Genomic DNA, 50,409 nt, shown 5'->3' with positions numbered 1-50,409 from the left:
CTCTACCGAAACATAAACCTATTCATATTCACTCATTTATTTATTATACATCGCTGATGTTATTAAATTTTCATTCCTTACTATATCCTTCACCACCGAATGTTTGTGCATAGACTGTAACTCCTGGAAAACCAGGGCTTCCATATCCACACTTGGCATTAGCGATTCGACTACCTTCTAAGTAGTAATGCATTAATCCTTTGATAGTCATTCTCTCTCGCGAGGATGACCTGTCAAATTCCAGCCTCAATGTTCCCAGATAATCGCCCTGCCGAGGAGTAGCTGAAGCTTGCATATTAACTATTGATACCAATTGAGCAGGCAGTGCATCTACATCTTGCTCAAAACGATTTTGAAGAGGAACTGGAATCGTAACCGTTTGTTGTTCTTGCCAGTTTTTATTAAGCGAGCTAAGAAAATCCTTGGGAAAAGACCAATAGAAACTGCAAGTTTGAAGATCGACTACAACTAAAAATGTTGGATTTGGCTGGATTAACCAATAATTAAGAGTCGTTACTGCAATAGAAAATCGAATTGAATCGCCTTTGAGTTCAGACTCTTCTGTACCTTTGCATTGAACGTTAAATAACTTTCCAGTTGGGTACTCTCCTTGCATAAGCTCACAAATGAAATCAATCCCCATATCCCGATCTTGTGGAACAGGAATAACAATACAAAAATTAGTGAAAACTGAATTAAGAAGGTCAGCAGCACTTCCACCAATTCTCTGAGCGTCTGTACGTTTAGGTAAATTTATCATTACGGTAATGGAGCTTTTTTCACAATCTTAACTAAACCGCTATCTAAGGCGAAAGCAAATAGGAATACCAATACTTTAAGTAGAAGATGATTTTGTCTGTCTAACTTATAATTGTATCGCAGTTTCGGTATTATACTTAATATAATACAAGAATACCGCCACTTCACTCTTACTCTCATTACATCTCAACTGTGAAAAATATTATTGCCAACAAAACAACTGTATGGTAAACTAGAAGATTGTGAATATTAATCAAAAGTAAAGTAACAAGCCCGGAGAAATCAAAATGACACAGCAAACCCTGCACGGAACCAGCCGCAAAAGAAAAAGAACATCAGGTTTTCGGGCCAGAATGCGCACCGCAACCGGTCGATTGGTAATCAAAGCCCGCCGCAGCAAAGGTCGCCACCGCCTCGCAGTCTAGCACTGCATCAAGGTTGAGAGGCCTCAACGATCGCCCTACGCCATGTTGCCCGAGACAAACCGACTCAAGCACCGAAAAGACTTCAGCGCCGTCTACCGCAAGGGAATGCGCCGTAACTCCGCTCATTTCAGCTTAAGAGCTCTGCGCAAACCAAAAAGCGCCGAACTCGCCAAACCGACAGCCGAAAAATCCTTGCAGCCCACTCGTACAGGCATTTCTATCAGCCTGAAAGTCAGCAAACGCGCTGTAGTCCGCAATCGGATTAAACGCCAGATTCGGGCAGCTTTGCGACAACTATTGCCCCGATTAAAATTCGGGTGGGATTTAGTAATTGTCGTGCGTCCGATCGCACAAGAGTGCAATTATGCAGAAATTCTGCAAGAATTAGAGCAGTTGTTGGTAGAAGCCGAGGTACTAGATGGGAATTCGAGAGGAAGTATATTATGAAGGCGGCCCCGCGCCGGGAGACTTGATCATCAACTTACTCCTAGGGCTGACAGTCGTCGGCATCCCCCTCGCAGTAGGAGCAATTGTCCGGGCTCTGTGGCTGCGGTATCGGATCACGAGCCGCCGAGTGTCTGTAACTAGCGGTTGGATGGGGGGCGATCAGACAGACGTTATCTACTCAGATATAGTCAAAATCGTCACAGTACCTCGCGGTTTCGGGACTTACGGAGACATGGTGCTGACCATGAAAAATGGCAGTCGCTTGGAACTCAGGGCTATTCCGAAATTTCGAGCAATGTATGACTACATTAACGAAAAACTGCCCGCAGCAGCTCAAAAAGCAAACGCGGCCCAAGCTAAATAACCGAACCGCTTCGCCCTCAAATCAGGGTAAAGTCAGTGCGAGTATTGGCAAACTCATTACAACAAACCGCTAGCGGGCGGTCGATCGACGGGCCATGTCCTAAGATAGAGACAAAACCCTGAAAATTGAGGCGGCTCGCGTTAAGCGGGTAAAAATAGTTCTCAACAGCAAACATAGAGCAACTAAATTAACTCAAAGCGAATGGATTTTGGTATCTCGTTTCTCTCCAACAACCTAATGCTGCCGATCCTAGATTTTTTCTACGGGATCGTGCCAAGCTACGGTTTAGCGATCGTAGCACTGACGCTGGTGATTCGCTTTGCTCTTTATCCTCTCAACGCAGGCTCTCTTCGCAATATGCGGCGCATGAAAGTAGCGCAGCCGTTGATGAAAGAGCGAGTAGATCAAATTCAAAAACTCTATAAAGACAATCCTGCCAAACAGCAGGAGGAAATGAGCAAAGTATACAAAGAATTTGGCAATCCTCTAGCAGGATGCTTCCCGTTGGTGCTGCAAATGCCAGTGCTGTTTGCACTGTTTGCAACGCTCAGGGGTTCGCCGTTTTCTGACATAAATTACAGCGTCAACGTTCAAGTTTTGCCGAAAGAACAAATCGAAACTGTTCAACCGCAAGCTTTTGCTACACCGCCCCAAAATATTTACGTCACAGGTACTTTTCATGCTCCAGTTGTGGGCGTAATTCCAGGCGGCGACAAACTCGCAGTCGGCGACACAACCAAGATTAATTTTCAAACCCCAGAGGGCCAACCTCTCAAAGTGTTAGCGGCAGAAAATAAGAGCGAAATCGACTTTGAACCTGGCTGGAAAGTCATCAAAGGTGAAGAAGTGGTCAAGGTAGATGAACAGGGCAACATCACGGCATTAGCGCCCGGTGAAGCCACAGTTCAAGGCACAATCCCCGGATTGGCTAGTAACAAAGGATTTCTGTTTATTGAAGCTCTAGGCCGCGTTGGCGCGATCGACTCAGACGGTACAATCCACTGGGATATTTTGGTGATGATCCTGGGCTTCGGGATCAGTTTGTATATCAACCAAACTCTTTCGGGACAAGCACAAGGACCAAACGACAACCCCCAACAGGCTACAGTCAACAAACTGACGCCAGTCATATTTTCGGGGATGTTTTTGTTCTTCCCACTGCCGGCTGGCGTGTTGATGTATATGCTGATTGCTAACATCTTCCAGACAGTTCAGGCGTTTATTTTGTCGCGAGAACCGCTGCCTGAAAACCTGCAAAAAATAGTGGACGAAGCAGAGGCAAAAACCCAAAAAGAACAGGGATTAGATGCACTTCCCTTTGAGCCCAAGCGTTCTAAGAAAAAGGCTTGATTTTAACAATAATGAAAGACTCTCAAATGCAGCGCGGACAGCAATGGTTAGAAGAATTGTTACAACTGTCCGCCATTCCGTCAAAAGTTGTAGGCGAACAACAAAAAGATTGCTATTGGATGACAATCGATGACAGCAATCTGACAGCAGAACAAGTTGCAATTTTAGTCGGGCCTGACGGTAATGTAATAGATGCCATTCAGTACCTCTGCAACACGGTTCAGAATATAGGTCAGGAAGTAGAGGAGTCACTTCCTTATACAGTTGAACTCAATGGCTATCGCATCCGCCGCCAAGAGGAATTGCGATCGATGGCAGAGTACGCAGCCGACCAAGCGCGTTCGACGGGAGTTGAATTTGAACTCAAATCGCTGTCTTCGGCAGAACGCCGTCAAGTCCACAGCTTTTTGAGCGAATGTGAGGACATAGAAACTTACAGTCAAGGACAAGAACCAGATCGGCGTTTGGTAGTGCGGCTGCGCTGACAATAAAAAGAGAAAAAAGGAAAAAGGAAAAAGGAAAAAGCGAAAAATTAGCTATTCCTTTTGACTTTTGACTTTTGCATTGAGACAAGCATAATAAAACGGCGAGAAATTATTATGGAGACAATTTATATCCCTCATCTCCTCACAAAAACTGAGCGGAAAGAGGTCATTGATTTTGAAGAATTTATCCCCGATTTAGAAACTCTTACTCCGGTGCGGGGACGACTGCAAGTGACTCACCAAGGGAATTATCTTGAGGTGAAGGCGAAAGCAGAAACAATAGTTACTCTCACCTGCCACAGATGCTTGAAACAATACAATCACCGTTTGGCACTCAACTCATCTGAATTAATCTGGCTCGAAGAAACAGCAAATCAGACAGATTCAAGTTCAGCAGAAATAGAAGTTGCTTTAGAAGATTTGGTGGAAAATTTGTCGCCTGGTGGCTATTTCTCTCCGGGCGATTGGGTGTACGAGCAAATGTGTTTGGAACTGCCACACAAACAGCTATGCGATGCTCAATGTCCGGGAATAAGTTTAAACGATCCAGAGATAGAAAGCTCAGAAGCTGCATCAGACAGTCGCTGGGCGTCTCTGGCAGCACTTAAACGGCAATTGCCTTCGTCGGTTGACTAATAACTAATGACTATTTTTAGCGACGAGTTTGAACTGCTGCTGCGATCGCGCTACCCCCTAATTTACATTCCCACACGGGAAGAAGAGCGCGTAGAAGTGGCGATCGCCCAATGCGCCAAAAAACAAGGTTCTCGCGCCGTCTACATCTGGGATTTTGTGGACGGCTACCAAGGCAATCCCAACGATGCCGGTTTTGGCAAGCGCAACCCCCTGCAAGCTTTGGAATTTCTGGAAAAGTTGCCTGCATCCGCCCCTGCAATCTTAATTTTGCGGGATTTTCAGCGGTTTTTAGAAGATGTCTCGATTTCCCGCAAGCTGCGGAATTTGGCGAGACTCCTCAAATCTGTACCCAAAAATATTGTCATCGTATCTCCTATTGTTTCGATCCCGGAAGACCTCAGTGAAGTGATGACTGTTTTGGAGTTTCCCCTGCCTGCGGCGGCGGAAATCAAAATTGAGGTAGAAAGGCTATTAGGGGCTACCGGACAAGCCATTGAAGGGCGTTTGCTGGACGAAACAGTGCGCTCCTGTCAAGGGCTGTCTATCGAACGAATCCGCCGAGTTTTGGCAAAGGCGATCGCCACCAGAGGCGAACTCCATTCCGACGACGCGGAACTGATTTTAGAAGAAAAGCGCCAAACAATTCGCCAAACTCAAATTCTGGATTTTTACCCAGCCCGCGAAAATATTTCCGATATCGGCGGTTTGGACAATCTCAAAGAATGGCTGCTGCGGCGCGGCGGTGCTTTTTCCGATAGAGCCCGCCAATACGGTTTGCCGCATCCGAGAGGTTTGTTGTTAGTCGGAATTCAAGGAACCGGAAAATCATTAACAGCAAAGGCGATCGCCCACCACTGGCATTTGCCTTTGCTGCGGTTGGATGTCGGGCGCTTGTTTGCCGGCTTAGTCGGAGAATCGGAATCGCGCACCAGGCAAATGATTCAGCTAGCGGAAGCTTTGGCGCCTTGCGTGCTGTGGATTGATGAGATTGACAAAGCTTTTGGGGGATTGGACGGTAAAGGGGATTCCGGGACAACCAGCCGGGTGTTCGGGACTTTTATTACTTGGTTGGCAGAAAAAACTTCACCGGTGTTTGTGGTAGCAACAGCCAACAACATCCAGTCTTTGCCGCCAGAAATGCTGAGAAAAGGCAGGTTTGACGAAATATTTTTTGTGGGTTTGCCCAGCCAGGAGGAACGGCGGGCGATTTTTGAGGTACATTTGTTGCGGTTGCGATCGCACAGCATCAAAAATTACGATGTAGAGCGCTTGGCTTACGAAACTCCCGATTTTTCAGGGGCCGAAATCGAGCAAACTTTGATTGAAGCAATGCACATTGGATTTAGCCAAAATCGAGACTTTACGACAGATGATATTTTAGAATCAGCTAGTCAGATGGTGCCTTTAGCCAGAACGGCTCAAGAACAAATTCAGTTTCTCCAAGATTGGGCCGCTGCTGGGAAAGCTCGCCTTGCTTCTAGATACGGCAGTTTGAGTCGCCGGATTCAAGGCTAAGCTTTTGAAGTCAGTAGTCAGTAGTTAGCAGCCAGTTGTCAGTTGGCAGTTACCAGATTTTACTCAACATTCAGCAGTCAACACTCAACCTTCTTCCCTCTTCCCTCTTCCTTCTTCCTTCTTCCTTCATTTGCGGTTTTATGAACAGTATATATAGCGTTTTCAAATTTTTAGTGGGTTTTCTGCTAGCGATCGTCCTGATGGCAGGTGCTAGCGTGGCGGCTGCACTTTACTTTGCCGCTAAGCTAACTACTGTGCCCGAAAAACCTGTTTTTCCCAACGACAAAACAGCAGTTCAGATTGCAGGCGCTGCGCCCCAGTCAACAGCCCAGGCTAGCCCTGTTTCTACATCTAGCGATGCCCCGTCTCCGAAACCGCTGGAACCGGGAGCTTACCGAGCGATGGTGACTCAGCCGATCGGCTTAATTCTTCGGGATACTGGTAGCCGAGACTCGAACCGCATTGGCGGTGTTGGTTACAAGGAAAAAGTCGTGGTTTTGGAAGAGTCGCCGGATAAAGAGTGGCAGCGAATTCGGGTTGAAGATGGCAATCGCGAAGGTTGGGTCAAGGGCGGCAATACTGAAAAAGTTGAGGGCGAATAGGACTTAGACAAAAATATACTTCTCTCATTGTGAGGGCAGCGAAGCAATTGCAATGTGAACATTGTTCACTAACGCCGGGTTTTTTCCTGTCTCTAGTTGCCAATAGCTAATTACACATTTATCCCAACAAGTCAAGTTAAATTTATTTACGATATTTGGGATTGCAGTTTGAGGCACACAGACTGTGGGTGCGATCGCCTCTGCAAAATCCTGAATTTTCCATAAAAGCCCAGCGGACAAAAGGTTTTAAGAGCTAAAAATCAACAGAAAAACTCTAATATACATAATATTAACTTATGTTATTAATGAGAGTATGTTAAGAAAAGTAGCAAAATTTTAAGGTTAGTTGCAAAACGCAGGCTGTTGTCACCCCAGCAGAGGCAAGAATGGTAGCTTTGATCGCATAGATGTAAGTTTTCAGCTTAACAGCTACCAACAATAAAAAATATGTACGACAAACGTCCGGATCGAGATTTGGCAAGTGCTGCTGTAACTGCGGCTCTGGGAGCTGGGGTCGTTACCTCTTTTGCGGTGAGCAGAGGGCAAAACCCGCTGGTAGCCATCGGCATTACTGTTTTTGCAGCGGGAGTAGCTGTACTTTGCGATCGGTTCGGCTTAATTTAAGTTAATGTCCCATTTTTACGAACAGTTAACCAATAAAATCCCCGCCCTATTTGCAACTAGCAAGGGTGGGGATTTTTATTGGCTCCTTTTTCGGTCAATCAGCGGTACTTTCCTAAACGCACTCGCCACATCAAAAAACGGGTTTCTTAACAAAAAACCTGCGCTTTCAGCCTTTTTCCCAGACAAGAAATTAAGGTGATGACAGCCTGCGCGCAAGTCTTGTGGTAATTTCAGCGGCAGCCAGATAAAATATTAGCCAGCACTACCCCAGAACTTATTGTCTTTTGGCATTAAACGCTAAGACTATGCCTGCCAACTTTTTTTGTGACACTCGCGTCTCTATAAACAGCGATGCTATCTTAGTTGTTACCTGTAATTATTTTTGAAGGTAAAATTTTTTCAAATACGGGTGCTTCGTGCAAACAGGTAAAACTTAGCCTTGATAGATCCACAGCAGCCCAAAGCTCAGCTTGAGTTTGCTCGTAAACCCCACCCACAATTTCACATTCACAGTAAAAAGTTATGGAATCCCTCGCCTACCTCGAACTTGCTCTTGTTTGCGAAGCACCCGCAGAGTCGAAAATTTTTGATGAGCCAAAGTGGCAAAACCTATCCAGTCACACTTATCTCCGTTTGCTGTCTCTGGCTTTGATGCTGTCGGTTTTGAGTGCAGCCGGTGCGGCTTTTGCTCAAATAGATCCGGGATATCCAAATTTGCGAGCGGTTCAAGACAGGTTGCGGGATCTCGGCTATTTTCCCAGATCTTCGACAGGTCAACTCGGCCCGGTTACTAAACAAGCTCTGACTAATTTTCAGCGAGACTATCAACTGTCGCTGACTGGCAGGCCCGATCGAGCTACGGTGATAGCACTCAACAGTTTTGCCGGGGATGACGATCGACCTTTTAAAACTATTTATACAAATTATCGGGAGCTGCGTTTTGGAGACACGGGTGCAGATGTTTCGGCTCTCCAGCGCAGGTTGCAGCAACTAGGCTACTTCAGCGCGCATCCCACAGGGAGCTTTCGCGAAGTTACTCAAAATGCGGTTAGATACTTCCAGCGAATTAATCGACTGCGGGTGACTGGAGTTGCCGACAGGCAAACTTTAGCTTTACTGTTTGGTTCCACCCGGCCGGTTCCCCCCGTTACGCTGCCGGAGGATATTTCGGGAAATGGCGGTTGCAAGGGGCTGCGGTTCGGGGACAGAGGGGCGACGGTAGACTTGATCCAGCGACAGCTAAAAGCTTTGGGCTATTTTGAAGGCGGGGTTGACGGCAAGTTTCGCGAACGCACTCTCTACGCTGTGACTCGTTTTCAGCAAGATTACAATCTGGTTTCTGACGGCTGCGCTGACACAGCTACTTTGACTGCTATCGATTTCCAGATGAGGCAAGCTGAAATTACCTCATGGACTGAGGAAGATGACCCACAGACTAATGCCGAAGATTTTCTGGAGTTGGGCGATAGAGGCAGACAAGTAGAATTTGTGCAGCGGAGGCTGCAAGAATTGGGTTATTACAGGAGCCAGATTCACGGTTGGTTCGATCGACCAACTCAGGCAGCTTTGATCCGCTTTCAGAGGGATAGCGGGCTGTTCGGTACTGGAAGGGTCGATCGCAGCACTCGATCGGCTTTGCGGCAAGGCAACAGGCAGGCCGCAGCGCCTGTGCCACAAATCACTGCTGGTCTGCGACGGGGTGATACTGGGCCTGCTGTCCGACAACTTCAGTCTTCGCTCAGAAGTCGGGGCAAAAACCCCGGCCCGGTGAACGGATTATTTGGAGCTCAGACCGAGTTTGCCGTGCTGTCGTTTCAGCAGGAACGCAATTTGTCACCGGCGACGGGTATTGCCACTCCGGCGACTTTGGCTGCGCTCCAAAATGGATTACCTGGGCGGGTGGCTGTTCGTGCTGTTCCAATTAGCAGCAGTTTTAACTCTCGATCGAGCATTCAGCAATTACAAAGGCGGCTGCAAGACCTCGGCTTTTACACAGGCTCGATCAGCGGAGTTTTCGATGTTTCGACGAGAGACGCCCTCGATCGAGCTCAGCGCAGTTACGGGGTCAGCAGCGACGATTTGTTGAGCCAAACTTTTTAGCCCCAGGCTTGCGGACGCTACATCAAATAAATCGGGTTTCTCGTTTCCGACTCATTCCTGAAATGATGTATTTTTCTTAAGAAACCCGGTTTCTGCGTAACTGCGATCGCACTTGAGCTAACGATTTTTGTGAAAAATTGTAACTAGCCGTACTTGAAATGCGAAAATAGTGCATTGTCACTCGATTACATCCGGGGCGCTGCTGCCGTGCTGGGCGATCGACCTCGGACAAGACCAATTGCTGGAAACCAAAGACGGCCATCCCATCCGCAAAGCTTCGTGACACACCGTATGAATGGTTAGCTGGCAGTCTAGCAGGTGCAACCCAGACTTTTCAGCTTGCTTCAGGCCAATTTTTAAAATCGAATCGTTGTTAAATTCGATCGTTCTGTTGCACTGAACGCAGACTAGGTGGTGGTGGTGATGCGGGTAAGGCTGGTTTATTTCATAGTGTTTGTGACCTTCTGCTAGTTCGAGTTCGCGTAGCAGGCTCATCCTTGCCATTAACTTTAAAGTTCGGTAAATGGTGGATAAGCTAATGTTTTCTCCGCGATTTTTTAACAAAGTGTACAAATCCTCCGCACTCAGGTGATTGCCTTTGGGGAGGTTCTGAAACACGTGCAAGATGGTTTCCCGTTGGGGAGTCATCCGCCAGCCTTTGTCATTGAGTTCGGATTTGAATGAGGACGCGGTATAAAGTGCCATAGTGACCCTCTCAAGAAAGTCTGCCTATTGACAATAATACACAACGATCGAGATATTTTGCAAATATCGCAGCTTATTGAAAAAAGATTCAGGAAAAAAATTGATTTTTGATATTTTTTGACTTTTAACAAGCTTTATGACTTGCTGCAGAGGACAGAGAAGTTGTTTAGAAGTAAATATTGTTACTTCTGCCTCATGCCTCATGCCTTCTGCACAAGTGCCAAATGCCTCGCTCCCTGATTAATCGCGCTGACTGGCCAGCCAAATTTAAGTCAGAGACTCCAGATAGTCGCGCACGCGGTTGCGGCGCTTGGGTTGGCGGAGTTTTTGCAAAGCTTTCGCTTCAATTTGGCGGACTCGCTCGCGGGACAAGTCGAGCGCGCGACCGATTTCTGCCAGCGAATAGGGGTGTCCGTCACCCAAACCAAACCGCATCAGAATTACATCTCGCTCGCGGCTGGTCAAATCTGCCAGCAGTTGCTGCAAGTCGCGGTGCAGAGCTTCTCGCATCAGCATTTCTTCTGGCGATACGCAGTCGGTTTCGAGCAAGTCGCCCAACTCTGTATCTTTTTCGTTGCCCACTTTAGTTTCCAGAGAAACAGACCGGGGGACTCGCAGTAAAACTTCTCGGACTTGGGGCGCGGTCATGTCCAACTCGACAGCGATGTCTTCGATCGTAGCTGTCCGACCTTTTTCTTGAGAAATTTTGCGCTGGGCTTTTTTGATTTTGTTAAGTTTTTCGGTGATGTGGACGGGGAGGCGAATGGTGCGGCTTTGAGTGGCGATAGCCCGCGTAATTCCCTGCCGAATCCACCAGTAGGCATAGGTGCTAAACCGGTAGCCCCGCGTCGGGTCAAACTTTTCTACAGCTCGCTCCAGTCCGAGAGTACCTTCTTGTATTAAATCGAGCAATTCTAAACCGCGATTTTGATATTTTTTCGCCACCGAAACCACCAGGCGCAGGTTCGCCTTAATCATGTGGTCTTTAGCTTCGACGCCTTCAGCTTGAATTCTTTCGATCGCCTCGACCGTCATCTCGGCTAACTCTGCCCAGTGGCGCTTGCCTTCGGACATAATTCGCTTGAGTTCTGGCACGTCACTGACGCCGGCGGTTAAGGCCCAGCGTTCCAGGGAAGGTTTATGTCCTAGCTGTGCCGCCAAGCGATCGCGCACCTCAATTAAATGCACGAAGCGCCCAATTAGCCCTTCTTCCTGAGAGGCGACCGTGTTGCGTAATTCCAGCAATTTGATATAGCGCTGAACTTTTTGAGCTTCCGAGACTTCTTCGTCTCTACCCAAGAGACGAACCCGACCTATTTCTTGGAGGTACAGGCGCACTAAATCTGTAGTGCGACGGCTGGCATTTTTTTGCAATTTGGCTGCTGGGTCTGCATCTTCTGTCTCTGCTGGGTATTGGTCGAGCAGTTCGTCTCCAGCTTCTTCAGCATCTTCATCCAACACATCACCTTGCAAGGGATTGACTCGCAGTTGTTCGTCGAATTCAGCTTCAGCGTAAAAAGAGGTGGCTGGCATAGTGATTTTCTCAGTTGCTCCGGGTGAAAAGATGCTACGCTTAGCGGCTATTTATAATTATGATGCCCACTTTGTTAAGACGAAGCATCACCGCTTTGTGTTTCTTTACTAACTTTCCTGACTTTTCTGCTGTTGTTCGATCGAACTTTTGCTGCCCCACTTGTTTTACCAAGATTCTGGAAAACGCTAAGAACTTTCTGATGTAACAGGTTGAAGGCCCGAAAAGTATGTTGTACTTCTTTGTTTATGTAGCTAGTATAGATAGTGACTGGCTAGAAACAAGTGACGTTAGTCAGAAGTTAAGTTAATCTTCATCACCGATAACCTGGTTCCCGATCACTTCGGAAAATTAGCCATTTTTTTAATAAAACTTTATATAACTCGGCGCTCTTGATTAAATACCCAGCAGTGAGGGCAGAAGTTAAATCCACTACAGTACAGTATATGAGCTTCAGAGTTGGTACAGTCGGCATTACCGAGTTATTGGCTGACTCAAAAACCGGGTTTCTTCCTCAAACTTCTAGGTTTTAATCTAGAAGTTTGAGGGAGAAACCCGGTTTCTCAATGTCTTTTGCGTAAGTCGCGACTTTGAGGGGGCGATCGGCTGATAATTTTTTTGCTGTTCGCTGCTGCTTCCGGGTTAACATCACCCAAGAACGCCAGCATCAACAACCTGTTTTTTTGCACGCGGCCTGCAACAGCGCTCAACTTAAAATTGCTAAGTAGGCCAGCGGAAAAAAAACCACAGTATCTTGTAGGGGTCGGTTTAACTAAGAACGCAAATACCAGCGAGTAGATGGCTGCAAAACCCTCCAATTAAAATTGCTAAGTAGGTCAGCGGAAAAAACCATAGTATCTTGTAGAGGCGGGTTTAGTTAAGATCCCAAATACCAGGGAGGAGACGGCTGCAAAACCCGCCTTCCCGATGTTGACTGTTGACTGTTGACTGCTGACTGTTATGTTAATTTGTAGCCACCTACTTTAGCGCGGGTAAAGTTTCATCAGTTCCCTTACCTGTTCGGCGTGATACGAACTGCGAGTTAAGGGAGAAGCGACAACTTGCAAGAATCCCAAAGATTCGCCAAATTTTCTCCAAGCATCAAACTGTTCTGGAGGCACAAAGTTTTCTACGTTCAAGTGCTTTTGAGTCGGTTGCAGGTACTGTCCAACTGTTAAAATATCGCAGCCGACAGCCCGCAAGTCTTCCATCGCCTCCCGAATTTCGGCGTCTGTTTCTCCGAGCCCCACCATGATGCCGGATTTGGTGTAAACCCCAGGTGCGAGTTCGCGACTTCGCTGCAATAGTTCTAAGGTGCGATCGTACTTTCCTTGCGGCCGCACCTTGCGGTAAAGTCGCTTTACGGTTTCGGTATTGTGGTTGAGTACCTCTGGGCGGGCTGCGAGAATGATTTCTAAAGCTTGCCAGTTGCCGCACAAGTCGGGAATCAAAACTTCTATAGTTGTATCGGGCATCGCACAGCGCACTGCTTGAATGCACTCGACAAACTGAGACGCGCCCCCATCCGGCAAATCGTCCCGGTTGACAGAGGTAATCACGACGTGGTTGAGTTTGAGCCGCTGCACCGCTTGCGCCAATCTTTGGGGTTCTGTGGGATCTAAAGATTGGGGCTTTTTCTCAAAATCTATGTCGCAGTAAGGACAGGCGCGGGTACAAGCCGGGCCCATAATCAAAAATGTGGCAGTACCTGCGTTGAAGCATTCGCCGATGTTCGGACACGAAGCCTCTTCGCAAACCGTATTCAGGGCTAAATCGCGCAAAATTTCTTTGACGTTGCCGACGCGCTCCCACTGAGGGGCTTTAACTCGCAACCACTGGGGCTTAACTGTCACGTCTGTCTCCGCCTGAGTAGTGTTTTACAAATCATTATATACGAGGTTGCTAAATTTTAACTTGAATGTGATAAGCTTAAAATCTAGTGACTAATTTCGGGATGTAGCGCAGCTTGGTAGCGCACCTCGTTCGGGACGAGGGGGTCGCAGGTTCAAATCCTGTCATCCCGATTATACAATTAAATTGGATATGCCCCAGCAAGTGAGTGTGTTTTGGGCGATATTCCGGGTGTGTATATTTTTCGTACGCATAAATTAGCCGATGGGGCGATCTATCGTTTTAATTTGCCTTTGCGGAAAAATCAACTGTGGCGACTGTTTTGGCAGATGGAATTAGAGAATAAGGCGTAAATAATCACAGCAGCAATAGAGAGTAGAGAGCAAGTCTTTGCGTTCTCACTCTGTGAGGGTTTGGGACTGTGTTTAATAATACGTACTTGCTCAATGCTGAGAAATTTTGCTAAGGTTTGAAACCGAAGGCAAGTATACATACTGCAATAATTCTTAAATACAATTTTATTAAATTTTACATCTTCAGATATATGTATTAATAGATGAATGAGCTTATAATAAGATTTAATTCCTAGCTGTTCTCAAATTAACCCACAAACCGGAGGATATTCCAATGCAAAAAAGTGGCAAAGCCTTCGGCTCCTGCTCTCGCTGCGAAACACTACCCGCCAAAATAGAGGGAAGGGGAGGTCTGTACCTGTGGTTTCCAGTATCGCACACCCTGAATAAAGTTATTTCTGCACTGACCAAGGCTCAACTTGAATTTCGGCTGTTAGAAGAGAGCAAGTGTTTGTACGTTATGCTTGAGGGAATAGCCAAAGAAAAGTTTAACGCCCTAGCATCATCGGCGCTGACAACTCAAGAGTTGAAAGAGACAAAAGTTTTGTGGATGCGCGAAGTTGAACAGCCAAAACTTAGCGATTTTTATCGCAGCACTTCCTTAGACTCTTTTATTAATTTTAGTAACTCTGATTGGCTGTTAGATTTATTGTCCGAAGAACGCATTACTACACATTTTCAGCCCATTGTTTATACCTCAGATACTTCTAAAATTTTTGCCCACGAAGCGCTGCTCCGAGGAATTGACGAGCAAGGAAACTTAATTTATCCGGGTCGGATTTTTGCCCAAGCAGAATCAGCAGGCCTAATTTTTCAACTAGATGTTTTAGCCCGGACTCGCGCTATCCGCGAAGCACATATTTACGATATCAAAGAACTACTTTTTATTAATTTTTCTCCCACTTCAGTTTACGATCCCGCTACGTGCCTGCGAAGAACAGTACAGGCTATTGATGAAGCGGAAATTCCTCACAGCAATATTGTTTTTGAAGTAGCGGAATCTCAGCACCCTCCTGATATCGATCACTTGATTAATATTCTGATTTTTTACCGAGAGGCGGGATTTTTAATTGCTTTGGACGATTTTGGCAGCGGTTCTTCTAATTTAAATTTGATGCACCAACTGCGTCCAGATTTTATTAAATTGGATATGCAATTGATTCGCAACGTCCATCAAGATTATTATAAGGCACTTATTACGGAAAAGATGTTAGAAGTTGCCGCTCAATTAGGAATTAAAACTGTTGCTGAAGGTGTGGAAACTTTGGAGGAGTTTGAGTGGGTGCGGGAACGGGGAGCAACTTTTGTTCAAGGTTATTTGATTGCTAAGCCGACTTCTCCGCCGATCGCAGTTACCAGCTATATTGGTCCTGAACCACTACCTATGTCTGCTTAAATGGTTTTCAGTGGCAATTTGGCGCCACATTTGATTGTTTCCAGGCTCTGCCTGGGGACGCATATCTGGAGGCTCTGCCTCCATTAAAATGAGACAACAATTTGGAGGCAGAGTCTCCGGATCTTCATTACCAGGCTTTGCCTGGTAACGAGAATAACTAGCCTTTTAAACGCTCAAATTGCGCCGCAGAAAGCTTTCTAGGGATTCCATTCTCATGCCGTAGATTGATTCCAAGTTTTGCACTTGTTCGGGAGTGCAGAAATACTCGTTACCCAGCAATACCCGCAAAGTTCCTAAGTCTTTTTGAGCTTGAGGATTCAATAAACCCAAGGCATTTCTCAAACCGTCAAACACAACCAGCGGCGGGTTGATTACCATCGGTTCGCGATTGAATAAGCGTCCAAAAATGCGGGGAATGTCGTCTCTTGTCAGCACATCCGGGCCACCGACTCGCAGAATTTGGTTGCGGGCGCCTTCGACTGTTGGCGAGTCTGCGGCAATCTTTGCTAAGTCGTCGGTACTGACAACAGAGGTGCGGTTTTTGCCGTCGCCAATCAGCAGGTAAAGTCCGGTTTCTCGAAATCTTGCTGCTAGCGGTAACAAGCTGGAAGCAAAACCTGCTGGCCGCAAGATTGTATAATTCAAGCCGCTGTTTTGCAGGTATTTTTCTACTTCTCGCTTGGCTTTAAATACTGCGGAATCTTCGTATCCTCGATCGACTCCCAGTACCGAAACAAAGACAAAGTGCTGCACTCCTGCTTCTTTGGCGCAGTCGATCAATTCTATGTTAGCGCGGTAGTGTACTGCTTGAACGTCGCCGCCGGTGCCGTGGCTGCTGATGATGTACTGCACTCCTTGGCAGGCTTTTTTAATATCTTTGTCTTGTTTTAAGTCGCCGATAAAAATCTCGGCGCCTCGGTTTTCTAGTTCTGAGTAGCGAGATGCGAGGCGAACGAATGCGCGGACCGGCTTCTCTTGCTGTGTGATTTCTCGTACAATTCGGCGGCCTAGTGCGCCTGTTGCTCCGGTTACTAAGAACATGATTTTTAGTTGTTGGTTGTTACTTACATCTTGCACGTTTCTCAAGAACAGGCAAGATGCCTGTTCCACACAAACTGAATTTTATTGTGGGGTGGGCATCCTGCCCGCCCATAAAATCATTATTGAGAATGGTGCAATATCTCAGTTGTTATTAACCTTATAACTTATAAATCAAATTTCGACAATTACGGGGGCGTGGTCGCTGGGTTTAATTAATTTTCTGGGAGCAATGTCTATTGTACAGTTTTTTGCTTGTTCGTACAGGGGAAAGCTGAGATAATGGTGGTCGATTCTCCAGCCGTTGTTGCGCGGAAATGCGGCGGCGCGGTAGTCCCACCAGCTATAATGGCCGCCTTCTGATGTGAATTTGCGAAAGGGGTCGTTTAATCCTAATTCTATGATTTCTGTTAGTGCGAGGCGCTCGGGAACAGATAAGCCGACGGAGTTGGCATTGGCTTTGGGATTGTGGATATCTCGATCGTCCGGGACGATGTTGAAGTCGCCGCAAATGCACAATTTAGGGGATTTGTCTAGTGCAATTTTGAGGTATTCTTGCAGCAGTTTGAGCCACTTTAGTTTGTAGTCATATTTCTCGCTGCCGACTTCGGAACCGTTGGGAACGTATACGCAAATAATGCAAATATCGTCGATTATTCCGGCTATTAGGCGTTTTTGTTCGTCAAAAATACCTGCGGTTTCGTCGCCGAGAATGGGGGCAAATCCGGTGCTGATTTGCGTTAGGGGCGATCTGCTGAGAATGGCGACACCGTTGTAGGATTTTTGACCGGAAATGTAGCAGTTGTAGCCGAGGTTGATGAAGGGTTCTAGGGGGAAGTCTTTGTCGGTAACTTTGGTTTCTTGGAGGCAGAGAACGTCTGGGGAGTTTGCTTGCAACCAGCTAGTAACGTGTTCTATGCGGGTGCGAATTGAGTTGACGTTCCAGGTAGCGATTTTCATTTTTTGGGTGTTATATACTCTCTGATTACTGGCTCGATCGTAAAGTGCGATCGCCCGTTTTCTTTGACTGTTTCAACTAATGACCGTCGTCCTAAAGATTGCATGACTTTCCAGAGTTCTGGCGGTGATAGTTGCAGGTTTTCTGGTATTTTTGAGATGTCGGCTGGTTCGGGGGTATTGGCTAGCCAAGAGATAACTTCTTGTTCGGATGCGGTTAGGCGATCGCACTGCTGGTGCAGGAGAGATTCTAAGTCACCTAAAAATAGGGTATCACAGGATAGGAACTCGGAAACGCTGTCGCCGAATAAGTCTTAAATCTATGACTTTTTCGGTAGCAACCAGCTAAATGTGACTTTTTATGGTCGAGTTGGGATGGAAAAATCTACTAAATATGACTTGATATAGCTTGACAAGCTTTGGTATTTAGGAAATAATTTATACTGAAGACTGCAAACATATAAATAAACAAAGAACAAGCTAAAAAATAATTCATTTAGGTTTTATACAAAACGAGACGCAAAATGTATGAAATGGGAAGAAGCATTTAAAATCGTTTTTTTTGGCCCTAACATCTGTCGGGAGTGCCAGTCTATTGCCTTAATCAGTGACCAATCCAAATATTGAGTAAGTTAAGATGTCTGACCTAAGCTCAACAACCCCGGAACACCTAGACTACCCATTCCTATTAGTCACGCACATGGTCTGCGCGGATCAGCAGATTCACAGTGAAGAGTCGAAAGCACTACGCGAACTAGCAACGCAGATCGGCGCTTCTCAACGTACTCTCGCTGAGATGGAAAAAATTCTTGCTCAAGAAGAAAGTCAGCTTTCTGTAGAGGATTTAGCTGCAAAAGTGTCGCCCGGTGAGCAAAGTGAGGCCATGTCGCAAATGTTGGCGATCGCCTATGTTGACGGTTTCTGTTCAGCATTAGAACGCCAGATGGCAGAACAAGTAGCACGAATTTGGAACTGGCCAGCGGGAGAAGTACAGCGGCAGCTTGTAGAAGCAGGAGCCTTCACTGATACCAGATTCATAGGCGAACACAACCAACAACAGAAAGTTTCTTTCGGTGCGCGTTTCCTTAAAGGGGCTGATTCTCTCCTTTCACGCGCATTGGTGGATAATGTAGCAAAGCTGACTGGGAGCGAGCAAAAAGTTGAGCAAATACGCCGGGAAATCCTGTTAACGGGGCCAGAATATGACGAGGCAATTCGTCAGTGTGCAGTCATCGCTGATGAAGATTACAAATTTGCAGAATTGGCACTTAAAAAAGCTTTATCAGCCCTTTCCAATTTGGGTAAAAATATTCAAGGGGTTCTCGAAGACATCAAACATAAAACAAGTCGGAAAGGTCAAGCTACCACAGCTAAGGAAGTCGCCAAGCAACTTGAGGATACTATAAATACTCTAAGTGCCGAAATTATCAAAGAAATCGAAATTGTGCGCAACTCGCTTCGGGCTAAGGAACGCGCTCTTAATCATTTCAGCATCACATTTATGGGGCGAACTAAGGCGGGTAAAAGCACTCTTCACGCCATCGTTACAGATGATGGGTGGGATGCGATCGGTGTAGGGAAGCAGCGCACAACTCGGTTTAATCGGGTGTACGAGTGGAAAAATATTCGCATCATTGATACTCCTGGGATTGGCGCTCCGGCTGGTCAAAGTGATGAAGAAATTGCTAAAAGTATTATCGACGAGTCAGATGTGATTTGTTATGTGGTCACAAATGACAGTATACAAGAAAGTGAGTTTGCTTTCTTACAATTATTGAAGGAAAAAGCTAAGCCACTAATTATTCTGCTGAATATCAAGAAAAATCTGAGCGATCCTCGACGATTGGAGCATTTCTTACAGAACCCTGATAAAGAGTTTATTATGGAGGGTCAAAGCGGTATCGGTGGACATATTCAACGTATCCGCCGCTACGCTGAAGAGCATTATGCTAATGACTACTTCGACATTGTTCCTGTGATGCTGTTGGCGGCGCAGCTTTCCCGTGAACCAAAACACGAAGAGAAGAAAAAAGAGCTTTTTAAGGCAAGCCGAATGCAGGATTTTCTTGATTCAATTCGTGAATCTCTGGTTAAGCATGGTGCAATCCGCCGCTCTCAAACTCTGCTTGGTTCAGCCGTAGGCGCAATTGATAATCCTTATAAGTGGGTAAATTACCAAGCTTTAGTCTATGAAAAATTGACAGAAACTCTGAAAAATAAACGTGAGGGAATCCAAAAGGATATCCAAAAAGCAGCTAAGGATGCTACAGACTCTTTACTGCAACAAATCGAGGGGATTTTTCAAGCTGCTATAGAAGCCGTTCCATCTTTTGCAGAAGATTATTGGAACCGTAACGAAGCTACTCAGAAGCATGGATGGGAGCAAAAACTAAAAGAACTTCGATTTGAAGAACGCTTAAAAATAGCTTATGAACAGGCTAGCAAAAATTTCAATAAGGAAGTTCAGGAAGCTCTGGAGGAAATAGGAAATGAATTACAGCTAATATCTCAGCTTGGTAGCAATAATTTCAGCTTTACTGAGCAGGATTCAAACAATTTTCGAGCTTTTGTGCGAATCCTAGGGATAGCAGGAACTATTCTAGCGTTCTTCGTCGCTCTTCCTTTTGCCCCCGCGATAGCGGGGGTTTTAACTACTGTTTTTAGCGGGATTGGCGGAATGTTTAAATCCAGAGATGAAAAGCGACGCGATGCTGTTAGAAATATCTCTACTTCATTGGAAGATCAGCTCAAGACTCAGAGGCAAAACACTCTACAGCAGGCTCAGGGAGAGTTTAGTAAGTATTCTGATTCTGTAACCACGAACATCAACATCTATTTTGAAGAATTGATTGCAGGGCTAGAGGCGATTGCGACTCAGCTTGAAGAAGCAAAAAAGGAGTTAGCGGATTCAGAAAATTATCTAAATCGTGCTTATGCCAAGCGAATCATTGACTGGTCTACTGACCAACAGGAACCCTTGACTGTTAAAGGTATCAACCAAACCATTTATAAAGTCGAACGAGATTTCGGACGTAGTATGAAGATTGTAACACAATCTAAAGTTCAACGACTAAAATCACTAGACGATATCAACCACATCCTTCAAGAAGATATTTCCTTTAGCAATCTCAAATCTACCAAATGAGGGCAAAACTACCATGACTCAGAACAACCCCAACTTTAAAGCTGCTGATGTCGGTGCATCTTTCAATAAAACGCTAGTAAAATTTGAAAACTTACTGGCTCATGGAAATACAGCCGAACTAACAGCTATCCGCAAAAAAGTGGGCGATGAATTAAAAGAGTATCAAGAGCAGGGAATTCTCGGAGTAGCTTTTGTGGGGCAGTACAGTGCTGGTAAATCAACCATTATTTCTGCCATGACAGGGCGGCGCGATATCCGTATTGATGCTGATATTGCTACTGATAAAACTACTAATTATGACTGGAACGGCATCAAGCTAATTGATACGCCTGGACTTTTTACAGACCGCCAAGATCACGATGAGATTACTTATGAGGCAATCAACAAATCAGACTTGCTGGTTTTCTGCCTCACCTATATGCTCTTTGACTCACTGACAGCAGAGAATTTCAAGAAGTTAGCCTATGAAAAAGGCTATCGCTGGAAAATGATGCTGGTTATCAATAAAATGTCTGATGAAGCAGGAGAAGAAGAGCAAAAGATTGTCAACTACCGCCAAAGTCTTGCGGATGCACTGAAGCCTTACAGTCTTGATGAATTTCCTATCTGCTTTATTGATGCCAAAGACTACTGTGAAGGCATTGACGGCAAAGATGATTTCCTGACGGAAATCAGCCGCTTTCCAACTTTTATTGAGGCTCTCAATCAGTTTGTAGAGCGTCGTAGTTCCCTTGCTCGTTTTGATACACCCGTCCGAATTGCTCTAAGCTGCGTTGATCAGGCTCAGTTGAGTTTTACTCGCAACTCTAACGAAGATTCGGCTTTTTTTGAAGTGCTGACACGATTATCTCGCACAGTGCGTAAAGAGCGCGATCGCCTGCGAACCAAGGTTAAAAATATAGCCCTGGAGATGTCATCAGGAGTTGCTAGCGAAGGCAACACTCTTGCCGCAGCAATAGGCGATCAGAATTTTGAAAGGCTGAATAAACAAGCTGAACTGAATGTCCAGAAGCATTATGAGAAAGCAGAAACCAAACTGCAAGATGCTGTAAACGTAGCAGTTGAAGATATCCGGCAGGAGGTTGAAGAAGTGCTAGAAGGTAATCTAGTCAAGAGTTTTGTTGCTTGCCTAGATAAAAATCAAAACATATCAGCCCAAAATCTGGGGGCTGGTATGGATGTAGAGCGACTTAAAAGCCAAGTTGGTTTGCTTAAAAACATCGGTGAGACTGCAGGGGTGAAACTGACCACTTTAGCATCGAGGAGTTTTGCAAAAACCGCTGCTGAACAAGGATTTCTCCGCTCGATAGATGTAGCAGGAAGCGGTTTACATCAAAGTGTTGTCGCTGTGGGAAAATTTGTCGGCTTTAAGTTTAAGCCTTGGCAGGCGGTTGGTATGGCCAAAAATATCGGCAATGCTGCTAAATTCCTGGGGCCAGCTCTAGCAATTGTTTCGGTAGGAGTAGATCTTTTACAAATGCAACAGGAACGGGAGCGAGAAAGTAAAATGTCTGATGTCCGTCGCGATATTACGAGTCAATTTCAATCAACAGCAAAAGACTTGGAAAATCAAATTGAAATACAGCTATTTGAATTTGAGCAACAGGTTTACGGAGAGATTGATAAGCAAATTGCAGCCGCTCGCCAGAAGGAAGAGGAAGTGATTTATGCTTCTAATACTTGGGTAAAACAATTGGCAGAAATCCGTAAGAATTTTGACGCGATCATCCAGTACATCACGAAGGCAACAGTTAATCCGAATACTTGAATCTGAAAAAGCCCGATCGCCCTTACATCCCAAATTGTCAAAAAGCGGGATTAAAGGGCGATCGGATATAACCCTCAACAAGACGGGGATGGAGGAAACGGCAATGCCGTTTCCCTACCCCAAAATAATCCATCGCAATTTCAGGATGTAACCATCGCCTGATTAACTGTAGGGAAACGGCACTGCCGTTTCCTGATTCCGCGCTACCGTTACAAATTGCAACTCATATCCCCAGATAATTGACTGAAACGCGCATTTTCCCGGTAGTCAACCGGACAGTCAATCACGCAAGGAACATCTTGAGCCAGGGCTTCTTTGAGGATGGGAATTAAATCAGTTGCAGATTCAACTCGATAGCCTTTTAAACCCATACTTTCGGCAAATTTCACAAAGTCGGGATTGCCAAATTTGATGAAATCTGAATGACCAAAATAATCTTGCTGCTTCCATTCAATTAAGCCGTAACCGCCGTCATTAAAGATGAGTGTCACAAAATTAGTACCGACTCGCAAAGCAGTTTCTAATTCTTGGCAATTCATCATAAAGCCACCGTCTCCGGTGGCTGCTACTACTTTGCGATCGGGATAAACGAGTTTTGCAGCTACCGCACCCGGAATCGCAATTCCCATCGCCGCAAATCCGTTGGAAATCAAACAGGTATTAGGGCGATCGCAATGATAGTGCCGCGCGATCCACATTTTGTGAGCTCCCACATCAGATATAAGAATATCTTCCGGGCCCAAGACTTGCCGCAAATCGTAAATGAGTTTTTGCGGCTTGATCGGGAAACCGTCATCGGCTGCATATTGTTCGTACCCAGCGCGAATATCCGCCCGCAATTGCTTAGCAAAAGGGTCTATTTTCTCCATGCGATCGGCACGCTGCAAAATTTCATTGAGAGAATCAGAAATATCCCCCACAACTTCAACCATAGGAATATAACTGCTGTCTATTTCTGCTGGCAGAGCTCCTATGTGAATAATCGGAATTTTCCCGTCTGGATTCCACTTCTTCGGGGAATATTCAATCAAATCGTACCCAACAGCAATCACTAAATCCGTTTCTTCAAAAGCACAGCTAATGTAATCCCGTTTTTGCAATCCCGTCGTCCAAAGTGCCAAAGGATGAGTGTAAGGAATTACGCCTTTGCCCATGAAAGTATTAGCTACGGGAATATTCAATCGAGTAGCAAATTGTGTCAAAGCATCGCTGGCATTCGCGCGGATAGCGCCATTTCCTACTAATAGCAGAGGACTTTTTGCCTTGGAAATTGCCACAGCGGCTTTATTCAGGCTTTGGTAAGCGCCAAATGTTTTTTCGCGATTGTCTTTGGTTAGCGGATTTCCTTCGACAGCCATTGCTGCGATGTTTTCTGGCAAGTCAATGTGAACTGCTCCCGGCTTTTCACTTTGAGCTACTTTAAAGGCTTTGCGGACGATTTCTGGCGTCGTGCTGGGTCGGACAATTTGAGCGTTCCACTTAGTAACTGGCGCAAACATGGCAACCAAATCTAAATATTGGTGCGATTCTATGTGCATTCTGTCTGTGCCGACTTGTCCGGTAATTGCTACTAAAGGAGCGCCGTCTAAGTTAGCATCAGCAACTCCTGTCATTAAGTTAGTTGCGCCCGGCCCCAAGGTGGACAAACAAACGCCTGCTTTGCCTGTGAGGCGGCCGTAAACGTCTGCCATGAAGGCTGCGCCTTGTTCGTGGCGAGTAGTAATAAATTTAATTGAAGAGTTTCTCAGGGCTTCTAGAACTTCTAAATTTTCTTCTCCGGGAAGTCCGAAGACGTATTCTACGCCTTCGTTTTCTAAACATTTTACCAGTAGTTGAGCTGTGTTCATTTCCATTTTTTCCTCTGTAAGTATGGGTTTTTTTTGTCTTGGTTAAATGCTCGTAAAAATACTCGGTTGGTTTTTATTAACCCCAGATTAACGTAGATTAATTAGTGTTTTTACGAGCATTGTATCGACTTTTACTTATTTTACCCACACTGTTTTAATGTTGACAAATTCGTGCATTCCTTGGATGCTCAATTCGCGTCCGTAGCCGGAGCGTTTGATGCCGCCAAAGGGCAATGTGGGGTCTGATTTTACTAAGCCGTTGATGAATACGGCGCCTGCTTCTAGTTCGGAAATAAACCGATCGCTCTCTGAGTTTACTGTAGTCCAAGCGGTCGCACCCAAGCCAAAAGATGTGCTGTTTGCGAGTTCGATCGCCTCATCGATGTCTGCAACCCGGAATACTAAAGCTACCGGGCCAAAAAACTCTTCTTGACGGGCTGCTGCATCCGGGGGAATATCTGCCAGAATAGTGGGCAAGTAGAAATTACCCGCTTTTTCTGACAATGGGCGGCCGCCTGTCAGAAGTTTTGCTCCCGATTGGATGCAAGTTTGCACTTGATTGTCCAAGTCTTTGAGGATTGCGGGAGTAGCTAAAGGGCCGATATCGGTTTCGGGCAACATCGGATCGCCTACTTTTAATTGCTCGATTTTTTCCACAAATCCTTTGATGAATTCGTCGGCGATCTCTTCTGCTAAAATAAAGCGTTTGGCGGCGATGCAAGATTGACCGTTATTCAGCATCCGGGATGTCACAGCAGTTGATAAAGCTGCTGCTAAATCAGCACTGGACATCACGATAAAAGGGTCGCTTCCTCCTAATTCCAGTACAACTTTTTTCAAGCTTTTGCCCGCATTTGCTGCTAAACTAGCACCTGCTGGTTCGCTGCCGGTCAGGGTGGCTGCTTTGATGCGATCGTCCGCAACTATCTTAGCTACCTTGTCCGAACCCACTAACAAAGTTTGAAAAACTCCTTCGGGAAAGCCAGCAAGCGCGAAAATTTCTTCGATTTTCAAAGCGCACTGAGGCACGTTGGAAGCGTGTTTGAGCAAGCCAACATTGCCCGCCATCAGCGCCGGCGCCGCAAACCGAAAAACTTGCCAAAATGGGAAATTCCAGGGCATGACGGCTAAAATAGCGCCCAGCGGTTGGTAGCGGACAAAGCTGCTGCTAGCGTCGGTGGTTGCCGGTACGTCTGCCATAAATTGAGCGGCATTTTTGGCGTAATAGCGGCAAACTAAGGCGCATTTTTCCACTTCGCCGATCGCAGATTTGAGCGTTTTGCCCATTTCCAGGGTCATCATTTCAGCATAAATTTCGCGATCGCGCTCCAAAATGTCTGCCGCTTTCTGCATCCACAGAGATCGCTGCTCAAACGGCAGGTAGCGGTATTTGTTAAAAGCTTGCTGTGCTAATTCCAGCTTAGCTTCTATTTCCTCATCCGCGATCGCCTCGAAAGTTTTCAGCGTTTCTCCCGTTGCCGGGTTGATAGTAGCAATAGCCATCGTTTCCTCTCCTGTATGAAAAACACAAAACTCCCCTCTTGTTTTCAAGCTAGGCGGGGAGTTGTATCAATGTATTACAAAATGGGAATTTACCAGCCACGTTTTCAGGTCATGCCAATTGGCAAGTGTCGGGATTTGTTTAAACTCTCAACTTTTAATTATAGTGCAGAGTCTCGATCGCAAATCTTAAGAAAATTCGTTCTTCAACTGGCTCTCTTAATCTCGCGTTGTGCTGACTTCGTTTAAGTCTCAGCAGCAATTTCAAGATCCGAATCATCTCTTAAAGTCCCCCTTTTTAAGGGAGGTTTAGCAGGAGCGAGACTTCGATACAAAGTTAAAAATTAAAACAGACATCTTGCAGCATTCTCGCTTAACAGGCCCGAAGGCCTGTTCCACTATTATACATTTCTCAAGCCTTCTCCCTCAAACAGACTGTTCCTGAATGTAATCCTGCACGTAAGACTGATAGTAATACCTGCTGCCTTTATCGTTATTCGCCACCATTCCCAACAGCGGAATCCCCGCCATTTTCAAATCTTCAAAAGCCAACAACAGCGCCTCCCGCTCAGTTTGATTCAGCCCCACTACCAGCATCAATCCGTTAGTGTGAGCCGCCAACAAATTCGCATCCGCCAAACCCAAAAGCGGTGCAGTATCGTAAATAACTAAGTCAAAATGACTTGACAAAGCTCCCATTAAATGCTGCATTTTTTTGGAAGAAAGCACCTTTGTGGGATCGAGAGGAACCGGGCCGGAAGTTAACACAAACAAATTTTCATCGCGGGGCGATCGCAAAATCAACTTTTCCACATCCACATCATCCGCGATCGCATTGTGCAGGCCTTGCCAATTCGGTAAACCCAGCATTTCGTGCACCTGCGGCCGCCGTAAATCCGCATCCACCAACAGCACTTGCTGACCCATTGCAGCCGCCGCCCGCGCCAGATTTACTGCGACAGTAGACTTGCCGTCAGCTACTTGACAAGAAGTAATTACGCAAGAATTGATCGGAGTATCAACGTTTAGCAACCGAATATTAGCATTGAGCGATCGAAAAGCTTCTTGAAAAGCATCTGTCGGCATCGGCGAACTTGCCACATCCACCGGACTTGTCTCAGCAGGAGGAAGCCTCAAAATTTTATCGCTAGCAGGAATTACCCCCAACAAAGGCAGCCGAATCGAATGTTTGACATCCTCGGGAGTGTGGAACACCGTTTTATTGTTAAACCGTTCCGCCAACTGCGCCACCAGCATACCGAACAGCAAACCAGCCAATCCCCCCAAAGCCAAATTCAAAGGCATAATTGGAGAAACAGCCATCAACTCGCCATTTTTGTAGCGCGGAATTTCCGGCTTAGCAATAATTTCCCAAGCCACCTCTTTTTTACCCACAGCTTCAAGCTGCAAAGCTTGTTGTTTTGCCAGCAAACCATTCAGCGTATTGTTAGTCAAATCCAACTCGCGCTGCAAATCGGAATAGCGTCGCAAAATCACCGGTAATCCTTGAGAGTATTGATTCAACTGCTTAGCAGCTTGTTCCAAAACTTGATTCCGCACGCCCAGCACCTGAATTAAATTAGCAGTACCGATAAACTGCTCGATTAACTTAATCCGCACAGGATCTTGAAAAGCCAGCACTTGCGAACTTACCTTAGCCAAATCAGTTCCCAGAACCTGTTGGGCTTCTTTCTTTAACAAAGGAATTAGGTTTTTTTGCTGTTCTCGCAACAATTGCATTTGCGGAGTTTGGTCTGTAAACGTAGCCGAGTTAATCGCAATTTGCCCTTCTAATTGCTGCAATTGAGTCAGCATCGCTTGATAGCGGGGAGCTTGACTCAGAGCCGAGGCCATCAGCGCTTGCTTCTGGTTTAACCCGAGCTGATTTTGCAGATTGGAATAGAGCAATCTCTGCTGATTGAGCTGCGTTTGCGCATCCAATCTTTGCGTTTGAAGTTGGCTGATTTGCTGGGCGAGTTGTTGGGTTTGAATTTGCGGGTCGATGAAATTGTATTGCTGCCGCAACTTTTGAATTTCTGTTTGCAGAGCTTGTTGGCGCTTTTGCTGGTTGGGAATTTGCGATTTTACAAAATCCAAAGTCTGACTAATTTGAGTTGTGGTATCTTGCACGCTGTAGTTGCGGTAGCCTAGCGCCACTTTCCCCAAAACAAACTGAATTTTTTTCGGATCATAATCCCGATATCTAACTTCTATAATTTTGGTATTTTTGAACCGATTGATTGACAGCCGGGTTTCCTGAGAAAACGGCAAATTATCGGCTTTTTGGTTCAAGAGGTAGTTATAATTTATTTCCGGATATTTAGCCTGCAACTGTTTAATAATCGGCGACATTACTTGCGGGCTTTGCAAAACTTGAATTTGCGATTCGTAGTCAAAACCAGCATTTTCTGTCGTCGCGGGGGCTGCTGGTTGCAGTTTTAGCTCACCGGAGTATATTTTTGCTAAGGTATTTTGCGTAACTGCGGGTTCTACTAATAATTGAAAGCGCCCTTCGTACTCACTTTTTTGATTCAGCGTCCAGGCGAAAACCCCCGTGGTCACTGCGGCTGCTACGCCGATGACTAAAATGGAGCGACTGCGGCAAACTTCCCAAAAACTTAACTCTTCTTCCTCTGTTTTGTCTATGCCTAAAAATTGATCTTCTTCATAAAGCACGGAAGATATTTTTTGCATATCAGCGGCTTTTTTATGATTGTTAAACAGTGCTATTTGAGATTTTTTCCCTGGTTTCATTTGATTTCTACAACTTATTAGTTTAAACGTCTGTACCGCTTGCGCAGTTTCAGGAACCCGGTTGATTCCTAGATATTGCGTTCCCAAACCGAAATTTTTTCTCAAAAATCGGTTTATGAAACCTTAATGCTAGTCTATTCAAATCACTAAAAAATATTGAACAACCGAAATATTCCTAACAGCGGGCTTAAAGGAGAGAGAGTCCCGCCTACATTATCCGAGAACGTAGCGCGGCCCGATCGCCTTACCATAATTACATCATTATTTTGCAGTTTGGGATTAGTTTCCTCATTAGCTGTTGCGGAAAAATTAACCTTAACAGTTAACTGCGAAACAGTGCCGTTAGGATTGAGGCGAATTAAATTCACCGAATCCATTTCTGCCCGCGCTTTATTAAAACCTCCCGCTGCTACCAGCGCTTGATTTAAAGTAGTATTGGGCAGCACCGCAATCGCTCCCGGTTTCACAACTTCTCCCACAATGTTCACCTTAATCGTATCAGGTGAAAAATTAGAATTAGCCACTTGATCGTCTTGAGCTGCATCGAGATTTTCGGCTTTGGGAACGATTACCGTATCTCCCTGTTGCAGCGTTAAATCTTGGGAGACATCTGCAGCTTCCAAAAGTTGCCACAAATTTACATTAATAATTTGTTCTGTACCCGCCCGTGTCAGGCGGCGAACTTGTATTTGTCTGATATCAGCTACCGGCGTAATGCCGCCCGCCATTTTAATTGCCCTCGTTACAGTTTGCTGCAAAACCGTTTCCCCGCCGTTTGTTTCGCTGGCAGCAAACAAACCCGAATTTGCACCCATTTCATTGTCTTGTACCCTACTTTGAGCCTCTTTTGCCAAAGTATAAGTACCGGGGCGAGTTACTTCCCCCACCACAGCAATATTAATTGGTTGAGTGCTTTGTCCGGTAATATTAGCTACTGCTAAAGTCGGTGCTTCTTGGCGGTTGAGGCTCGTTACAGTGGGAATAAATATAGTATCGCCGTCGCGCAAAGTCAGATCGGCCCGCAAATCGCCGTTTTGCAATAATTCCCACAAATCCACACTAATAATTTGTTCCCGTGCGTTGCGCTGGGGGCGGCGGATTTTGATTTGCCGCACGTCTGCTGACTGCGTAATTCCGCCGGCCATTCGCAGAGCCCGCGATATCGTTGGCATTTGAGTTCCCATTTGCTCTGATGTGCCTCCGGGGCCTGCTGCTGAGGATATTGTATAGGCTCCGGGGCGGTTGATTTCGCCCGCGATCGCAATTTGCAAAGGACGCGGCGCCAGCAGTTTCAGGGTAATCCAAGGACGTTTGAGGTATTTGCCGTATCTGTCTTTAACAACATTAGAAGCTTGTTCTAAGGTCATCCCGTACACCGAAACGCTGCCAATTAACGGCAAACTCAAGGAACCGTCCGCCTGTACTTGGTGTTGACCGTTGGGGCCGCTGTATTCCGGGACGTTGAAGATGTCCATTTGAATACGATCGCCCGCTCCCAAAGTGTAAACTTCCGATCGTACAGTTGAAGGTGTACTTGCCGGAAATTCGGGAAAGCCCGGCACTGCGGGTACCGGTACAGGAACAGGAGAACCCGGAGGAGGAGGAGGAGGAGGCAAAAACTGGGCCGCCGCAGGAGAGGAACCCACCGCCGCCAGCACTGACACTGTTAAACTTTGGACAATTAAACTTTTGACAGCATTGCGTGCCCAATAACCCAGCTTGCAGCTTTTGCTGGAAACCTTTCCCTCAGCCCCTCTCCTTGCAGCAAAAGGAAGAAATTCTCCCCTTTCTCTCTCCGCGAAGGGGACAGAAGGGTGAGATTTTTTCTCAAGTTGCACGCCGTGCAAAGAACTTTTCACCACCATCGCTTTTTGCCCCTATCCTCATCCAACCCCGCCAACATCAAATGTAACCCAACTCTTCTAACTTGCTGAGAACTTTTTTAACACTCTCTTCCACAGTTTCTCGCTCTGTGTAACAAATAATCTCAGGATTGAGCGGTTCTTCATAAGGATCGTCAATTCCCGTAAAACCCTTAATTTCTCCTGCTCTAGCCTTAGCGTACAGCCCCTTGACATCGCGACCTTCGCACACTTCTAACGGCGCTGTGACATATACTTCAACAAAATTTGGCTCCATTGCTCTAATTTCGTCGCGAATTGCTCTGTAGGGGCTAATAGCTGCGGTAATTGCGGCTACTCCATTGCGGCTCAGCAGGTGAGCAACAAATCCAATCCGCCGAATATTAGTATCTCGGTCTTCTTGGCTAAATCCCAAACCTTTTGACAAGTTGGTGCGAACGACATCTCCATCCAATATTTCAACTTTGCAACCTCTTGCCTTCAGTTCGGGTTCTAGAGCTTTGGTGATAGTTGTCTTGCCGGAACCGCTCAGCCCGGTAAACCACAAAATAAAACCTTTTTCCATTTTCAGCCGTTAATTAGTAACTGGGAAATTATTAAGACGTAAAACTTTATAGATGCTGTTCCCTTTCTTCTATTATCGTTATTCGCGGTGTCATATTGGCAATATTGGAGCGCAAAAAATGAGAAATCAAAAGTTGCGATCGCTCCTGCAGTCATTTAGTAACAGAATTGTGCCCTCGCTGCATAATTCCGGATTTATTATTTTTCAAGTCTTGACACAGTAAAATTCAATTCGCGATCGCCAACGGCGAATATCTATCCGCAGGGTGCGCAGGGAACAGCTTAGCTTACATTATGACACAATGGCAAACGCCGAACATTTATCCGCAGGGTTCACGGCACGGATTACCTGACTGAGCCTTTCGCAATAAACCTAAAATCTCAAATAGTATTGCCTATGTCTTCAGTTTTGAAAGCAGATGTTTTGGTAGTTGGTGGCGGCACTGGCGGCACCGCTGCGGCCGTGCAAGCAGCCCGCCGAGGTGCCAAAACTATTTTAGTAAGCGAATTCCCCTGGCTGGGAGGAATGCTGACTTCGGCTGGCGTTTCGGCCCCTGATGGCAACGAATTAGCAGCTTTTCAAACAGGTTTGTGGGGCGCGTTTTTGCGGGAACTCCAGCAGCGACAGCCGGGAGGTTTGGATTGGGGCTGGGTCAGTTTTTTTACTTACGATCCCCGCACCGGTGCTGAAATTTTCGCTGATTGGGTTAAATGTTTGCCGAACTTGCACTGGATTTCTGGACAAACTGCTCAAGATGTGATGAAGGAAGGCGATCGCATTTCTGGCGTTCAGTTTGCAGATTTTACGGTTTCGGCCAAAATCACTTTAGATGCCACGGAATTGGGAGATTTGCTGGCTTTAGCGGAAGTTGGACACCGCTGGGGTTGGGAATTCCAAGGTGAGTGGGGAGAACCCAGCGCGCCGGCTGCCTCTAATGCTCTCACAGAGCGCTATTCGGTGCAAGCTCCGACTTGGGTGGCAATTATACAGGATTTTGGCTTAGGTGCGGTTGCACCAGAAATTCCCGCGCCACCTGTTGACAATCCCGATCGATTTATCGGTGCTTGGGACGGTTACACTCCCGAGCAATTTCTCAATTACGGCAGGCTTCCGGGCGGATTGTTGATGATTAATTGGCCGATTCGAGGTAATGATTATGGTGAAGGGGTCGATCGACTCATTAAATCTGAAGCATCTCGACAAGAATTCCTGCAAGAAAGCCTGTGGCACAGTCAAAGTTTCGCCCGTTTCATTCAAAGGCAACTCGGCCCGCGCTACGGCTTAGCAGAGAATATTTTCCCGATTTCAACGATCGAAAATCAACAAAATTCTTCCCTTCTTCCTTCCTTCGCCTTACATCCTTACTACCGAGAAAGCCGCCGCTTGCAAGGGATAAGTACAGTGACAGAACAAGATATTTTGCCTGTTGTCGGTGGAAGAGTCGCGAAGTTGCCGATAAATTCTGAGGGAATTTGCGAAGCGGTGGCTATCGGCAACTATGCCAACGACCACCACTACATCAGTGGCGACATTCCCTTGCAGCCCAAATCCATCCGCTGGGGCGGCCGCTGGACGGGAACTCCGTTTACCATTCCTTACAGCGCGCTAATTCCTGCCAGTACAGACGGTTTGCTAGTCTGCGAAAAAAATATTTCCGTCTCTCACATCGCCAACGGTGCAACTCGCTTACAACCGACGGTAATGAATATTGGACAGGCGGCGGGGATGGCGGCGGCTTTGTGCGCGGAATCTGGATGTCAGCCGCGGGAGTTGCCGGTGAGAGTTTTGCAGGAAGCTTTGCTGCAAGATTCCGAGGCGAGTGCGGCGGTTATTCCTTTATTTAATTTGACACGGGGGCGATCGGATTGGCTCGACTGGCAGCGCTATTATCTCGATCGACCTCAAGCATATCCCGCCAGCGGCGAATGTCCTTTATCAGTAGAGAAACAAAGCAGTCAAACAGCAAATACTCACAGCCAATTTTCGGGCATTTTCCGCCGCCTCGGCGAACAAGACTGGACGCTAATGCTGACAAGCCCCACATCCTTAGCCGGTCAAACTTGGCAACTCGTGACTTTGGACTCGGAAACCGACAGATTTTTACACAGTTGCGAAACCGAAAAGCCTCTGACAGTATCGGGTCGGCTGAATTTTGCTGGTGCTTGGCTACTGTCGGTATCAGTAGAATTGAAGAGGTAAGGTTTTTTGCAGAGATCCGAAAATTGCAGAGATATCTATCCTGATCGATCGGGGCAAGTCCGTATCACGTAATAGACACTGACACGGATACTACCCATGCAAACCTACACTGCAATTGCTTTACTGAGCCTGTTGGGCATTACCTTGAGTGCCAATGCCGCTCGAGCTGTTGAATCTCCACTCGCAATGCTCGAAACTGCCACCCCCCAATATATGTTATCCGCCCAAACTCAACAAAAGGCCGAGCGCGTTCCTCACAGGGGCAGCGGACGCAGGGATTTTACCGAGCCTAATGTTTACACTCATCCGCTACAAGATTTCTAATGGCAATGGACGTAAGCGATTATCATCACTGACTTGGTTCGGGCTGTTGATTCGAGCGATCGGATTTTCTGGGATTCTAGTTTTTGAGCTTAAGCGACAACTGCACTTTTTGTTGACAGTTATGAGGATATTGTTTTGTGTGTGATCGATGATAGCATATAAACCTGGAACCGCCATCTACCTAGATATAGATTCTAGTATATGGCGGTTTTGTATTGAAAACTCTTCAATTAAACAGGAATTACCCACAGGCCTGGCAGCATCCGGGTTTTTCAACCGATATCCCTCGCCCTCCACCCCTTATTTTGATCGAACCGGGTTTTCATCCATAACTATTCAAACATTATCAGCTCGGAGTCGCCTCAAATTCCTCCGATCGCAACAGTTATTTACTGTTTCCCCGCCGCAGGTGGGGTTTAATTTTCAATGGCTGCACTATAATTAACGTGCGATAACTAATTTATATATAGGTAAACTGTCAGCGCAGAGGGTGCAGCAATCTACTTAAATTCGCCACCAATAAGAACCACTTATGCGGTGTGGATCGCCTTTAAGCCCATGCCCCTGTTACCTCAGGGAAATTAACTAACCTGAATATTAGGGTAGCTGGTAAGCTTTCCGGCGACAGTCGGCTATGCTTGATTCGGCGCTCTCGCAATAATTTAATGGAGGACGACAAGATGCCTCCAAGTTTGGCTATTTCGGGGATAGTGATGAAAAATGACTCTTTGGATCTGGTCAAAAGCCTCAGCCCTAGTGCAATGGATCAGATCATGCTATATCTGGCGTTTAGCGCCATGAGAACCAGTGGGCACAGGCACGGGGCGTTTCTAGACGCGGCCGCAACGGCGGCTAAGTGTGCTATTTACATGACCTATATTGAGGAGAAAAACAACCTGCGGATGACCGGACACTTGCATCACATTGAGCCTAAACGGGTGAAGGTGATTGTGGAGGAAGTCCAGGAAGCTCTGACTCAAGGAAAATTGCTGAAAATGTTGGGTTCCCAAGAACCTAGATATTTGATTCAGTTTCCTTATGTCTGGCTGGAACAGTATGGTTGGTTGCCGGGACGCCCTCGCATTCCGGGAAACAGCTTGACTGCGGATGAAAAAAAATATCTCGAAGGCAAAATTCCTCCGAATCCCCCTGACGCTCAACTGATCAATTCTTTTCAGTTTATGGAGTTGATCGAGTTTCTGCACAGGCGATCGCAAGAAGATATGCCTCCAGAAAGGCGAATGCCTTTGAGCGAAGCTTTAGCAGAACACATCAAGCGGCGCTTGATCTATTCGGGAACAGTTACTCGCATTGATGCTCCTTGGGGAATGCCGTTTTATGCCCTCAGCCGCGCTACTTACTCTCCGGCAGAGCAGGAAGAGCGGACATTTACTATGGTGGAGGATACAGCTAGATATTTCCGGCTGATGAAGGATTGGGCGGAAAAACAACCGAAGGTGATGCGAGTTATGGAGACTTTGGATATTCCGCCAGAACGCCTCGACCAAGCCCTTGAGGAATTAGATGAGATTATTCGCAATTGGGCCGATCGCTATCACAAGCAGGGCGAACCGACGATGATTGTACAAATGGTTTTTGGGCCGCAAGACGACGCTTAGTTCGATTAGTTATTAATCATTAGTCATTAGTTGATTGCTGGAGACTAATGATTAATAACTAATAACGAATAGCCCTGAAGGAAGAAACCAGTTTTTTTTGAAAAAAAACTGCGTTAATGCCTTGAATTATCGTAAAAAAGTCGGTTTCTTGGGTCGCGAATGCGTCCAGGATTAACTAAGCTAAAAAAGCTCTCCAGGTCGCCGCTAAAACGATCGCTGCGATCGCTCCTATGAGTGTATTAAAAAAATTTACTACCTCGTTGGTCAGCCACTCAAACTTTGATTGCACCGTCGCCCCAATCACGCTCTCGATGTTCGTGGCAATAAAAGCTGCAACAACACAAAAAACAATTCCTGTCAAGTCAATTAAACCGACTGCCCAACTCAACAGCGCAATCAGAATTGAGCCGACAATACCCGCAATTGTTCCTTCCAAACTTACGGCCCCTTCCGTACCCCTAGGTACAGGCTGCAAGCTGGTAATCAAAAAAGTCCGCTTCCCGTAAGCTTTGCCGATTTCGCTGGCGCAGGTATCCGAAAGTTTGGTGCAAAAACTCGCGGCGTAACCTAGCAATAACAGGGAAATAGCATCTTGCGGCACAGGAATCTTGCCTGTATTGCCTAAAATAGATAATGCCAAAACTCCCACAGCACAAAGAGTAGCGGTTAAAGCAGAACCCCAGACATTTTCCGGGCCTCGGGCACCTGAACGCTTTTCAGCTATGCCTTCTGCTTCTTTTTGGGCTTTGCCGATGCTGGTAACTCCCGATCCGACAAGAAAGTAAAACATCACCACAGCATAGCCTTGCCATCCCAAACAGACCCAGATGAGGACGCCCAATACCCAGCCGTGAAATTGGCCAGCGGGAGTGAGCAATTTTTTAGGAGCAATGGTGCCGATCGCGAGTAAAACTGTATTTAGGGCGATCGCCACCAACCAAGGATTAGACCAAGATAAATAATTAAAGAACAATTCTGAATTCTGCATTTAGTACCTCCATGAGCCAAGTATTATTTCATCTTGCCTTCCCCGTGACCGATATTGCGCAAACAAAAGCGTTCTATGTAGACGGGCTCGGCTGCGAACTAGGTCGCGAATCGCCGAATTCTGCGATTATGGGTTTGTGCGGCCATCAAATTGTCGCCCACGTCAGCCACGAACCTTTGACGCCTCAGCGAGGCATTTATCCCCGGCATTTTGGGTTAATTTTTACTTCCGAAGCTGACTGGGAAGGGCTGCTAGAAAAAGCCCAGCAAAACCACTTAAATTTCTATCAAGAACCGAGACGGCGATTTGTCGGTTTGCCTACAGAGCACCGTACTTTCTTCTTAGAAGACCCTTTCCACAATATACTGGAGTTCAAGTATTACTGTGAAGCTGAAGCAATTTTTGGCCGCAGCGAATACGCTGAAGTTGGCGACGCTATTTAGTAGTAGACCTCTCCAATAATTATTGTGGAACAGGCATCTTGACTCTTCAAGACTGTCTTTTATGGAGATGTCTAGTAGTCTCTTAGGATGCGCAAGTCGATTTGAGGTTTGAAATTTTAGATTGAAGAATTGACTCCACTGATGAACCGGGGAGGTTGAACTTTGGTCTAAAAGTTTTAGTCAGAATTCTGGTGCGTCAGAATAGAGTTATTTTTTATGTAATTGAGAATTTCTCTGCTGACGCACCCTACAAGTTAATCATTAGACAATATTGCAAACTATCTTAAAATACCTCTGCATTTCATCTTCGTTGATGTGCGATTTCCCTATCAATCAAAGATTTATGCAATAAGTTTATTGATTTTTAAATGGTTGTGACAGCGCTTCAGCGACCGCTTTTAAACTGCTGGAATGCCTCGCCATCATGGCATGGGCGAAAACAGACAATTTTACTTCTTTGGCAGCAGATATTTGGGAACTAGAAGCCGGTACGATGATGAAATCCCAATCTGTCCAAATCGAAGTAAAATTGAGCTTTTCTAACAAAGCAGCATCTCGATTTAAATCTTCCAGAAAAGCACTACCAGGACGCATTTGAACGCAGCCTTTTCCCCAGAGAGTGTAAGCCATCCAAGTACCGCTGTGAGGAGAAGATATGGCAATAAAGCGCTGCACTCGGTTAATGCCGCCTAACCTTTGCAGGTAGTAGCGAGTTACTAAACCGCCCATACTCAATCCTACTATATCTAGATGCTGTTCTGGCGGAAAGTTTTTGTCTATATAATCTGCTATTTGTTGGGCTAATTCGTCTATGCTGGCGTTGCCCCAATGGGGCGAGAGATTGAGGGTGTAGACAGACCATCCCAGTTGGGTGAGGTAGGCAGACATTTTGTTAAAAATTCCCGATTTTCTGAAGATTCCGTGAATTAGCAAGACTGGATTGCGGCTGAAATTGCTATTCATTGTTAAGTGGGAATTTTATTTTTAATAGGTGCTTTTAGTTCTTCAACTAATGCGTTAATACTTAGGGGTTCTGTCACCATTTGGCGGTGCAGCAAAACGTTGACTTTAACTTCTTTACCTACTGGCATTTGGGAGCTGTTTGAGGGTACAATTATTATGTCAAATGGCGTCCACATTGATGTAAAGTTTATGCGTTTGAGCATTGTCACATCTTGATTTAAATCGCGCAGCAAGCCACTATCGGGGCGCATATCCAGGTATCCTGGTAGGCGTAGGGAATAGGCTGTGAGGGTGCCGTGGTGAGGGGAAGATAGGGTGATGAAACGCTGTACGCGGTTTATTCCTCCGAGTCGCTGGACGTAGTAGCGGCTGACGATGCCCCCCATGCTGTAGCCTACTATGTCTAAAGATTGTTCTGGATCGAAGTTTTCAGAGATGTAGTCTGCGAGTTGCTTGGCCAGTAAGTCGAGGCCGAGGCTGCCGTCGTTGGGGGTGAGGTTGAGGCTGTGGACTGACCATCCGAGTTGGGTGAGGCGGGCGGACATTTGGCTGAAAATCATCTTTGTGTCCCAGATGCCGTGTATGAGGATGACGGGATTTCGATCGAGCGAACTGTTCATTTTGAGGGAAAATTGCTTGCTGATTACAGCATAAATCACTCCCCTAGGGACTTTTACCCCTACTAGGACAGCTAGCGAATCGGATCGAGGTACGATCGGCAATTAGTGGGAATCGCTAACAAATTCTGAGATACTTGTAAATAAGTGCAAAGCTGTGCTGGTATTTATACCTAAAATTTGCTTGGATGAGGTAGCTTAAATAAAGCAAAATGTAAATTTTGATTAATAAATGTAGACAAAAGTTGCCTTACCTCGTAATCTAACTTTGTTGACAAGCTTGTACAAATTTCTCTAAAAGAACAAAAGGAGTAAGTCTAATGTTTGGTTTTATCAAAAATTTCTTCGGCGGTATTTTCGGCTTTTTCGGCAGACTGTTGGGCTTGAAAAAGTCTGAATATTTCCTAGATTTGGGCGAGTCTGGAGCAAAGGAACCAGCAAAAGTTGAGCCTGCGAAGGTTGAAACTGCTGTTGCCAAGAAAGCTGAGACTGCTGCGATCGCACCGGCAAAAGTTGAGCCTGTTAAGTCTGAGAAGTCTGAGAAGTCTGAGAAGTCTGAACCAGCTAAAAAGGCTAAGGTAGAGAAAAAGTCTAAGAAAGAAAAAGAAAAGGAACCAGCCGCTAGCGTTCCTGCTAATGCTCCAGAACCCGCGAAGGTACCTGCTGCTGCTGCAAATAACGGGAAAGTGCCGAGTCAAGCTGAACCGATTCGGACTTTTGCTCCTAATAATTTAATGCCGACATCAAATGCAAGTCGTCGGAGCCCTGGCCCCAGCATGAACAATTTTCGGGAAATGGCTCGTCAGGTGAAAACGAAGTAGGAAATTGGGAATTGATAATAGGGAATTGGGCATTGGATAATTTCCAATGCTGGCGTTAAAAAATTAAAAATGGGATTCCTGATTTTTAATTTTAACTCTTGGTTCTATTCCCTATTTTCTTGTTTTCTGAGGAAGGCTAATCCGCTGTATAGCTGAAAAGCTGAGTCCCAAGGAGTTTCGGATTTGCGATCGACTTCTATATGAGATGCGATCTTGCTCAACATATTAGTGTAATCGAGCACTGTCTCGGCAAAGGGCGTAAATTCTGACCAAACTGTAACGTCAAGCTGGCGATCGAATATTTCCAGTAAGTTATTCCAGTTAATTCTAGTGGTACTTTGAGGAATCTGTTGAGAGTTTTTGACTCTGGATGTTTTGTTTTTCGGGTTCGGTGAACTGGGGAGATCGGCAGAAGCTTTGGTGAAGTCAACTCCTTGTTGAAATTCGTAACTTTGGTCGCAAATTCGCAGAATGCAGTTTCTGCTGGGAATGTGCAAGTCACAGATTTGAGCGTAATCTTGCCTGATTTCTCTGTGGCGAAACTGCTCGGTTCTTCGGTTGGGTGAGTAGTCCATGACTTCGATGAACATCGGCAACAAGCCTTCTACTCTTTGGGTAACTTCTGACCAGTTAAATTCGATCGCACCGAGTCGATCGAGTTGATCTTTGCAAACAACGGCTGGGGAAGAGAGAGACTTGAAGTGTTGCACTCGGAAGATTTGGATTTTTTGAATATCGGTTATGGTGGCCCAAAATACGGGAATGCCGGCGTTGAGGAGTTCTTGGCCGTAAATTCGGAGTTCGGCAATGGGGCCTGTTTTGTAAAGTCTCCAGCCGCGGCTTTGGATTTGCATCCGGGTTGTGTAGGCGTCTATTTTAAAGATTCTGCTGATATTTTGAATGGCTGCGGGTTTGTTTTCGGGGCTAACGGGTTCGAGGATGAGGAGTCCGGGTTCGAGGTTGCTGGGGTCGTTTTTGGCGGTTTCTATGGCTTGTTGGCGGACGTTTTGTTGTGCGATTTCAATCCGTTGAATGCCTTGGCGGGTCTGGGAGACGATTTTGGGGTTGGTGATGTCGCGGAGTATTTGTTTGTAGGTTGTTTGGGCTTTTTCGAGGTTGTTGGTGAGTTCGTAGTAACGGCCGATGTAGTATTGCACCCACGGATTTTCGGGGGATTCTTTTTGCAGTTGTTTGATGAGTTGGGCTGCTTGTTTGTATTCTTTGCCATCTAGGGCGGCGGCTATTTGGTTGATGTCTGTCATGGCGGTTGCGGGAATGGCGTTGTTTCTATCTTGGCTGATGTTTGGTTGGTTCCGCCACTGGTTAACAATTTTGACTCTTGTGTTAACTTATAGATATGATATGAAACTATGACAATCATTGAAAAAATACGTGTCAAAGTTGTAAAAAATGATTTTGAGCTTTCACAACACGCAGTAAACCAAAGTATAGTTCGCCGTATCAGGGTACAAGAACTCCGGGAAGCAATAATGGCTGGTGAAGTTATCGAAGAGTATCCGAATGACAAAGATGGCCCAAGCTGTTTGATTTTCGGCTTCACCACGACCAATAGACCTTTGCACGTTCAGTGCAGTTATCCATCTCGTCCTTTGGTAAAAATCATTACTTTATACGAACCAGATCCGAAAATTTGGATTGATTTTAAGTTAAGGATAAATCAAAATGAACAATGATATTTGGCAAGAAACAATGGTGGAACAAAAAGTAAGTTATACCCTTGAAATCAATGGTAAGTTTATTATTATTGAAAATGTTCCTGCTAGAGTGTGTTTGGAAACGGGAGAGCGATTTTTTTCGCCTGAAACTGTGGAACAGTTGCAGAAGATGATTTGGGAAGATAGAAAGCCGACTAGGGTGATTGAAACACCTGTTTTTGAATTTGCTTAGAGGTTGGTTAAAGTTCAGTTAAAGCTGATTGGAATTAATGGTTAAGCTGTAGGAACCTTTGCTTGTACGATCGCCTCCTTTAACAACTATTTTATAAGTGCCGTTACTAGGCAATTTTACGGTGAGTAAAGACTCTCTGCCATTCTGGGAGTTGCTTGTTTTTTCTGCAATAATTTTGCCGCTGCTGTCCAACAGTGTTATGTTGTGGTCGAATGCTCTGCTTTTGAGGTCGATCGTAATAGATTGACCTGCCCGTCCTTGAAATGTGTGTTGGCGGGATTCGCCGTCTGTGAGGGTTCCCCGCTGCTGTAGGATGGAAAGGGATGTGAGTTTTGGTCGATCGACATTGCTCAAATTTAAGCCGTAATTTGTCACGGTGGCCCCGGGGCCATTTCCTTCTCTGACTGCGATGATAAAGGCTGTTTTGTTGTTGGGTTCTCGGGCTATTTTTTCAATAAATTGGGATTGTATTTCTTTGGCTGTTAGAGGTTTAGGTTGGTTGAAATTTGGTTGTGAGGTACAGAAAAGCACGGCTCCGTCTTGATAGCGGGCTGCGTAGAACCAGTAGTTTTGACCGTTAGTTGTAAATTCGTTTCGGCTAAAGATAGTGAATCTTTCAAGTTGCGGTAGTTGTTGGTTGCGCTGGCAATTTTTATCGATGTAGATTTCGTTGGCTGATGGCTGTGGCTGGGCGAAAACTGCTGGGACGGTGGTGGTTACAATTGCTGAGATGATCGTGAGGGCGAGGGTGAAGGGCGATCGGCTTTTCATAAATACTTGTTTCTATTTATTATTGTCAGGTGTTGTACGGTCTACTTCGTATTTTATCTCTGTTTTATTAAATACTGTTCTAGCTCCGCAGTGCGCTGTTTAGTCATGCGATCCAAACATTCATTGAGGAAACCTCCATAACCCGTACCGCCACGATTTTTATAAACTTCAAATTCACAGGTTTTATCTCTTAACTTAATCCATCCTAATTGTGCTTCGGAAAGTAGCGATCGCTCTTCGCCTCTCAATTGGGACATCAGTTGTTTGTAAACCTCGTTCAGTCGTTGATCCGATGCCTCATACTTCAACCGAATACAAGTTCTGACTTGCGCATCTCCTTGCGGGTGATCGCAATTAATCTGTTGAGCAATGGGAAAGCTAGGAGATTGTGCAGAAACTGATGTTGTACCTAAAATTGCCAAAAGCGCGTGAAGCGAAGCTATCCCGTAGGGAATCGACCAAAAGGGTGATAGATCTTTTCTCAACTCTATTTTCATGGCCCGTCAACTCACCTATTTTATGAATTATTTGTTATTTGTTGATATTAGCACTTCTCAAATGCCGCTCCAACTAAAGACAAAGCCACAATCGGCGCAGTCACCGCCCTGAGAATTCTACTCCCCAAAGAAACAGCTTCAAAACCAAATTCTCTAGCCCTTTTCACCTCACCGTCAGTCCATCCACCCTCCGGCCCAACAGCAATCACAATTGCTAATTCCTCTTGTTCTTGCTCCCCCCTTATTAAGGAGGGCCGGGGGGGATCGAAACGACCAATCAAACAATCCCACAAATGCCGATTGTCCCCGCGAGCCACACAAATAAATCGATTTTTTTGACCGCAATCTTTGACAGCAATATCAAACGAAACAGACTCTAAAATCGTCGGCACAAATTGACGTTCCGACTGTTCTGCCGCCTCCGCAGCAATCCTTCTCCACCGATCGATCTTCTGAGCACTTGGTTTGAGCAAAGTTCGATCGCTCGTCACCGGCACAATACTTGCCACACCCAACTCCGTCGCCTGTCTCACAACCTCGTCAAAGCCGTTTCCCTTGGGCAAAGCCGCCATCAAAGTTACTTCCACGGGTAGCTCCCTGTTCACAGAAATCTCCTCTGCTATCGAGGCAAATAACCCGGTTTCCTGGGATTCGAGCACGGCACACCACCAATGTCCCCGGCCGTCCATCGCAATAAATCGATCGCCCTCACTCAAACGCAGCACTCGGTTTAAATAATGCTGCTGTTGTCTAGTTAAGTCGATTTTGCGATCGCAAATTTGAGTGGGACTAACTGCTAATCTTTGTAATTGAGCCATTGAATTTTGGATTGCTCTTTCCTTAATATATTTTTTTATTTAACCGCAGAGAACGCAGAGAACGCAGAGGAAGAGAAAAAGAGAAGATATAGGCAAGCGGGGTTTCAACCGCTCAAAAATAATAAAGGCAGAGCATCTACAACCGGAATTATCTTACAAATTCAAGTTTTTTTCTGCAAATGCTCTGCCTTTATATTACTTTTGCCAGAAGTCTATTGAATACAATCGAAAATCACAAATTGAAAATCAGCTTATGCTTCCTCCTTGATCTTTTTTAAATAAGTAGAAATCGCTTCTGTAGCTAGCTGTGTAATCGGCTTGCCCTGACGGGCAGCTTCTTCCTTGAGCTCGTTGTAGATTTCATCGCGGACGCTAATTCGACGGCGGACTTTGCCACCGCTAGCAGCGGCAGTCTCGTTCCCGTCATCGTTACTAGACGTAACATCTAAATCATTAATCTCAGTTGTCATCGAGTCAGTAGATTGGTAGTTGGTTACAAATTGACGGATAGATTCTAACCCGACGCGATCGCAAAAATTGCCAAAACTCTCGCTCAGTTGCCGTTTTTGCTTGAAATAAACAAAAACCGGCTCCAGAAAAGCTTCAAAATCCTTTACGTGCAGCTTTTCCTCAATTGGTTTTGCCAGCCGCGTTTGCTCGGGAGAACCGCCCAGCCAAATCTGGTAGGATTCCGGCGAACTCCCGACAAACCCCAATTCTGCCATATAAGGGCGGGCGCATCCATTTGGGCAACCTGTCATCCGCACCACCAAATGCTCGTCTTCCAAGCCCACTTTGGTCAAAAGTGCGCGAATCCGCTCTAAAATACTCGGCATCACGCGCTCAGACTCGGTAATCGCCAGCCCGCAAGTCGGCATTGCCGGACACGCCATTGCATAGCGCTCTAAGGGGTCGATCGCAGTTTCTCGCTGAATGCCGCATCGATCGAGTATTCCCTGAATTTCCTGTTTGATATCCGGCGAAATATCGTAAATCAGCACGTTTTGGTGTGGCGTCGCCCGTACCGGCAAGTTGTACTTCTGCACAATTTCCCGCAAAGCCGTTTTTAGCTGAAATGAACCTTCATCCTTGATCCGGCCATTATCCACAGAAATGCCGACAAACAGTTTGCCGTCTCCTTGTTCGTTCCAGCCCAAGAAATCCAAATACTTCCACTCAGGCAGCGGTTTAAAGGCTTCTAGGGGCTTGCCAAAATATTCGGCTACTTTTTCGCGGAACCACTGTACACCTTTGTCGTTAATCAGGTACTTCAGCCGCGCGTGCCGTCTGTCTGTGCGATCGCCGTAATCTCTTTGGGTTGCTACAATTGCCTTGACCAAATCGTAAACATCATCCTTGGCAACATAGCAAATCTCGTCAGCAACCCGCGCAAAAGTCTCTTCTTTGTTGTGAGTGCGGCCCAAACCGCCGCCAGCAAACACGTCAAAACCTTGCAACTCGCCAGCTTCATTGGTAATTACCACCAAGCTCAAATCCTGAGAGTACAAGTCAATTGAATTGTCTCCCGGCACGGTAACGGAACACTTGAACTTGCGCGGCATATAATGGCTGCCGTAAATCGGTTCCTCTTTGTCGTCGCTAAAGATTGTGCCGTTGCCGTTTTTCTGTCTCGCGGCCTTCACTGCGGGGTCTTCCTCGGCCGAAACAGCTTTTTCGCCGTCCAGCCAAATTTCGTAATAAGCACCGGTTTGCGGCGTCAGCAAATCGGCGACATTGTTGGCGTATTCCAGCGCATACTTGTATTCTGGGCTATTTTTGTACGGTGCTGGCGGTGCCATGACGTTGCGGTTCAAGTCGCCGCAAGCTCCCAAGGTTGACCCCATATTTTTAATAATTGAGGAAAACACTGCTTTAAGATTTTTTTTCAACACCCCGTGAAGTTGGAAACCTTGGCGCGTTGTAACGCGGATGGTGTGGTTGCCGTATTCTTCAGATAGCTTGTCTAAGGCTAGATATAATTGCGGTGGAGTGAACCCGCCGGGATTGCGGGTGCGGAGCATGAACTGATAGTCTTTTTCTTGTCCTTTAACTCGATTGTCGCGGTTGTCTTGCTGGTACGAACCGTGAAATTTGAGAATCTGAATCCCGTCTTCGGTGAAGTGGGTAGTTTCTTGTAACAGTTCAGTCGCAACGGGTTCTCGTAAATAGTTGCTGCGTTCTTTAAGACCTTCTGATTTAGAGGGTTTGCGCGCAACAGGGGTTGAAGTGGAAGATGTGATCATGGGAATGTATAGTGCCAGTTATAATTAGATACAGCCGATCGAATATTTCTTGACAATGTGACACTTGACAAATTTGCACTTGACAAATTTCCTCAGAAATGCTGTGTCGGATCTGTTGACAACTCGGTTAACAACTAAGTTAATAACGGTAATCCGCTAGGAATTCTGATGGTGCTTAATTGTAACACGATCGAGCGGGGGCTGAAAAATTGTAATTAAGAGTTTATACTTTCGCTCGCTTAAGTTTACGAAACTTTAGAAATAATTAACCTCAACCTTTGAAACTATGTCACTGTATGACGAAGACACCTTTGTAGTCTTAGAAACAAACCAGTCAGAGCAGTTTTTGAGTGCGGCGGAACTGTTAGAAAAGCTGAAAACCGTGTTAGCCGAGGAACACGAAGATTTGCCGCAGGACGTGGATAAAATATCTGGCGTGGAAGCTCAAGCCAAGTATTTGATTGATACTTATTGTGAATTAGATGTCGGGCCGGGAAAATTTTTGCAGTGGTACGCTGTGCGCTTGGAAAAGTAATTTTGGGAATGCGGATTGGTAATACAGTTAGCCGTTAGCAGTTAACATTCAACAATTATTCAATCTAAAATCCAAAATCTAAAATCTAAAATCGGTTAATCTTCTAACTGTTGAACCGATGATACTTCAACTGCGGTAACATCGATCGTACCGGGCGGTGTCAAGCGACTAAAATGACCTTCCTCTATTTTCAGAGGTTCGCCGCAGTTGGCACACTGAAACTGAGTTTGATTTAAAGCTGGAAATTCGTATTGACAAACTGGACACTTGTCCTGAATTAAATTGCGTTTCAGCCACCACTGAAGCGCGAAAAATGCGACCACAGGCGTCAGCAACAAAAAAGCTACTACAATCAACACTGATTTAACTATCCAACCCAAACCAATTGACACCAACAAACACGCGATGCCCAGCAGTATCAGCCAATTGCTAATACGGGGTAGCTTGAAAGATATTTTGGGGGTGCCTTGGTTCACGGTGGTCTCCTTGGGTGTCTTTGCAGGTAGGCATAACTCTATCCTACTCAGAAATTCAGGCGGTCGATCGAGTTAATTTTCCCATTGTACACCCAGAAACCGCTCTCTACGGCATAAGTTTATCTGAGCCAGAGGGTTGAAAAATTCCTTGTAAGGATTGACAAAGGGTTTCAAAACTAAATCTTGCGAGGGTTTGTTCTCTCAACCAGTGGCGATCGCACCTTTTATCCTCCCCTCGCAGCATTTCCACACAAGCAACCGCTACTGCTGCCGAATCTCGGTGGGGAACTCTCCATCCCAGTTTACCATCTTGCAGCGGATCGGCCGACCCGTCCGCGTCTCCCGCGAGTACGGGTACTCCGCAAGCCAGCGCTTCCAAATAAACTATACCGAAGCCTTCCTGGGAGGGCATTACATAAGCATCGGCCAACTGGTAATGGGCTGCTAAATTTTCTGTCGGTACAAAACCCGCAAATATTACTCTTTCGGTAACTCCCAAATCATCAGCGAGTTTGGCTAATCTAGATCGATCGTCTCCTCTGCCAATAACTAAGTATTTCACATTCGGAAAAGTTTTGGCTATTTGCGGCAAAGCTTGAATTGTGACATCGATGCCTTTGTAAATATCTGTCGATCGCAATCTGGCTACAGTCATCAATATTTTAGCACCAACCAAATTGTACTGCTCTAATAAATCCTGTGGCTTCGGCCCAGTCGTAAATATATTTACATCTACAGTACAAGGCACTATTTGGAATTTTTCGGGATTTAAGTTGTTAATTTCGCAAGTGCGATCGCGCGTGTACCTGCTAATAGTCCAAATACTCTCAGCTTGTCTCATTGCTGTTTGATATTTGGGCGGAAGCGGTTCCCACACTTCCTTGCCGTAAGTTAAAATCGTGTAGGGAATTCCCAGCGGCTGGCATAAAGTTTGAATCAGCGGTGCGAGTTTGATGTGACCGCAAAAAACCCGTTCCGGTCGTTTTTGCAGCAAGCGAGTTAGTAATACTGTAGCAAACTTAAGACGGCCAAACCAGGGATTCTCGGTTTTGAGGTAATAAAATTTCAGATTTTTTGACTTGTAAAGATTGTTGCAGTCTGGGGAATCTCGCAACAGCAAAACTTCAGCTTGCGGCGAGTTTGTCCTTGCAGTTATGGACAGGTAAGCTTTAAAAATGTCTTTAACGTAGGATTGAATGCCGCCTTCGCTGGCAAATATTTCTAAGAAACAGAATAGGTAATTTGTCGATCGCATCTCAGATTTAGGCATTGACAGCGCAGACAATTATTGCTGTAGAGTAACTTGGCAAAAAAGGGCGATCGCCATTGTCCAGAGCTTTTAAACCATGTCAATATGACTGTAGTTGCAGGTTTTACAGCCAAATATTGGACTTATCTACTCTCACCGTTGGTTTTGAGCGGCGATATGCTTTTTAACTAGCGCTTTTTAACTAGCTGCATGGGTGAGCGCGAAGCTTCGCTTTCAGTTTACTATGATCTACCGTTATTGACTGTAAGCTTAATGATTTTTTACAATATCCTACCCCAAGCAAAATTTAAGATTTATTGAGTTGGTGCGGCGCGTGCGACCATAGTGTGGATTAGCAGAGCGGTGGCGATCGAGGCAATCGCATTTTTAGTTTTTGGTGAAAGTATGGTCTATCTAAAGATAGATATAGAGCCAGTATGTAACTGTTATCATCAGCAACATAGAGAGTTAAATTAAATATGACTCAGCCAGGTTTTAAAAACAATTTCTGAAAGATTTTGTCTAAAATATTCTCCTAAAATTTTTTCACGCCTTGCTAAAAAATTAATGCTCAGAAAGCATTAGAATAATTAAGATGGTTGATTATTTTTGAATCGAGGAGAAAGATTAATATTCATATCTTTTCGTTTACAAAAGTAGTCTAGCGAGCCGAGCGAGAAAGTTTTACGAGCTGAAAATAAACACGATCTCGTACAACCGCGTACAAAGAAAAGCCGCTCACCTAAAACATTAGGTATTCGAGCTTAAACCTAACAAAAGCTAATGTTAGGTTGGCAACGTCATATTTACGAGCGACTCTCTCCAAACGAGAATTCATTGGAGTTTGAGGTGAAACGAGTAACGATCGCACTCAGTCTTTTTAGTCTACTCAGCAGCACTCTGGCAAGTTGCACCGCAGCTTCCCAGAAGGCTCAAAACAGTATACAACCAAGCAGCTCCGAACTTTCATCAGTTGCTGTAGCAGTCCGCGACCTCGGCAATCCATTCTTCGTACAAGTTGGCAAGGGCGCTGAGGCCGAAGCCAAGAAAATCGGCGGTGCAAACGTTAGGACAACTCTCGTTTCCAGCGGCGACGATTTAAATCAGCAATTTAATCAAATCGAAAACTTTATTGCCTCTAAGGTCAGCATGATTGTACTCAATGCTGCGGACACAAAAGGCATTGCACCCGCTGTCGAAAAAGCCAAGCAAGCCGGAATTCCGATAATTGCAGTTGATACCGGCGCCGAGGGAGGCGTGGATGCCACAGTTACTTCAAATAACGTGCAAGCTGGCGAAGTAAGCTGTCAATATATAGCCGATCGCTTGCAAGGAAAAGGCAGCGTTGTGATTATCAACGGGCCTCCCGTCGCTTCAGTGGTTGAGCGAGTTCAGGGTTGCCAGAGTGTCTTCTCCAAATATCCAGAACTCAAGGTTCTTTCCAAAGATCAGAACGCTGAAGGCAGCCGCGATGGCGGGTTGAGAGTCATGAGCGATTTGCTGACTTCTTTCCCAAAAATTGATGCTGTTTTTGCAATTAATGACCCCTGTGCCATTGGTGCAGAATTAGCAGCCAAACAGGCACAAAGGAGCGAGTTCTTTATTGTTGGAGTCGATGGTGCACCTGAAGCTTTAGATGCGCTCAAGCAGAACAACAGTTTATTTGTGGCTACAGCAGCTCAAGATCCATTTCGCATGGCAGCCAAGGCCGTTGAAGTCGGGAACGACATTCTCAAAGGAAACAAGCCAGCCAATCCAAACATTCTGATTCCAGTCGCGCTGATTACTCGCGAAAACGTCAATCAACATAAAGGCTGGACAAGTGAATAAACCAGGAATCGCTGGAAACCGAGTTGTTTGGGAAATTACTTATTTTTAGTAGTCATTCGGCTATTGCTAGGGGTAAGGTGCCCAATGAGCACTATACAGAGAGATCTGCCATTAATTCCACAAATTGATGGAGCCAAACTCGACTTGTAATTCGCATAAAATTACGGTATTTGCGATGGTAAATAGCACTCAAGATTCAATTAAAACTAAGCCCGTCCTCGAAATGCAAGGTATTAAAAAAACCTTTCACGGTTTTACAGCCTTGCACGATGTAAATATAACCGTTTACCCGGGTGAAGTCCACGCCCTCATGGGGGAAAACGGTGCGGGCAAAAGTACGCTGATGAAAATTCTGGCGGGAGCCTACATAGCCGATGCAGGCGAAATCAGAATTGACGGTCAAGCTGTTAAGATGATAGACCCCGCTCAAGCCAGAGATTTAGGGATAGCGATTATTTATCAAGAACTCAATCTCGCCCCCAATCTGACAGTTGCTGAAAACATTTTTATGGGCAGCGAGCTGAAGAAAGGAGGTACATTTTTAGACCAAGATGAAATGCGGCGCAAGGCATCTGAGGTATTAAAAAACCTCGATGCAAATTTTGAGGCTGGAGACCTGGTTTCGACACTTTCAATTGCCGAACAGCAGCAAGTGGAAATAGCGAGGGCGCTCAAACACAATAGCCGAATTTTAGTGATGGACGAGCCGACGGCCGCGCTTTCAGACCGCGAAACAGATAAGCTTTTTGAAGTGGTTCGCCGCTTGCGGAATGAGGGCATTGCTATTATTTATATCAGCCACAGAATGGCAGAAATTTATGCCCTTGCCGATCGCGTGAGCGTCATCCGTGATGGCGGGTATATTGGCTCTCTTGAAAAGCACGAAATTTCGGCCGAACGCCTGGTGGAAATGATGGTGGGTCGTTCTTTACAGGATTTGTACGAAAACAAGCATGAAATAACACCTGGTGCAGTAGTTCTTGAGGTAACAAATTTAAGCGACGGCCACAAAGTAAAGCCGGCCAGTTTTAAACTTCATGCGGGCGAAATTTTGGGTTTAGCGGGTTTAGTTGGCGCCGGCAGAACAGAACTTGCCCGCCTAATTTTTGGTGCTGATCGGAAGGTAAGCGGTGAAATAAAACTGGAAGGTCGTCATCTCAATGTCTCGACACCCGATGAAGGAATGGCCGCCGGAATTGCTTACGTGCCAGAAGATCGCAAGGCTCTCGGACTATTTTTAGAGGCTAGTTCGGGTGAGAATATTACCATGAATGTCCTCGATCGAGAAGCAAAAGCTGGCATTATTAACGAAATTTTTCTCTTGAGAATTGTCAATGATGCTATTAATAATTTGCAGATTCGCCTTGCAAGTCCGAGCATCAGGGCAATGGATCTTTCTGGGGGAAATCAGCAGAAGTTGCTGCTAGCGCGTTGGTTGGCTATCAACCCAAAGGTACTTTTGCTAGATGAACCGACGCGGGGTGTGGACATTGGCGCCAAAAGCGAAATTTATCGAATTATTAGCGATT

At 45.7% G+C, this 50,409-nt stretch carries 44 protein-coding genes, 1 tRNA gene and 1 pseudogene (1 of these 46 only partly in view); 24 read left to right on the top strand and 22 right to left on the bottom strand.

Annotation, left to right across the window (positions count from 1 at the left end; all coding sequences use genetic code 11):
* Window positions 1-70: 70 nt before the first annotated feature.
* Window positions 71-760 carry a DUF4365 domain-containing protein gene (locus QUA20_RS05755; RefSeq protein ID WP_333186319.1) on the bottom strand — a complete coding sequence of 230 codons (690 nt, stop codon included), beginning with the start codon at window positions 758-760 and terminating at the stop codon, window positions 71-73.
* 286 nt (window positions 761-1,046) lie between these two features.
* Between QUA20_RS05755 and rpmH the strand changes: the two genes are divergently transcribed.
* The 10 genes from rpmH to QUA20_RS05705 all read left to right on the top strand — a co-directional run bounded on the left by rpmH (window position 1,047) and on the right by QUA20_RS05705 (window position 9,307).
* Window positions 1,047-1,184, top strand: a complete 138-nt coding sequence (gene rpmH / locus QUA20_RS05750) for a 50S ribosomal protein L34 (protein ID WP_006632320.1) — start codon at window positions 1,047-1,049, stop codon at window positions 1,182-1,184.
* Window positions 1,185-1,226: 42 nt separating this feature from the next.
* Entirely contained in the window at window positions 1,227-1,631 is a 405-nt protein-coding gene (gene rnpA, locus QUA20_RS05745; RefSeq protein WP_172184371.1) for a ribonuclease P protein component, read from the top strand.
* A complete protein-coding gene (locus QUA20_RS05740) occupies window positions 1,603-1,995 on the top strand; it encodes a PH domain-containing protein (RefSeq protein WP_172184373.1) in 393 nt (130 codons plus the stop codon). Before rnpA ends, QUA20_RS05740 begins: the two co-directional genes overlap by 29 nt.
* A 201-nt stretch (window positions 1,996-2,196) precedes the next feature.
* Window positions 2,197-3,345 (top strand): membrane protein insertase YidC, encoded by a 1,149-nt coding sequence (gene yidC, locus QUA20_RS05735; RefSeq protein ID WP_333186313.1) that lies wholly within the window; start codon window positions 2,197-2,199, stop codon window positions 3,343-3,345.
* A gap of 11 nt (window positions 3,346-3,356) precedes the next feature.
* Complete coding sequence (locus tag QUA20_RS05730; RefSeq protein WP_333186311.1) at window positions 3,357-3,830, top strand: R3H domain-containing nucleic acid-binding protein; 474 nt, start codon at window positions 3,357-3,359, stop codon at window positions 3,828-3,830.
* Window positions 3,831-3,944: 114 nt separating this feature from the next.
* Window positions 3,945-4,466: a YceD family protein gene (locus QUA20_RS05725; protein WP_333186308.1), complete on the top strand. Its 522-nt coding sequence runs from the start codon at window positions 3,945-3,947 to the stop codon at window positions 4,464-4,466.
* Window positions 4,467-4,472: 6 nt separating this feature from the next.
* Entirely contained in the window at window positions 4,473-5,981 is a 1,509-nt protein-coding gene (locus QUA20_RS05720) for an AAA family ATPase (RefSeq protein ID WP_333186306.1), read from the top strand.
* 140 nt (window positions 5,982-6,121) lie between these two features.
* Entirely contained in the window at window positions 6,122-6,583 is a 462-nt protein-coding gene (locus tag QUA20_RS05715) for an SH3 domain-containing protein (RefSeq protein ID WP_333186304.1), read from the top strand.
* Between the two features lie 447 nt (window positions 6,584-7,030).
* Complete coding sequence (locus QUA20_RS05710) at window positions 7,031-7,207, top strand: hypothetical protein (protein ID WP_172184385.1); 177 nt, start codon at window positions 7,031-7,033, stop codon at window positions 7,205-7,207.
* 522 nt (window positions 7,208-7,729) lie between these two features.
* A complete protein-coding gene (locus QUA20_RS05705) occupies window positions 7,730-9,307 on the top strand; it encodes a peptidoglycan-binding protein (protein ID WP_333186301.1) in 1,578 nt (525 codons plus the stop codon).
* A gap of 177 nt (window positions 9,308-9,484) precedes the next feature.
* On the opposite strand, the gene QUA20_RS05700 is transcribed toward QUA20_RS05705, so the two are convergent.
* The 4 genes and pseudogenes from QUA20_RS05700 to lipA form a co-directional block, all read right to left on the bottom strand.
* A complete protein-coding gene (locus QUA20_RS05700; protein WP_333186298.1) occupies window positions 9,485-10,012 on the bottom strand; it encodes a transcriptional repressor in 528 nt (175 codons plus the stop codon).
* A gap of 267 nt (window positions 10,013-10,279) precedes the next feature.
* Window positions 10,280-11,545, bottom strand: a complete 1,266-nt coding sequence (gene sigC / locus QUA20_RS05695) for an RNA polymerase sigma factor SigC (RefSeq protein ID WP_333186295.1) — start codon at window positions 11,543-11,545, stop codon at window positions 10,280-10,282.
* A gap of 561 nt (window positions 11,546-12,106) precedes the next feature.
* Window positions 12,107-12,253 (bottom strand): hypothetical protein, encoded by a 147-nt coding sequence (locus tag QUA20_RS05690; RefSeq protein ID WP_333186293.1) that lies wholly within the window; start codon window positions 12,251-12,253, stop codon window positions 12,107-12,109.
* 273 nt (window positions 12,254-12,526) lie between these two features.
* Window positions 12,527-13,402 (bottom strand): annotated as a pseudogene (lipA, locus tag QUA20_RS05685) (lipoyl synthase); the annotation flags it as partial.
* A gap of 91 nt (window positions 13,403-13,493) precedes the next feature.
* Here lipA and QUA20_RS05680 point away from each other — a divergent pair.
* Window positions 13,494-13,567 (top strand) — tRNA-Pro (locus QUA20_RS05680).
* Between the two features lie 454 nt (window positions 13,568-14,021).
* Window positions 14,022-15,143, top strand: coding sequence for an EAL domain-containing protein (locus QUA20_RS05675; protein WP_333186290.1), 1,122 nt, complete (start codon window positions 14,022-14,024; stop codon window positions 15,141-15,143).
* Between the two features lie 165 nt (window positions 15,144-15,308).
* Here the strand turns inward: QUA20_RS05675 and QUA20_RS05670 are convergent, their stop codons facing one another.
* Window positions 15,309-16,184, bottom strand: coding sequence for an SDR family oxidoreductase (locus QUA20_RS05670; protein WP_172184507.1), 876 nt, complete (start codon window positions 16,182-16,184; stop codon window positions 15,309-15,311).
* Window positions 16,185-16,355: 171 nt separating this feature from the next.
* Complete coding sequence (xth, locus tag QUA20_RS05665; protein ID WP_333186286.1) at window positions 16,356-17,141, bottom strand: exodeoxyribonuclease III; 786 nt, start codon at window positions 17,139-17,141, stop codon at window positions 16,356-16,358.
* A gap of 634 nt (window positions 17,142-17,775) precedes the next feature.
* On the opposite strand from xth, the gene QUA20_RS05660 reads away from it, so the two are divergent.
* Window positions 17,776-20,283: a GTPase gene (locus QUA20_RS05660; protein WP_333186283.1), complete on the top strand. Its 2,508-nt coding sequence runs from the start codon at window positions 17,776-17,778 to the stop codon at window positions 20,281-20,283.
* A gap of 13 nt (window positions 20,284-20,296) precedes the next feature.
* Window positions 20,297-22,051, top strand: a complete 1,755-nt coding sequence (locus tag QUA20_RS05655; RefSeq protein ID WP_333186280.1) for a GTPase — start codon at window positions 20,297-20,299, stop codon at window positions 22,049-22,051.
* Between the two features lie 209 nt (window positions 22,052-22,260).
* Here the strand turns inward: QUA20_RS05655 and QUA20_RS05650 are convergent, their stop codons facing one another.
* The 5 genes from QUA20_RS05650 to cysC all read right to left on the bottom strand — a co-directional run bounded on the left by QUA20_RS05650 (window position 22,261) and on the right by cysC (window position 30,579).
* Window positions 22,261-23,898 carry an acetolactate synthase large subunit gene (locus tag QUA20_RS05650; RefSeq protein WP_445242752.1) on the bottom strand — a complete coding sequence of 546 codons (1,638 nt, stop codon included), beginning with the start codon at window positions 23,896-23,898 and terminating at the stop codon, window positions 22,261-22,263.
* A gap of 135 nt (window positions 23,899-24,033) precedes the next feature.
* Complete coding sequence (locus QUA20_RS05645) at window positions 24,034-25,401, bottom strand: NAD-dependent succinate-semialdehyde dehydrogenase (protein WP_333186276.1); 1,368 nt, start codon at window positions 25,399-25,401, stop codon at window positions 24,034-24,036.
* A 423-nt stretch (window positions 25,402-25,824) separates the two neighbouring features.
* The gene (locus tag QUA20_RS05640) at window positions 25,825-28,152 is read right to left on the bottom strand and encodes a polysaccharide biosynthesis tyrosine autokinase (RefSeq protein ID WP_333186273.1); all 2,328 of its coding nucleotides are present in this window, start codon (window positions 28,150-28,152) and stop codon (window positions 25,825-25,827) included.
* A gap of 146 nt (window positions 28,153-28,298) precedes the next feature.
* Window positions 28,299-30,017, bottom strand: a complete 1,719-nt coding sequence (locus QUA20_RS05635) for an SLBB domain-containing protein (RefSeq protein WP_333186269.1) — start codon at window positions 30,015-30,017, stop codon at window positions 28,299-28,301.
* A 37-nt stretch (window positions 30,018-30,054) separates the two neighbouring features.
* Window positions 30,055-30,579, bottom strand: coding sequence for an adenylyl-sulfate kinase (cysC, locus tag QUA20_RS05630; RefSeq protein ID WP_333186266.1), 525 nt, complete (start codon window positions 30,577-30,579; stop codon window positions 30,055-30,057).
* A gap of 396 nt (window positions 30,580-30,975) precedes the next feature.
* On the opposite strand from cysC, the gene QUA20_RS05625 reads away from it, so the two are divergent.
* From QUA20_RS05625 to hetR, 3 genes are all read left to right on the top strand, one after another.
* Window positions 30,976-32,778: an FAD-dependent oxidoreductase gene (locus QUA20_RS05625; RefSeq protein WP_333186263.1), complete on the top strand. Its 1,803-nt coding sequence runs from the start codon at window positions 30,976-30,978 to the stop codon at window positions 32,776-32,778.
* Window positions 32,779-32,874: 96 nt separating this feature from the next.
* Window positions 32,875-33,102: a heterocyst-inhibiting protein PatX gene (gene patX, locus QUA20_RS05620; RefSeq protein WP_172184421.1), complete on the top strand. Its 228-nt coding sequence runs from the start codon at window positions 32,875-32,877 to the stop codon at window positions 33,100-33,102.
* Window positions 33,103-33,815: 713 nt separating this feature from the next.
* Window positions 33,816-34,721 carry a heterocyst differentiation master regulator HetR gene (gene hetR, locus QUA20_RS05615; RefSeq protein ID WP_172184509.1) on the top strand — a complete coding sequence of 302 codons (906 nt, stop codon included), beginning with the start codon at window positions 33,816-33,818 and terminating at the stop codon, window positions 34,719-34,721.
* Window positions 34,722-34,896: 175 nt separating this feature from the next.
* Here hetR and QUA20_RS05610 read toward each other — a convergent pair whose 3' ends face one another.
* The gene (locus QUA20_RS05610) at window positions 34,897-35,709 is read right to left on the bottom strand and encodes a TIGR00297 family protein (protein WP_333186259.1); all 813 of its coding nucleotides are present in this window, start codon (window positions 35,707-35,709) and stop codon (window positions 34,897-34,899) included.
* A gap of 11 nt (window positions 35,710-35,720) precedes the next feature.
* On the opposite strand from QUA20_RS05610, the gene QUA20_RS05605 reads away from it, so the two are divergent.
* Entirely contained in the window at window positions 35,721-36,152 is a 432-nt protein-coding gene (locus tag QUA20_RS05605) for a VOC family protein (RefSeq protein WP_172184425.1), read from the top strand.
* 354 nt (window positions 36,153-36,506) lie between these two features.
* Here QUA20_RS05605 and QUA20_RS05600 read toward each other — a convergent pair whose 3' ends face one another.
* Window positions 36,507-37,115, bottom strand: coding sequence for an alpha/beta fold hydrolase (locus QUA20_RS05600; RefSeq protein WP_333186254.1), 609 nt, complete (start codon window positions 37,113-37,115; stop codon window positions 36,507-36,509).
* 2 nt (window positions 37,116-37,117) lie between these two features.
* Window positions 37,118-37,735 carry an alpha/beta fold hydrolase gene (locus tag QUA20_RS05595; protein WP_333186252.1) on the bottom strand — a complete coding sequence of 206 codons (618 nt, stop codon included), beginning with the start codon at window positions 37,733-37,735 and terminating at the stop codon, window positions 37,118-37,120.
* Between the two features lie 317 nt (window positions 37,736-38,052).
* On the opposite strand from QUA20_RS05595, the gene QUA20_RS05590 reads away from it, so the two are divergent.
* Window positions 38,053-38,553: a hypothetical protein gene (locus QUA20_RS05590; protein WP_333186249.1), complete on the top strand. Its 501-nt coding sequence runs from the start codon at window positions 38,053-38,055 to the stop codon at window positions 38,551-38,553.
* Window positions 38,554-38,657: 104 nt separating this feature from the next.
* Here QUA20_RS05590 and QUA20_RS05585 read toward each other — a convergent pair whose 3' ends face one another.
* Window positions 38,658-39,815, bottom strand: a complete 1,158-nt coding sequence (locus QUA20_RS05585) for a tetratricopeptide repeat protein (protein WP_333186246.1) — start codon at window positions 39,813-39,815, stop codon at window positions 38,658-38,660.
* 108 nt (window positions 39,816-39,923) lie between these two features.
* Between QUA20_RS05585 and QUA20_RS05580 the strand changes: the two genes are divergently transcribed.
* Both QUA20_RS05580 and QUA20_RS05575 read left to right on the top strand, forming a co-directional pair.
* Window positions 39,924-40,247: a DUF4258 domain-containing protein gene (locus tag QUA20_RS05580; RefSeq protein WP_333186243.1), complete on the top strand. Its 324-nt coding sequence runs from the start codon at window positions 39,924-39,926 to the stop codon at window positions 40,245-40,247.
* Window positions 40,237-40,461 (top strand): YgiT-type zinc finger protein, encoded by a 225-nt coding sequence (locus QUA20_RS05575; RefSeq protein WP_333186241.1) that lies wholly within the window; start codon window positions 40,237-40,239, stop codon window positions 40,459-40,461. Before QUA20_RS05580 ends, QUA20_RS05575 begins: the two co-directional genes overlap by 11 nt.
* Window positions 40,462-40,479: 18 nt before the next feature.
* Here the strand turns inward: QUA20_RS05575 and QUA20_RS05570 are convergent, their stop codons facing one another.
* From QUA20_RS05570 to sir, 4 genes are all read right to left on the bottom strand, one after another.
* Window positions 40,480-41,232, bottom strand: coding sequence for a PPC domain-containing protein (locus QUA20_RS05570; protein WP_333186240.1), 753 nt, complete (start codon window positions 41,230-41,232; stop codon window positions 40,480-40,482).
* 53 nt (window positions 41,233-41,285) lie between these two features.
* Window positions 41,286-41,729, bottom strand: coding sequence for a lysozyme inhibitor LprI family protein (locus tag QUA20_RS05565; RefSeq protein ID WP_333186234.1), 444 nt, complete (start codon window positions 41,727-41,729; stop codon window positions 41,286-41,288).
* A 47-nt stretch (window positions 41,730-41,776) separates the two neighbouring features.
* Complete coding sequence (locus tag QUA20_RS05560) at window positions 41,777-42,547, bottom strand: 16S rRNA (uracil(1498)-N(3))-methyltransferase (protein WP_333186232.1); 771 nt, start codon at window positions 42,545-42,547, stop codon at window positions 41,777-41,779.
* 251 nt (window positions 42,548-42,798) lie between these two features.
* The gene (gene sir / locus QUA20_RS05555; protein ID WP_333186229.1) at window positions 42,799-44,790 is read right to left on the bottom strand and encodes a sulfite reductase, ferredoxin dependent; all 1,992 of its coding nucleotides are present in this window, start codon (window positions 44,788-44,790) and stop codon (window positions 42,799-42,801) included.
* 286 nt (window positions 44,791-45,076) lie between these two features.
* On the opposite strand from sir, the gene QUA20_RS05550 reads away from it, so the two are divergent.
* Window positions 45,077-45,325: a chlororespiratory reduction protein 7 gene (locus QUA20_RS05550; protein WP_333186227.1), complete on the top strand. Its 249-nt coding sequence runs from the start codon at window positions 45,077-45,079 to the stop codon at window positions 45,323-45,325.
* Between the two features lie 95 nt (window positions 45,326-45,420).
* On the opposite strand, the gene QUA20_RS05545 is transcribed toward QUA20_RS05550, so the two are convergent.
* Both QUA20_RS05545 and QUA20_RS05540 read right to left on the bottom strand, forming a co-directional pair.
* Window positions 45,421-45,801 (bottom strand): hypothetical protein, encoded by a 381-nt coding sequence (locus tag QUA20_RS05545; RefSeq protein ID WP_333186224.1) that lies wholly within the window; start codon window positions 45,799-45,801, stop codon window positions 45,421-45,423.
* Between the two features lie 106 nt (window positions 45,802-45,907).
* Complete coding sequence (locus QUA20_RS05540; protein ID WP_333186223.1) at window positions 45,908-47,071, bottom strand: glycosyltransferase family 4 protein; 1,164 nt, start codon at window positions 47,069-47,071, stop codon at window positions 45,908-45,910.
* Between the two features lie 762 nt (window positions 47,072-47,833).
* On the opposite strand from QUA20_RS05540, the gene QUA20_RS05535 reads away from it, so the two are divergent.
* Window positions 47,834-48,880 (top strand): ABC transporter substrate-binding protein, encoded by a 1,047-nt coding sequence (locus QUA20_RS05535; protein WP_333186220.1) that lies wholly within the window; start codon window positions 47,834-47,836, stop codon window positions 48,878-48,880.
* Between the two features lie 175 nt (window positions 48,881-49,055).
* On the top strand, window positions 49,056-50,409 hold the 5' portion of the coding sequence (locus QUA20_RS05530; RefSeq protein WP_333186217.1) for a sugar ABC transporter ATP-binding protein. Its footprint extends 191 nt past the window's final position; 1,354 of the gene's 1,545 nt are visible here — the first part of the coding sequence; its start codon is at window positions 49,056-49,058; the stop codon falls past the right edge of the window.

It is taken from the genome of Microcoleus sp. Pol7_A1, assembly GCF_036701085.1.
Classification (GTDB): Bacteria; Cyanobacteriota; Cyanobacteriia; order Cyanobacteriales; family Microcoleaceae; genus Microcoleus; species Microcoleus asticus.
This window is presented reverse-complemented; position numbering and strand designations above follow the sequence as displayed.

Coding starts and splice junctions, on each gene's coding strand:
- QUA20_RS05610 (WP_333186259.1), bottom strand. CDS start 35,709: ATGCAGAATTCAGAATTGTTCTTTAATTATTTATCTTGGTCTAATCCT.
- QUA20_RS05625 (WP_333186263.1), top strand. CDS start 30,976: ATGTCTTCAGTTTTGAAAGCAGATGTTTTGGTAGTTGGTGGCGGCACT.
- yidC (WP_333186313.1), top strand. CDS start 2,197: ATGGATTTTGGTATCTCGTTTCTCTCCAACAACCTAATGCTGCCGATC.
- cysC (WP_333186266.1), bottom strand. CDS start 30,579: ATGGAAAAAGGTTTTATTTTGTGGTTTACCGGGCTGAGCGGTTCCGGC.
- QUA20_RS05570 (WP_333186240.1), bottom strand. CDS start 41,232: ATGAAAAGCCGATCGCCCTTCACCCTCGCCCTCACGATCATCTCAGCA.
- QUA20_RS05605 (WP_172184425.1), top strand. CDS start 35,721: ATGAGCCAAGTATTATTTCATCTTGCCTTCCCCGTGACCGATATTGCG.
- QUA20_RS05700 (WP_333186298.1), bottom strand. CDS start 10,012: ATGGCACTTTATACCGCGTCCTCATTCAAATCCGAACTCAATGACAAA.
- QUA20_RS05670 (WP_172184507.1), bottom strand. CDS start 16,184: ATGTTCTTAGTAACCGGAGCAACAGGCGCACTAGGCCGCCGAATTGTA.
- QUA20_RS05535 (WP_333186220.1), top strand. CDS start 47,834: ATGTTAGGTTGGCAACGTCATATTTACGAGCGACTCTCTCCAAACGAG.
- sigC (WP_333186295.1), bottom strand. CDS start 11,545: ATGCCAGCCACCTCTTTTTACGCTGAAGCTGAATTCGACGAACAACTG.
- QUA20_RS05675 (WP_333186290.1), top strand. CDS start 14,022: ATGCAAAAAAGTGGCAAAGCCTTCGGCTCCTGCTCTCGCTGCGAAACA.
- QUA20_RS05655 (WP_333186280.1), top strand. CDS start 20,297: ATGACTCAGAACAACCCCAACTTTAAAGCTGCTGATGTCGGTGCATCT.
- QUA20_RS05595 (WP_333186252.1), bottom strand. CDS start 37,735: ATGAACAGTTCGCTCGATCGAAATCCCGTCATCCTCATACACGGCATC.
- QUA20_RS05580 (WP_333186243.1), top strand. CDS start 39,924: ATGACAATCATTGAAAAAATACGTGTCAAAGTTGTAAAAAATGATTTT.
- QUA20_RS05660 (WP_333186283.1), top strand. CDS start 17,776: ATGTCTGACCTAAGCTCAACAACCCCGGAACACCTAGACTACCCATTC.
- rnpA (WP_172184371.1), top strand. CDS start 1,227: ATGTTGCCCGAGACAAACCGACTCAAGCACCGAAAAGACTTCAGCGCC.
- patX (WP_172184421.1), top strand. CDS start 32,875: ATGCAAACCTACACTGCAATTGCTTTACTGAGCCTGTTGGGCATTACC.
- QUA20_RS05755 (WP_333186319.1), bottom strand. CDS start 760: ATGATAAATTTACCTAAACGTACAGACGCTCAGAGAATTGGTGGAAGT.
- QUA20_RS05540 (WP_333186223.1), bottom strand. CDS start 47,071: ATGCCTAAATCTGAGATGCGATCGACAAATTACCTATTCTGTTTCTTA.
- QUA20_RS05575 (WP_333186241.1), top strand. CDS start 40,237: ATGAACAATGATATTTGGCAAGAAACAATGGTGGAACAAAAAGTAAGT.
- QUA20_RS05550 (WP_333186227.1), top strand. CDS start 45,077: ATGTCACTGTATGACGAAGACACCTTTGTAGTCTTAGAAACAAACCAG.
- QUA20_RS05725 (WP_333186308.1), top strand. CDS start 3,945: ATGGAGACAATTTATATCCCTCATCTCCTCACAAAAACTGAGCGGAAA.
- QUA20_RS05740 (WP_172184373.1), top strand. CDS start 1,603: ATGGGAATTCGAGAGGAAGTATATTATGAAGGCGGCCCCGCGCCGGGA.
- sir (WP_333186229.1), bottom strand. CDS start 44,790: ATGATCACATCTTCCACTTCAACCCCTGTTGCGCGCAAACCCTCTAAA.
- QUA20_RS05585 (WP_333186246.1), bottom strand. CDS start 39,815: ATGACAGACATCAACCAAATAGCCGCCGCCCTAGATGGCAAAGAATAC.
- QUA20_RS05590 (WP_333186249.1), top strand. CDS start 38,053: ATGTTTGGTTTTATCAAAAATTTCTTCGGCGGTATTTTCGGCTTTTTC.
- QUA20_RS05565 (WP_333186234.1), bottom strand. CDS start 41,729: ATGAAAATAGAGTTGAGAAAAGATCTATCACCCTTTTGGTCGATTCCC.
- QUA20_RS05705 (WP_333186301.1), top strand. CDS start 7,730: ATGGAATCCCTCGCCTACCTCGAACTTGCTCTTGTTTGCGAAGCACCC.
- xth (WP_333186286.1), bottom strand. CDS start 17,141: ATGAAAATCGCTACCTGGAACGTCAACTCAATTCGCACCCGCATAGAA.
- QUA20_RS05645 (WP_333186276.1), bottom strand. CDS start 25,401: ATGGCTATTGCTACTATCAACCCGGCAACGGGAGAAACGCTGAAAACT.
- QUA20_RS05715 (WP_333186304.1), top strand. CDS start 6,122: ATGAACAGTATATATAGCGTTTTCAAATTTTTAGTGGGTTTTCTGCTA.
- QUA20_RS05650 (WP_445242752.1), bottom strand. CDS start 23,898: ATGAACACAGCTCAACTACTGGTAAAATGTTTAGAAAACGAAGGCGTA.
- QUA20_RS05720 (WP_333186306.1), top strand. CDS start 4,473: ATGACTATTTTTAGCGACGAGTTTGAACTGCTGCTGCGATCGCGCTAC.
- hetR (WP_172184509.1), top strand. CDS start 33,816: ATGAAAAATGACTCTTTGGATCTGGTCAAAAGCCTCAGCCCTAGTGCA.
- QUA20_RS05710 (WP_172184385.1), top strand. CDS start 7,031: ATGTACGACAAACGTCCGGATCGAGATTTGGCAAGTGCTGCTGTAACT.
- QUA20_RS05635 (WP_333186269.1), bottom strand. CDS start 30,017: ATGGTGGTGAAAAGTTCTTTGCACGGCGTGCAACTTGAGAAAAAATCT.
- QUA20_RS05730 (WP_333186311.1), top strand. CDS start 3,357: ATGAAAGACTCTCAAATGCAGCGCGGACAGCAATGGTTAGAAGAATTG.
- QUA20_RS05600 (WP_333186254.1), bottom strand. CDS start 37,115: ATGAATAGCAATTTCAGCCGCAATCCAGTCTTGCTAATTCACGGAATC.
- rpmH (WP_006632320.1), top strand. CDS start 1,047: ATGACACAGCAAACCCTGCACGGAACCAGCCGCAAAAGAAAAAGAACA.
- QUA20_RS05560 (WP_333186232.1), bottom strand. CDS start 42,547: ATGGCTCAATTACAAAGATTAGCAGTTAGTCCCACTCAAATTTGCGAT.
- QUA20_RS05640 (WP_333186273.1), bottom strand. CDS start 28,152: ATGAAACCAGGGAAAAAATCTCAAATAGCACTGTTTAACAATCATAAA.